Origin of the sequence: Candidatus Alcyoniella australis (genome assembly GCA_030765605.1) — a bacterium.
In the GTDB taxonomy this organism is placed as follows: domain Bacteria; phylum Lernaellota; class Lernaellaia; order JAVCCG01; family Alcyoniellaceae; genus Alcyoniella; species Alcyoniella australis.
Genome location: JAVCCG010000085.1, coordinates 1 through 57671, shown reverse-complemented (window position 1 = coordinate 57671; position 57671 = coordinate 1). Strand labels below are relative to the sequence as shown.

The 57671-nt window shown below is 60.8% G+C and carries 50 protein-coding genes and 1 other annotated feature (1 of these 51 running past the window's edge); of the genes, 26 read left to right on the top strand and 24 right to left on the bottom strand.

Annotation, left to right across the window (positions count from 1 at the left end):
* The 10 genes from P9M14_09280 to P9M14_09235 all read right to left on the bottom strand — a co-directional run.
* Positions 1-1313 carry the 5' portion of a long-chain fatty acid--CoA ligase gene (locus tag P9M14_09280; protein ID MDP8255930.1) on the bottom strand. The gene continues 514 nt to the left of window position 1, outside the view, so only the first 1313 of its 1827 coding nucleotides appear in the window; the start codon lies at positions 1311-1313; its stop codon lies beyond the left edge, outside the window.
* A 346-nt stretch (positions 1314-1659) separates the two neighbouring features.
* A complete protein-coding gene (locus P9M14_09275) occupies positions 1660-1791 on the bottom strand; it encodes a hypothetical protein (protein ID MDP8255929.1) in 132 nt (43 codons plus the stop codon).
* Between the two features lie 144 nt (positions 1792-1935).
* Positions 1936-2835, bottom strand: coding sequence for a metallophosphoesterase (locus tag P9M14_09270; protein ID MDP8255928.1), 900 nt, complete (start codon positions 2833-2835; stop codon positions 1936-1938).
* Positions 2836-2943: 108 nt separating this feature from the next.
* Positions 2944-3171 (bottom strand): hypothetical protein, encoded by a 228-nt coding sequence (locus P9M14_09265; protein ID MDP8255927.1) that lies wholly within the window; start codon positions 3169-3171, stop codon positions 2944-2946.
* 285 nt (positions 3172-3456) lie between these two features.
* A complete protein-coding gene (locus P9M14_09260) occupies positions 3457-4917 on the bottom strand; it encodes an SUMF1/EgtB/PvdO family nonheme iron enzyme (protein MDP8255926.1) in 1461 nt (486 codons plus the stop codon).
* The gene (locus tag P9M14_09255) at positions 4905-6944 is read right to left on the bottom strand and encodes a DUF4091 domain-containing protein (GenBank protein ID MDP8255925.1); all 2040 of its coding nucleotides are present in this window, start codon (positions 6942-6944) and stop codon (positions 4905-4907) included. Before P9M14_09255 ends, P9M14_09260 begins: the two co-directional genes overlap by 13 nt.
* Complete coding sequence (locus tag P9M14_09250) at positions 6941-8278, bottom strand: hypothetical protein (GenBank protein MDP8255924.1); 1338 nt, start codon at positions 8276-8278, stop codon at positions 6941-6943. Before P9M14_09250 ends, P9M14_09255 begins: the two co-directional genes overlap by 4 nt.
* On the bottom strand, positions 8275-9546 hold the full coding sequence (locus P9M14_09245; protein ID MDP8255923.1) for a hypothetical protein: 1272 nt from the start codon (positions 9544-9546) through the stop codon (positions 8275-8277). The genes P9M14_09250 and P9M14_09245 overlap by 4 nt, the downstream gene beginning before the upstream one ends.
* Before the next feature lie 67 nt (positions 9547-9613).
* A complete protein-coding gene (locus P9M14_09240) occupies positions 9614-10216 on the bottom strand; it encodes a lytic transglycosylase domain-containing protein (GenBank protein ID MDP8255922.1) in 603 nt (200 codons plus the stop codon).
* The gene (locus P9M14_09235; GenBank protein MDP8255921.1) at positions 10216-11871 is read right to left on the bottom strand and encodes an alpha/beta hydrolase; all 1656 of its coding nucleotides are present in this window, start codon (positions 11869-11871) and stop codon (positions 10216-10218) included. The genes P9M14_09240 and P9M14_09235 overlap by 1 nt, the downstream gene beginning before the upstream one ends.
* Positions 11872-12036: 165 nt before the next feature.
* On the opposite strand from P9M14_09235, the gene P9M14_09230 reads away from it, so the two are divergent.
* From P9M14_09230 to P9M14_09220, 3 genes are all read left to right on the top strand, one after another.
* On the top strand, positions 12037-14466 hold the full coding sequence (locus P9M14_09230; protein MDP8255920.1) for an alkaline phosphatase family protein: 2430 nt from the start codon (positions 12037-12039) through the stop codon (positions 14464-14466).
* A gap of 104 nt (positions 14467-14570) precedes the next feature.
* Positions 14571-15545, top strand: a complete 975-nt coding sequence (locus tag P9M14_09225) for a DUF3604 domain-containing protein (GenBank protein MDP8255919.1) — start codon at positions 14571-14573, stop codon at positions 15543-15545.
* A 106-nt stretch (positions 15546-15651) separates the two neighbouring features.
* Positions 15652-16662 (top strand): hypothetical protein, encoded by a 1011-nt coding sequence (locus tag P9M14_09220; protein ID MDP8255918.1) that lies wholly within the window; start codon positions 15652-15654, stop codon positions 16660-16662.
* A gap of 110 nt (positions 16663-16772) precedes the next feature.
* On the opposite strand, the gene P9M14_09215 is transcribed toward P9M14_09220, so the two are convergent.
* The 3 genes from P9M14_09215 to P9M14_09205 form a co-directional block, all read right to left on the bottom strand.
* Positions 16773-17927: a response regulator gene (locus tag P9M14_09215; protein MDP8255917.1), complete on the bottom strand. Its 1155-nt coding sequence runs from the start codon at positions 17925-17927 to the stop codon at positions 16773-16775.
* A 78-nt stretch (positions 17928-18005) separates the two neighbouring features.
* Complete coding sequence (locus tag P9M14_09210) at positions 18006-18368, bottom strand: response regulator (GenBank protein ID MDP8255916.1); 363 nt, start codon at positions 18366-18368, stop codon at positions 18006-18008.
* Positions 18346-20364 (bottom strand): ATP-binding protein, encoded by a 2019-nt coding sequence (locus P9M14_09205; GenBank protein ID MDP8255915.1) that lies wholly within the window; start codon positions 20362-20364, stop codon positions 18346-18348. The genes P9M14_09210 and P9M14_09205 overlap by 23 nt, the downstream gene beginning before the upstream one ends.
* Before the next feature lie 91 nt (positions 20365-20455).
* Here P9M14_09205 and ligA point away from each other — a divergent pair, with 91 nt between their 5' ends.
* From ligA to P9M14_09170, 7 genes are all read left to right on the top strand, one after another.
* The gene (gene ligA, locus P9M14_09200) at positions 20456-22471 is read left to right on the top strand and encodes an NAD-dependent DNA ligase LigA (protein ID MDP8255914.1); all 2016 of its coding nucleotides are present in this window, start codon (positions 20456-20458) and stop codon (positions 22469-22471) included.
* Entirely contained in the window at positions 22468-22758 is a 291-nt protein-coding gene (locus tag P9M14_09195; protein ID MDP8255913.1) for an acylphosphatase, read from the top strand. The genes ligA and P9M14_09195 overlap by 4 nt, the downstream gene beginning before the upstream one ends.
* A complete protein-coding gene (amrS, locus tag P9M14_09190) occupies positions 22758-23756 on the top strand; it encodes an AmmeMemoRadiSam system radical SAM enzyme (GenBank protein MDP8255912.1) in 999 nt (332 codons plus the stop codon). Before P9M14_09195 ends, amrS begins: the two co-directional genes overlap by 1 nt.
* Positions 23753-25834 carry an ATP-binding protein gene (locus P9M14_09185; GenBank protein ID MDP8255911.1) on the top strand — a complete coding sequence of 694 codons (2082 nt, stop codon included), beginning with the start codon at positions 23753-23755 and terminating at the stop codon, positions 25832-25834. The genes amrS and P9M14_09185 overlap by 4 nt, the downstream gene beginning before the upstream one ends.
* Positions 25824-27233 carry a sigma-54 dependent transcriptional regulator gene (locus P9M14_09180; protein MDP8255910.1) on the top strand — a complete coding sequence of 470 codons (1410 nt, stop codon included), beginning with the start codon at positions 25824-25826 and terminating at the stop codon, positions 27231-27233. Before P9M14_09185 ends, P9M14_09180 begins: the two co-directional genes overlap by 11 nt.
* A 114-nt stretch (positions 27234-27347) precedes the next feature.
* Positions 27348-28265, top strand: coding sequence for an Ig-like domain-containing protein (locus tag P9M14_09175; protein ID MDP8255909.1), 918 nt, complete (start codon positions 27348-27350; stop codon positions 28263-28265).
* Between the two features lie 2 nt (positions 28266-28267).
* Complete coding sequence (locus tag P9M14_09170) at positions 28268-29197, top strand: discoidin domain-containing protein (GenBank protein MDP8255908.1); 930 nt, start codon at positions 28268-28270, stop codon at positions 29195-29197.
* A gap of 164 nt (positions 29198-29361) precedes the next feature.
* On the opposite strand, the gene ybgF is transcribed toward P9M14_09170, so the two are convergent.
* From ybgF to tolQ, 6 genes are all read right to left on the bottom strand, one after another.
* The gene (ybgF, locus tag P9M14_09165; protein MDP8255907.1) at positions 29362-30045 is read right to left on the bottom strand and encodes a tol-pal system protein YbgF; all 684 of its coding nucleotides are present in this window, start codon (positions 30043-30045) and stop codon (positions 29362-29364) included.
* A gap of 192 nt (positions 30046-30237) precedes the next feature.
* Positions 30238-30912 carry an OmpA family protein gene (locus P9M14_09160; GenBank protein ID MDP8255906.1) on the bottom strand — a complete coding sequence of 225 codons (675 nt, stop codon included), beginning with the start codon at positions 30910-30912 and terminating at the stop codon, positions 30238-30240.
* Positions 30913-31019: 107 nt separating this feature from the next.
* Complete coding sequence (tolB, locus tag P9M14_09155; protein MDP8255905.1) at positions 31020-32351, bottom strand: Tol-Pal system beta propeller repeat protein TolB; 1332 nt, start codon at positions 32349-32351, stop codon at positions 31020-31022.
* A 7-nt stretch (positions 32352-32358) separates the two neighbouring features.
* Positions 32359-33147: a TonB family protein gene (locus P9M14_09150; protein ID MDP8255904.1), complete on the bottom strand. Its 789-nt coding sequence runs from the start codon at positions 33145-33147 to the stop codon at positions 32359-32361.
* Positions 33144-33581: a protein TolR gene (gene tolR, locus P9M14_09145; protein MDP8255903.1), complete on the bottom strand. Its 438-nt coding sequence runs from the start codon at positions 33579-33581 to the stop codon at positions 33144-33146. The genes P9M14_09150 and tolR overlap by 4 nt, the downstream gene beginning before the upstream one ends.
* A gap of 1 nt (position 33582) precedes the next feature.
* Positions 33583-34302: a protein TolQ gene (gene tolQ, locus P9M14_09140; protein MDP8255902.1), complete on the bottom strand. Its 720-nt coding sequence runs from the start codon at positions 34300-34302 to the stop codon at positions 33583-33585.
* A 184-nt stretch (positions 34303-34486) separates the two neighbouring features.
* Between tolQ and P9M14_09135 the strand changes: the two genes are divergently transcribed.
* Together P9M14_09135 and P9M14_09130 are read left to right on the top strand one after the other, a co-directional pair.
* The gene (locus P9M14_09135; GenBank protein MDP8255901.1) at positions 34487-35314 is read left to right on the top strand and encodes a hypothetical protein; all 828 of its coding nucleotides are present in this window, start codon (positions 34487-34489) and stop codon (positions 35312-35314) included.
* A 239-nt stretch (positions 35315-35553) separates the two neighbouring features.
* A complete protein-coding gene (locus P9M14_09130) occupies positions 35554-36480 on the top strand; it encodes a radical SAM protein (GenBank protein ID MDP8255900.1) in 927 nt (308 codons plus the stop codon).
* A gap of 74 nt (positions 36481-36554) precedes the next feature.
* Here P9M14_09130 and P9M14_09125 read toward each other — a convergent pair whose 3' ends face one another.
* A complete protein-coding gene (locus P9M14_09125) occupies positions 36555-38093 on the bottom strand; it encodes a DUF4388 domain-containing protein (GenBank protein ID MDP8255899.1) in 1539 nt (512 codons plus the stop codon).
* 14 nt (positions 38094-38107) lie between these two features.
* Positions 38108-38989 carry an alpha/beta hydrolase gene (locus tag P9M14_09120; GenBank protein MDP8255898.1) on the bottom strand — a complete coding sequence of 294 codons (882 nt, stop codon included), beginning with the start codon at positions 38987-38989 and terminating at the stop codon, positions 38108-38110.
* Positions 38990-39161: 172 nt separating this feature from the next.
* Between P9M14_09120 and P9M14_09115 the strand changes: the two genes are divergently transcribed.
* The 4 genes from P9M14_09115 (at position 39162) to P9M14_09100 (ending at position 43178) form a co-directional block, all read left to right on the top strand.
* Complete coding sequence (locus P9M14_09115; protein MDP8255897.1) at positions 39162-40160, top strand: dienelactone hydrolase family protein; 999 nt, start codon at positions 39162-39164, stop codon at positions 40158-40160.
* Between the two features lie 139 nt (positions 40161-40299).
* Positions 40300-41175, top strand: a complete 876-nt coding sequence (locus P9M14_09110) for a hypothetical protein (protein ID MDP8255896.1) — start codon at positions 40300-40302, stop codon at positions 41173-41175.
* Positions 41162-42049, top strand: coding sequence for an isoaspartyl peptidase/L-asparaginase (locus P9M14_09105; protein MDP8255895.1), 888 nt, complete (start codon positions 41162-41164; stop codon positions 42047-42049). The genes P9M14_09110 and P9M14_09105 overlap by 14 nt, the downstream gene beginning before the upstream one ends.
* A complete protein-coding gene (locus P9M14_09100; GenBank protein ID MDP8255894.1) occupies positions 42033-43178 on the top strand; it encodes an N-acetylmuramoyl-L-alanine amidase in 1146 nt (381 codons plus the stop codon). Before P9M14_09105 ends, P9M14_09100 begins: the two co-directional genes overlap by 17 nt.
* 40 nt (positions 43179-43218) lie before the next feature.
* On the opposite strand, the gene P9M14_09095 is transcribed toward P9M14_09100, so the two are convergent.
* Positions 43219-44835 carry a hypothetical protein gene (locus tag P9M14_09095; GenBank protein MDP8255893.1) on the bottom strand — a complete coding sequence of 539 codons (1617 nt, stop codon included), beginning with the start codon at positions 44833-44835 and terminating at the stop codon, positions 43219-43221.
* Between the two features lie 81 nt (positions 44836-44916).
* Here P9M14_09095 and P9M14_09090 point away from each other — a divergent pair, with 81 nt between their 5' ends.
* The 8 genes from P9M14_09090 to P9M14_09055 all read left to right on the top strand — a co-directional run bounded on the left by P9M14_09090 (position 44917) and on the right by P9M14_09055 (position 53905).
* Positions 44917-45861 (top strand): helical backbone metal receptor, encoded by a 945-nt coding sequence (locus tag P9M14_09090; protein MDP8255892.1) that lies wholly within the window; start codon positions 44917-44919, stop codon positions 45859-45861.
* Positions 45858-46649: a heme ABC transporter ATP-binding protein gene (locus P9M14_09085; GenBank protein MDP8255891.1), complete on the top strand. Its 792-nt coding sequence runs from the start codon at positions 45858-45860 to the stop codon at positions 46647-46649. Before P9M14_09090 ends, P9M14_09085 begins: the two co-directional genes overlap by 4 nt.
* The gene (locus P9M14_09080) at positions 46646-47665 is read left to right on the top strand and encodes an iron ABC transporter permease (GenBank protein ID MDP8255890.1); all 1020 of its coding nucleotides are present in this window, start codon (positions 46646-46648) and stop codon (positions 47663-47665) included. Before P9M14_09085 ends, P9M14_09080 begins: the two co-directional genes overlap by 4 nt.
* Before the next feature lie 364 nt (positions 47666-48029).
* Positions 48030-50030, top strand: coding sequence for an ATP-binding cassette domain-containing protein (locus P9M14_09075; GenBank protein ID MDP8255889.1), 2001 nt, complete (start codon positions 48030-48032; stop codon positions 50028-50030).
* Between the two features lie 392 nt (positions 50031-50422).
* A complete protein-coding gene (locus tag P9M14_09070; protein MDP8255888.1) occupies positions 50423-51100 on the top strand; it encodes a glycine cleavage system protein H in 678 nt (225 codons plus the stop codon).
* Positions 51101-51109: 9 nt separating this feature from the next.
* Complete coding sequence (locus P9M14_09065) at positions 51110-51235, top strand: hypothetical protein (GenBank protein MDP8255887.1); 126 nt, start codon at positions 51110-51112, stop codon at positions 51233-51235.
* A gap of 45 nt (positions 51236-51280) precedes the next feature.
* Positions 51281-51997, top strand: a complete 717-nt coding sequence (locus P9M14_09060; GenBank protein MDP8255886.1) for a glycine cleavage system protein H — start codon at positions 51281-51283, stop codon at positions 51995-51997.
* A gap of 1521 nt (positions 51998-53518) precedes the next feature.
* Complete coding sequence (locus tag P9M14_09055; GenBank protein MDP8255885.1) at positions 53519-53905, top strand: hypothetical protein; 387 nt, start codon at positions 53519-53521, stop codon at positions 53903-53905.
* A 27-nt stretch (positions 53906-53932) separates the two neighbouring features.
* Here the strand turns inward: P9M14_09055 and P9M14_09050 are convergent.
* Positions 53933-55164 (bottom strand): IS3 family transposase gene (locus P9M14_09050; GenBank protein ID MDP8255884.1). Its coding sequence is split into 2 segments (ribosomal slippage): positions 53933-54873 and positions 54873-55164, totalling 1233 coding nucleotides; the frame shifts between segments, so codons are not numbered across the junction.
* Positions 54770-54886 (bottom strand) — a sequence feature (AL1L pseudoknot). Its footprint overlaps the gene before it by 117 nt.
* Positions 55165-55552: 388 nt before the next feature.
* On the opposite strand from P9M14_09050, the gene P9M14_09045 reads away from it, so the two are divergent.
* On the top strand, positions 55553-56155 hold the full coding sequence (locus P9M14_09045) for a hypothetical protein (GenBank protein MDP8255883.1): 603 nt from the start codon (positions 55553-55555) through the stop codon (positions 56153-56155).
* 134 nt (positions 56156-56289) lie between these two features.
* Here P9M14_09045 and P9M14_09040 read toward each other — a convergent pair whose 3' ends face one another.
* Positions 56290-56952: a choice-of-anchor J domain-containing protein gene (locus P9M14_09040; GenBank protein MDP8255882.1), complete on the bottom strand. Its 663-nt coding sequence runs from the start codon at positions 56950-56952 to the stop codon at positions 56290-56292.
* A gap of 326 nt (positions 56953-57278) precedes the next feature.
* On the opposite strand from P9M14_09040, the gene P9M14_09035 reads away from it, so the two are divergent.
* Positions 57279-57671, top strand: a 393-nt coding sequence (locus P9M14_09035; protein ID MDP8255881.1) for a nuclear transport factor 2 family protein, incomplete at its 3' end; no start/stop codon positions are given.

The window sequence follows — 57671 nt, the reverse complement described above, 5'->3', positions numbered from 1 at the left end:
AGCGTCGAACTGGCGGCCGGATCCATTTTATAATAGCCAAGAAACAGGCAGTCGCCGCGAATCAGAATCTCGCCGTCCTCGGCGATTTTAATCTGGGCCCCTTTGGAGACGCGGCCCACCGTTCCAAACTTAAACTCGCCCGGCAGATTCAAGGAGCCGACCACGGAGGTCTCGGTCATGCCGTAGGCCTCCATGACAGGGATCCCGCAAGCCATGAAAAATTTAGCGATGTCCACCGACAGCGAGGCGCCTCCGCTGCCGACGAATCGGATGCGCCCGCCCATCGCCTGACTAACTTTGCCGAAAACCAGAGCTGTTGCGAGCTTGTGTTTAAGTCGAAAAAGCAATGGTTGCACCTTTTGGCTCTGGTAATATTCTCCGAATTCGCGGGCGACGTTCAGGCTCCAGCGGAAGACCTTACGTTTGAAAGACCCCCCGGATTCAGCCTTGGTCTGAACGGATTCAAAAACTTTTTCCAGAAGTCTGGGCACCCCGCCGAGCATGGTGGGTTGAATTTCCTGCATGTCCTGGACCAGAGTTTTCAACGATTCAACGTAACAAACCGCGCTGCCGCCCGCCAAGGCGGTGAAGTCCAGCACTCGTTGAAGGCCATGGGACAGTGGCAACACCGAAATCAACGAATCACCGGGCGCGGCGCTGGATGCGGCGCTGTAAACCTCCACCGCGGCTAAAAGATTTCGGTCGCATAACATCGCCGCTTTAGGCGGGCCGGTAGTGCCGGAGGTGTAAATATAGGTAATCGGCCTCTCCGGATCGTTGATACTTTCGCAGGCCGTATTCCAATAGGTCTGTACGTCGACGCTGTCTTGTATTTCTTGTATCAACCCGTTGAACGATCGATAGCCGGGCCACAGGTCGTCGCAACCGGCCGGATCAATCACAATCACGCTTTTCAGATTCTCCAATTCATCCAAGGCGGGCCGGATCTTCTTCAACAGCTCGCGGTTTTGTACGACGAGGATGCGTGTTTCGCTATGCCACAGGGTGTACCGCATTTGTTCGGTGGCGGAGGTCGTGTACAACCCGACGGTGATTCCACCGGAACTGACTGCGGCGAAATCGGAAAGCATCCATTCGACGCAAGTGCCGGCGGCGATGCCGACGGTCTGCCCGGATTTCAACCCCAGGTCGCAAAGGGCCGTTCCAAGCGCGGCGACTTTTTTCATCATTTCGGACCAGGTCATCGAAAGCCACCGGCCATCGCGTTTTTGCTTGACGCAGACCGCATCGGGCCAGCGGTCGGCCCGATTTTTCAACACACGAATAGAGGTGGTTTCAGGAAGATAGCTCATGGCCCGATCCGTCCGCCCAAGTTTTGGATGCGAATCACACCATACCCCCGTTCACCCCTGCAGCGTCAAGGCCGACCTTTGGTCCGTAGCGCGAAACCGCCCCAATACGTGACCGAGCGGCGGGCGCGGCGATGCGCGAGGGCGCCGATGCTGATAGCACGGCGCAGCAGTTGAATAATCCAGGCTAGAAAATCCTTACTCGCGGACTTTGCAGGATTGATCTATAGGGCCTGCGACCAGTTGATTTCAGTGACGGATGAGTTTCAGCGAGGCACAGGCTGTGGATCTCACCGATCGACCGGGCGCTGTCCTGTTTTCCGCCTGAGCACGACCAGCAACATCGGGATCAGAGGTTGACTGCCGCATTGTTGTGGTCGCGGGGCGGCAGCATGCCGCAGATCTGAGCTTCGGTCTGAAGATCTGCGGGAGTCGGGCCATCACTGCCGCCATCGCTTGAATCGGCGTAATACTGATCCATCAACGTTCCATCCGGTCGATAGACCCGCAATTCATAGCCGCTCTGGTCCGACCTCGACCGAGCAGAAATGACGGGTCGACTCCACGTATCGGGTCCACTCGCGCTGCTCATACTCCTTACTGGGCTCCACGCCGCCGCCGCCGGTCACCACGTAGTGAACTCCGTTGACGTATCCATGTTCATAGATGTGGTTGTGGCCGTTAAAGACGACATCAACGTTGTATTTCTCGAACAGGTCGAAGTAGTACTTGACGATGGTCCGGTCGGGGCTGTGACTGCCGCTGGTGACTCCCGGTTTGTGGAAACGAACTTGAAGACGATCTCAGGGTCGGCTTCCGCCTGCTCAAGGGCGTCCGCGACCATCTGATACTGTTCGTTGTTTGGGCCGTAGCGGCCTTCGGTGTCCATGATGATGAACAGGGAGTTCCCATATTTGAACCAATAATGTCGCTGTTGCACAAACAAGCTGTCGAACCAAGTGTGCTTGGAAACAGTCTCGTGATTGCCGATTATCGGGATGAATATCGTGTTTGACAGAATTTCCAGCTCGGTCGTGAAAAACTCGCCCCATTGATCCTTGTCGCCCCCGTCGCCGACCATGTCGCCGACGTTGAAAAACAGGTCCGGATACCCTGATGGGTTGTATTGCAAAATGCCGTCGATCACCGACTGATGGCCGACATGATCGGTGCGTGTGTCCCCGATCACCACGAAATTGAAAGTATTATCTCGATCCGGCGCAGTGGTGAATGAACCGCTGATCAGTTTATCATTCGCCACGGTGTTGTAATAATACAACGTCCCGGGTTCCAGGCCATCCAGGCGGCAGGTGCTCATCTCGGTATCGGGATCATGGACCGCGATAGTAGTCTTGCCCAAAGCGGGAGTTTCTCCCCAAAGACAGACACCGTCCAACCCGCCGTTGAATGTAATCTGCACGGATCGCTGCGCGACGTTTTGCAGATAGGAAATATCAGCCTTAGCCAGAGCTGGGCTGCAAGTGATTGCAAGTAAAAATACGGCTAAAACAATAGCTTTTCTCATCGGTCGCCCAACTCATCGCGGGTCGGATAATAGAGTTCCGCGCACACTTGGCAGGTGTGCGCGGAACTCAGTAGAAGGGAGATATGGTTCAAAGAACCAGACCTTTACCTATTTTTCGTCGTCATTGTCATCATCATCGTCGTTGTCGTCATCGACTTCGATGGCCAGGGCATGGAGCGTGCCGTCTTCCAGAATCAGGATTTCGACGTCAGCAAAATCGCCGTTGTTTAGCGATCCGGGGTCACCGCTGCCTGCGGGTAAGTCTTTGCTTGAAGAACCTGAAGAATTTGGTCCGGCGGTGAAGTTGGGGATACATCCGACCAGCAGTGCCAGCATGGAGACTGCGGCAAGCAGGAATATGAGACGTTTTTAGGATTCGGTCCTCATTGAGTTTTCTCCTCATGTTAATGACGGTTGTCGCGGCATGGAGAATGTTGTCCACGAGCTCAGTTAAGGAGCTAACGCACCTGTTGTGCCAAATGCGTCAATCTGTTTTAAGCGCGGGCGGAGGGCAATTTGGTTACTAAATTCCGCACAAAAAAATCAATTTGGCTGTTAGCGTGAGGTTCATTGAGCGCTGGTTTTTCAGCAGCGCTGAAAGTGCAGCACTGGTATTACTTATCAGTTAGGAGAAGCGTAGACGCAACGCAGGCCGACGTTGTCCACACGCGCCGCGGCCGGGTGCGAACGGAACCTGTACGCGGGCAGGCCCGCGCGCTCGTCCCAGGCGCCGCCCTTGACGATCATCGCTCCGTCTCGCGCCGGATCGCGATCGACGGTCCATTCCCAGACATTGCCCGCCATGTCCAATGCGCCGTAGGGCGAGGCACCGGCCAGCAGGCTGCCGGCGACGAACGTCCGGTCCTTGCCGCAGCCCGAGCCGTTGATGCCGCTGCAGGTCAGATTGCAGGTCGGTTGACTCTCGCCCCAGGGAAAGCGTCGACCGTCAATGCCGCGCGCGGCCTTTTCCCACTCCAGGGCAGTGGGCAGCCGTCCGTTGCGAAAAGCACAATAGTCGCGCGCCTGCTGTTGATCAATGCAGTTGACAGGATGGTCGAGGCGGTCGGCCTTGCCGAAGTTGCAGTACTTGCCCGGGTCGGGCAGGGTGCATTTCCCGGCCTGGACGCATTGCAAATAGTCGTAGACGCCGACCTCGCGCGCGTCGATCTCGAAGCTGTGCAGGCGTACCTTGCGGGATGGGTTGCCCGGCTGGCAGTCGTCGCGCTGTTGCGGATCGCAGCCGACCGTGAACTCGCCTGCGGGCACTCTCAGCTTTTGGCTGAATCCAGCGAAGCGACAGGGCGTTGCTTTCTTGACGTCGGTGGGCAAGGCCGGGCCGCGCGCGCAGCGAAAACCGATACGCGGGTCGCGATGGTCCGGCGCGTACCAGTCGCGGTACGACAGCCGCCGTCCCCAGTCGCCGGAGCCGAACCCGCCGCCGCGCACTACGCGGTTTTTACCGCGCGCCGCACGTTGCGAGATCCCCGGATTCAGGCCTTCCTCGTAGGAATCGGCGGTCCACTCCATCACGTTGCCCAGGGCGTCGAGCATGCCGTAGGGACTCGCCCCTTTGGGATAGCCGCCCACCGGCTGGGTGAAGCGACCGTCGCCCACGTTGGCGCGACCCGGGATCCATTGTTCGCCCCAGGGATAGCGTCGTCCGTCGGTTCCCCGGGCGGCCTTTTCCCACTCGATTTCGCTGGGCAGACGTTTATTCTTCCAGCGGCAGTAGGCGTCGGCCTGCTTCCAGGTCACGCAGTTCACCGGATGCTCAAGCTTGTCCGCTCGACTCCAGTTGCAGCTGTTGCTCGGTACGTTGTGCAGTTCTTCGGGGGTTGCGGGGCAGGCGCCGACTGCTACGCATTCGAGGTATTGGCCGAGGGTCGTTTCCAGCCGGTCGATCTCAAAGCGACCGACCTCCACTGTTCGCAACGGCCACTCGTCGGGCGTGGAATCGCCGTCCTGATCGCGGTCGGCTCCGATAATGCACGGGCCGGAGGGCACCTCGACCATTGCCGGTCGCTCGCCCTTGCCCGAGCAGCCCAGGCACAGGGCGACCAGCAGCAGCGTCAGCAGCCGCAACCGTTCCAGGTCGGCTCCTCGTTGTCGTCGTCGTCCGCGCCCGTATCGTCGTCGTCATCATCGTCGTCATCGTCCGCGCCCTGGGGCGTGGCCGCGATTTCGTCGGTGAAAGCGCTGCGGTTGCCCCACTGGTCGGCCGCGTCCAGCGCGATGTAATAGGTCTGGCCGTTGGCCAGGTCCTCGATGATGTACTGGCCCGTGCCCGCGGCCACGTCGACCAGCCACTGGCGGTCGTCGGGGTACTTGCCGATGTAGACCGCGCAGGAGGCCAGGTCAGCGTCGGCAGGGTCGGTCCAACTGACGCTGATCGTCGCGTCCCCGGCCTCGAGGGCGAGCGCGCCGGGCTCGTCCGGGGGCGTGGAATCGCCCTGGCCGAGGATGATTTGGGCGATCTGCTCGCGCACGCGCATCGTGTCCGCCGGATCGTGCGACCAGTCCCAGCTCTTGCGAACCACGCTGCGCAGCAGGGTGTCGACCTGCTCGGACTTGCCCATGGCGTCGGCCAGGCGGAAGTACTCGTAGTCCTCCTGTCCCTCGCGGATCAGCTTCATGCGCATCGAGGCGATCGGGATATCGCTGCTGCCGCCGATCATTGAGGGCGCTCCGGGATAGAACAGGTTGCCGTCGCCGTTGCAGAACCAGGTGTCTTCCCAGGGCTCGTACCACACGTCGTGGCCCGAGCGCATGCCGTAGTTGCTCTGCCAGTAAAGCGTGCCGGTGAAGTGGTAGCGCCAGGTCACCCACTGGAACAGCCGCGCGTGCAGCCCTTGGGAGTCAATGAAGTAGTTGGTGTAGTCGACCATAAACTGTGCGCTCATGCAGTTGTACATCCAGGCCTCTTCGCCCAGGGCCTGTCGCGGAGGATAGTCCTCGGGGTAGGGACCCCAGGGCAGGCTGTCGGAGAACAGCGGCTCGTCCGGGCACCAGATGTCGACCGAGCCCATCAGCGCTGGATCGACCTGCTCGGTGGCCATGGCGCGCAGCTCGGAATCGGCGCTGTGCAGCAGTTCGGCGATGTTCACCAGGTTTTGATATTCGGCCGGAGTCGGCTCGTCGGGCAGGTAGAGATAGAGCTTGTCCAGCCAGCCCTTTTCGCGGAAGTGCTGGGCGAACGCCGCCCAATAGGCGCGGCGCTCGTCAGTGGACGAGCCGCCGTAGGGCAGGCGCATGTTGGGCAGCTCCACGGCCCAGGGTAGAACCTCGCCGTCGTAGAACGGTCCCATCTGGGCGTCGAAGGTGGTCCAGTCAAAGCTGCCGCTCGAACCGTCCCAGCTCCACGTCGGGGAGTAGCACGGCGAGCTGATTCCCATCCGGTGCTTAAGCGCCTCGGCAAAATAGCGGTCGTTGAGTGTATCGCGGTTTGGGCTTGACCCCATGCGCACGTGGGTGTTGTAGGAGTTGCCGCAACTGTAGCCGTAGTTCGAGGCGCCGGTGATCTTCTCGGGTACGGTGAAGTCCCAGACCGTAAGCTCGATCGGGATCTGCACGGCTGCCTTGTCATCGCAGGTCACGGACAGCGAGCCGGCATAATCGCCCGGCTGCTGGCCCAACGGGATGTGTACATCGACCCACAACATCACGAAGCCGCCTGCCTCCACGTTGAACGGCGACCCGTCGCGGTCCTCGCCGTCCCACTCGTCTACGAACGGGATCAGGCCGTCGGGCCAAAAGCCCGAGGCCGCGGGGTCGATCGGCTTTTGGCTGGGGATGATCACCTCGATGTACCACTCGCGGAACAGCGTGATCTCGTTGGCGGCGATTTGCTCGCCCTCGGGGCCTGCCAGCGCCGAGACCGAGGCGTCGCATCCGCTGAGTGCGGCGCCGGAATCGTCGAACACCACTACCTGGAACGGCTCGTACTCGTTGCGAGCGGCCTGCAGCACCGCACCGGCAGCGCCGGTCGGATCATCGCCGGGCCGCAGCTTGAGGTTGGGATCGACGACCAACGCCTTGAGCGCGGCCTGGGCCGGCAGGGCCAGTGCGAGCACGACCAACGCGATCAACACCACAGTCGGCAGAGTTCTCATCGGCATCCTCCCTTGGCCTCGTCGGTTATCTGGAACAACCGCACGCCGAGGTTCTCGAAGATCTCGGTGAACGTGCCCTCGCGGCTGACCAGGCGCACCTGCTCGTCGAAGTAGTCAATGGCGCACGGATTGTCGCCCAGGCTCGAGATGTCGAAGGTCGCGCTGGTGGAGGTCAGTCCGTTGTTGACCGCCAGCAAATAATGGCGGCCGTCGAACTGGAACAGCCGCGTCACCACCGTGCTGGTCGACTGATCGCCGGGCATCAGCGCCGAGCTATCCAATGTGTCGCTGACCCAGATCGCGTTGAGCGAGGTGATCTGACGGGCCAGAACTTGGAAACCCTCCCAGCTCTCGGACGCGCGCAGGTGGCTGTAATTCCAATAGACGACGCCCTGGGCGCCTGCTGCCACGGCCTGGTAGGCCATGTTGCGCAGCTCGTCGGGGGTGGGCCGCCAGGGCTCGCCCACGGGCTTGGTGCCCCATAAAAGCTGCCAGTCAAAGGCCTGCAACACGCCCCACACCGGCTTGACTCCGCCGTTGGCGCCGCGCCCCTGGGCCGCCTCGAGCGCGCCCTGGATTTGGGTGGTCACCAAACCGATGGGCATGAACGGTACGGGGTAGGGGTCGACCATGAACACGTTGCAGTAATCGATGTAGGTCTCATAGGGCACCGAGGCCATCATTACCAGCGTCGTCGGGATGGTCGGTGCCACCTCGTTAAACAGGTCGTTGAGCTCTTGCGCCAGCGCGACGTCCACGCCGTGCAGTCCCGGCTCGTCGAATGTGTACCAGCCCATCAGCCCCGGCAGCTCGGAGCGCTGGGTGATGTAGTCCTCAAGAGTGGCGCGCGGCACGCTGTCGAGTTGGCTGGTCGGCTTGAGCGCCTTGACCCAGGCGAACAGCCCGGCGTCCTGCGCGGCGTTGATGTAGTCGATGTGCTCTTGCAGTTGCTCGCCCTGGCAGCAGCCCGACGAGGTCTCGGCGTTGTTAAAGCCGATGGCGGCCAGCTCGTCCATACTGCCGTCCTCGTGGTCCACCCCGTAGAAGCCCCAAGGGAAGAACGGCTGGCCGTTGATCGACATCCGGCCGGTCTCGTCAAAGGTGATTACGTTGGGAGAGGCGCGCTCGGGCAGCGGCAGAGCCGGCACCTGGGCCAGCTCGCAGGTCGGCGGCGTCCAGGCGTCGTCGTCGTCATCGTCGTCGCCGCTGTCGTCGTCGTGCCACACGTCGGGCTTGTCTTCATCCTCCTGGCAGGCGGCGAAGGACAGCAGGCCGCAGATCAGGATCAGCGCCAAGGCCGGCCAGCAAAGATTGAGCAGTCGCGAGCGGTTCATCGGACACCTCCGTCGGCCTCGAGGGCTTCCTTGATTAAGTCGGCGAGCAGCAGCAGCGTAGTGTGCAGTCCGTCGGGTTGGGCGTCGCGGAAGAACTGGCCGAAGTCGATCTCCAAGTCAAACAGCGGCAGCCCCAGCCCCAGGTGGAACGAGAGCATGTCCAGCTCGTTGAGGTTCCACAGGTTGGGGTTGTCCGGGTCGATATCCTCGTCCGTGCCGTCGAGGAAACTCGCGCCGATGCCCTGGCTGTAATATTGGAACAAGGAGAGCGTTACGGTGCCGGCGTCGGTGAGATCGCCGAAGTACGGCACGTGCATCCGCTCGTCAACGTCCCAGGCGTGGTTGCCGTTTTCATCGATATAGCCGAACACGTCGTCGCCCTGGAAATCGCTTTCAGCGCGGGCCAGGTCGAGGCACAGTCCCAGGTCGCGCAGTCCGCGGCCCCATTCGATTCCGGCCTTGGGCAGCAGCGTAGCGCCCTCCTGGTTAAGCCGGAGGAAGTTCGGGTAGTCCTCGTCGGTCAGCAGCACGATCAGCAAATCGCAGATGTTGATGATCATCTGGTCGATGTCGCCGCCGAAGCCGTAGTCCCAGTTGAATACCGTGTGCCAGTTGAAGTCGGCCTCAAGGCTGAGCAGCGTGTCGCTCAGCCCGAGCAACATGTAGGTATAGCCGCGAGCGGCGATCATGTCCGCGGCGTCCCATTCCTTGCCCAGGTCGAACAGCCAGGTGTCGCCGTCGATGATCAGCGGGTAGTGCTCCAGCCAGAAGCTGAAGTGCGGATCGTTCTGGGTGATCTTGATCATCGCCAGCATTTCGTACAGCGGCGGCAGCAGCGAGGTCTGGACGACCCGCTGCAGGTTTTCGCCAATGCCGCCTGACTTCCCGGGCATCGCCGGATCCTCTAACTGGCCGGGCAGAGCCACCAGCGCGTCGAGCACGATGATTCCGTCGGCGAGCACCAGACCGCAGGCCGCGTCGGAATTGTCCGCGTCGAACACGATCGCCCGCAGGAACTTCTCGTGTGCGGTCTGGGCGTCGCGCTCGTTCAGTGCGGCCTTGCCCTGCGCGATCAGCTCGGCCACCGGCGGCGGCTCGTCGGCCAGCGGCACGAACGGCCGATCAACGGCGCGGGCCGAGTCGGCCTCCGGGCCCGGGGCCAGGTCCGAAGGAGCGGCCTGATCATCGTCGTACACGCAGCCGACGGTCAGTCCGGCGCAGCATACGACGATCGTCAGCAAGATCGTGGTCAGTAGTCTATTAGGCATTTTTAACCTCGAGAGGTTTTGGCAGGAGCGACATTTTAACCTCAAGCGCCCGCATGCGAAAGCCGGGCTAATTTCGTCCTTGGAACATCCGCTCGCTGAAGCGGCGGAAGATTCGCGCCACAAAGCTGCGCGTCTCGCTGTAGGGCGGCACGTCGCCGTAGTAAAGCACTGCTGGGATGCCCGCGTTGTAGGCCGCCAGCGCCAGCCGCAGGTCGCCGTCGAAAATTCCGAGCAGGAACTTGAGGTAGCGCAGGCCGCCGCGCACGTTCTGCTCGGGGTCCCAGATGTTTTCCACGCCGAAGCGGCGCGCCGTGGCCGGTAGCATCTGGGTCAGGCCCAGCGCGCCCGCCGGACTTGCGGCGTATGGATTGAGGCTCGATTCGGTTTCGATTAACGCCAAAGCCAGGTAGGGATTGATCTGCTCGTCGATCGCCACCCGCGTAATGATCAGCTCGATCTGCTCTGGCTTGTAATACCGGCCGCGATGGGGCGCGACGGTTCGAACCTCATCGGGCTCGGTCTTGCCGGAGAGCATCTGGGCCAGCGCGTCTCCGTCGTCCAATGCGTCTGCGGTCGGGTGCAACACCGCCGTCTGGTCAACCGCTGCAACCAGGGGCGGGGCGGCGTCGGTAACCGCGAGCGTTGCGGCCAGCAGCAGCGCTGTGAGCACTATTTGAGCGCCTCGCGCAGCCAGTCGCCAAGGGCATCGAGGAACTCGCGATCGATTGATCGCGTCTCGTCGGAGTAGTCGGAGATACTGCCGGTGCCGCGGCGGAAGAAGTGGTCGAGCTCGGCGAACAGTTTGTAGCGTACCGAAGCGTTGCCGCCGTTGCGCGCGGCCGTGGCCAGCGTTTGCCCCTGCCCGGGCGGCATTTGGGCGTCGCGGCCGGCTGCGGCGATGAACATCGGCACACGGATTTTGGTGACCTGCTGCTGGGGCGCGGTATTGATCAGCTCGCGGAATACGTTGAGGTCCACCGGTTTCATTGCGACCACGGTCCAGCGTTCGTCGCTGTCGCGCGCCTCGTCGAAAGTTGTGACCACCGGATCGTTCTTCCACTCGTCGGGCTGCGCACCTTGCTGCGACAGCCTACGCTGCACCTGCCACACGGCGAGTTCGTTCAGCGGCATGGCGCTGGGTGCGAGTAGGGCGCAGGCCTTGATGGCCGGATTGCGCGCCGCGATTCGCATTGCGATCATCGCTCCCTCGCCCTGTCCGATCACCGCCAGCCGTTGCGGATCGACCTCCGGCCGACCGGCAAGCATCTGTAGCGCCGCGTTGACGTCGGCCTCGGTGGTGATCAGGCTCGACAGGGGGAAGGCCCCCTGGCTTTGGCCGACCCCCGGCTCGTCGTAGCGCAGCACCACGAATCCGAACTTGCTCAACTCATCCAGTAGCTCGCCGGTGCCGATGTAGAGCCCGATCTTGGGCACGATCCCGTTGCGCGTCTGCGGACCGCTGTCGTTGATAAACACCAGGCCCGGCAGCGGCCGTACAGCCAGGGCGGGCAGGCTGATCGTGCCCGCAAGCTGATAATCACCCGATTTGAAACTGACGTTGCGATAGATCAGATCGGCGCTCGGCCGATATTTAGGTGCGGGAGCGATGTCGACCTCGAGGCCGGTGTAGTCGGTGCGCGTGGCGCTTAGGCCCTGGATCGGGATTTCGACCTTGAGCAGCTCGCCATCGTCGTCGATCCAGATATGGACGCCGAAATTCTCCAGGTCGAGATAGAGCCGTTTGCCGTAGTAGGTCTTTTCGCCCACGGCGATCGGCGTCCGCCCGCGAAACTCGATCCAGGTATGATGGTACGTCAGGCTCGTGCCGAGAATAACGTTGATTTCTTGCCTACCACCGATGCGGAAGTTGTAGCGGTCGGCCACGAGCTGGTAGAGGTGGAACACACTATTCTCGACGATCAGCGTATGCGGGTCGATCTCCAACAGCTTGTCGTGCTGTCCCATTACCGAGATCACCTGCGCCCGCGCCTTGTCGTTTTCGAGGGTGATCGACAGGCTGTTGGGCACCTTGTTGATGTCGGCCTCAAGTTGGTATCCCTCGAACGTCTCGTCCGGGCCCTTGAGTCGCAGGTCGGTCAACAGCTCGGTGCTGCTGTTTTCCTGTTTGAGGCCGATGGTGCCGTTGGCCCTGACATTGCCGTTTTCATGGTAGTAGATCTCATAACGCTCCGCGCCGATGACCTGGCCCTTGAGGTTGATCGAGAGCATGCCGGTACGCGTGCGCTCCGCGGCCAGGGCGCTGGAGCACACCAGCAGGCCCAGCAGCGCGATAAACGTAAGTATCAGCAGAGTAAGTCTTTTCACCTGATTCCTCCTGCAACCGGTAAGTGTAACAACCGCCGGTCGCACGATCAAACCACAACCTGGCTATTGGCGAGAATTATCCGATTTACCTCACATTGGTTCGGATTGGGTCGGCATGATATCATCTGAAATTGTTATCCTTCCGTCTCCTGCTTGGAGCAGCCGATGCATAGATACTTTTTATCGATATTGGCCGTATTCGTACTGCTGGCTTTTGCGGCCGGTTGCGAAATTCCCGGCAACGGCTCCTCGGAGCCTGCCGGCCTAAACAAGGAAGACCCCGCGCCCGATCCCGACGCCTATTTACGGCCGGGCTATATCGGCGAGGGCAGCCATTTGACCTATATGGGGCGGGTGATCACTCCGGCCGGGACCACGGTCTCGATCAATCGCTTCCCGGTGTCGATCGCGCTGAGCCCCGACGGCCAGACGTTGATCGCGGGCAGCACCAAGTTTCCGGCGATGACGATCCTCAGCGCCGACCCGCTGCAGGTGCTCGACACCGACAATCAGGGCATCCCGTTCTACGGCGCGACCTTCAACGCGGCCGGAGACAAGTTCTGGCAGTCGATGGGCGCCAGCCACAAGATCCTGGAATACACGATCAGCGGCGGCGTGCCCGCGGTCAGCCGTTCGCTGGAGATGATCGGCTATCCGGCGGGAATGAAACTCAGCGCGGACGAGAGCGTGCTGTGGGTGGCGATGAACCTGGCCAACGAGGTCGTGGCCTTTGACCTGGCCTCGGGCACGGTGATCAAGTACTTCATTACCGGCAACTACCCTTACGACGTGGTGTTGGACAACGGCAAGGTCTACGCCTCCAACTGGGGCGAGGAGAGCTTGACCGTGGCCGACGAGGCCAGCGCCGCGGTGATCGGTGAGATCCCCGTGGGCAAGGCGCCCGAGGGCATGGCGCTGGACGCGGCCAACAATCGGCTCTACGTAACCTCGGCCGACACGGACACGATCACGGTGATCGATACAAGTGAGGACACGGTGATCGACACCTGGGATCTGCACGACCAAAAGAGCGGCACAATCGGCGCGATGCCCAATGCCGCCGAAGTGACCGCCGATGGCTCGAAGCTCTACGTGACCGAGGCCGGCTACAACTGTGTGAGCGTAATCGACACTGCCGAAGGCTCGATCCTCGGCCGCATCCCGGTGGGACAATATCCCAACGACCTTGAGCTCGACGAGCAGGCCGCCAAACTCTACGTGGTCAACGGCAAGGGCACGGGCTCGGCGGGAGCCGGCAGGGTGCATCGACAGTGGTACGGCTCGGTCACCGCCGTGGACCTGCCGGACTCCGCGCAGCTCGCCGCTTATACCCAGACGGTCGAGCAAGACTACATGTGGTTCGACAACCTGTTCGATACTCAGGGCGCCCAGTCCCCGATCCCCTTTGAGTTCGGCCAGCCCAGTGAGCAAATCAAGAAAGTCGTGTTCATACTCAAGGAGAACCGCACCTACGATCAGCTGCTGGGCGACATGACCGAGGGCGAGGGTGATCCGGAGCTGTGCGACTTCTGCGACGTGACTCCCAACCACCATAAGTTGACGCGCACCTACGCGCTTTTGGATAACTACTACGTCGAGGCCGACACCTCGATTATCGGCCATTTCTGGGCCACGGCCGCCAACTGCAACGACTTCGCCGAGAAGACCTGGCTCTCCGGCGGGCGGGTGCCGGCGTCGGACATGGAGCACGCGGCGACCCTCGAGCGCAAGACCGTCTTTCACAACATGCTGGACAACGGCATCGAGTTCCGCGCCTACGGCCAGATCATCGGACTGGCCACCGACCTCGACCGCTTCGCGCCCTACATCGACTTTAAATACAGCTTTTGGAACATGCGCACCTCCGACGAGAATGAGAAGGTCGAGGAGATTATCCGCGAGATGGAGGCCGGGATTTTCCCGCCGTTCGTCTATATTGTGCTGCCCAACGACCATACCTACGGCAGCTCGTCGGGCTCTCCGACCATGGACTACATGGTCGGAGATAACGACGCGGGATTGGGAAAGCTGATCGACTATCTGAGCCACCGTCCGGACTGGAACGAGATCGCGGTCTTCGTCACCGAGGACGATCCGCAAGCCGGCACCGACCACATTGACCCGCACCGCACCATCGGCATGGCGATCAGCCCCTGGGTCAAACGCGGGCACGTCAGCTCGGTATTCTACACTATGTCCAGCATCTGGATGACGATCGAGCTGATCCTCGGCGTGCCGCCGATGAGCAAATGGGACGAGTACGCCGCACCGATGTACGACCTGTTCACCATGGACGTCGACACCACGCCCTACGAATACGAGCCCAACCCGGTGGCCCCGGCGGTCAACGCCAAGGGGCTGCCGATGCAGGAATATTGCGACAACGCCAACTGGAACGCGCCGGACCAGGTCGAACGTTTGGCCGAGGTCACCTGGCTTAACAAGCATCCGGGCGAGCCCTTCCCCTACTATTACTCGGTGGGCTGGCGTTACGGCGAAGAGGGCGAAGAGGAGGAGGCCCAGGAGGCGCGGCAGTACGTGCAAGACGCGCAACGGGCATTGGAGTACGCACGCAAGCACGGCCTGCTCGATTAACCGTCCCCGGCGGGGGAAATGACGCGTAGCTTTCGCATTTTCCGGCCCCGGGCCGCGATTAGCCGCAGGCGCTTTTTACAGGCGGCCTGCTGACCCACGGCCTGGTGGCCCTGGCCATTGAGCACGGCACGGACTGGGCGGGCCACGACGAGCAGCGTCGGCCCCACACACGTTGGGGCGGCGTGTATGTGCAGACCGACGGCGACGCGGTGCTGGGCTATTTCATCAACCAGTTAAACTACTCGGGCAACGGTCTCGAGATCGAGCTGTTCGCCGAGGGCGCGCAGGGCTCCGAGCAATACCTCGGCGCATTGAGCCTGACCACGGACCAAAACGGCGTTGCGATCTTTGAGCCCGCCGGGCCCGCAGCCGAGGGCGTGCATCGGCTGCGGCTGGAGTGGCGCGCCGCCGGAATCCAGGTCTGGTCCAATCCGCTGGAGGTCAGCGCCGATCCGAATCACCCGCGCATGCTGTGGGGCCAAATCCACGGTCACAGCCTGGTCAGCGACGGACTGGGCAGCGACGCCGAGTTCTACGAGTTCGCCCGCGATAAGAGCCTGCTGGATTTTGCCGCGCTTACCGACCACGGCTACCTCACCGAGAGCATTGTCCATCCGCAGTTCCTGCGTCACCAGATCAACCCGCCGCAGTGGGACGAGTACTGCCGCGTCTGCCGCGAGTTCAACGACCCCGGCTGCTTCGTGACCTTCCTGGCCTACGAGTGGACATCGCAAGTGTTCTCGGACAAGAACGTCTACTTCCTGCACGACGACGAGCCGTTCAGCGGCTATCCGGTCAACCCCTACGACCTGGCGGACAAATACCGCGGCCGCAACGATCCGCGCTACATCGAAATCGAGATCTACGCGCCGCAGCCCATCGTGCGCGTGGAGATCGTCAAGAACGCTCCGGCCGAGCCCTGGCTGATTTTCGAGCCGGAGACCCCGGCCTGGAATCCGGGCCTGCTGACGTTCGAGGATAACTCCGCACTGGCCGGCTCGACCTATTACTACGCCCGGATATTCCAGCAAGACGGCCAGATGGCCTGGACCTCGCCGATCTGGGTCGACCTTATCTAATCCGCATCTATCTATTCATCCTCACCGACCCCGCCCGGCGTTTAACCTTTCAATTCCCACCACCGTCTGACTGATACAAGCGGTTACTGAAATTGGGAGGTGAATGATGAGGACGTATTTGTGTCTGACGCTGATTGTCGCCCTGTCGTTGGTCGCCTCTGGCTGCGGGCTGGACGCGCAGGACGCGGGGCGCACCACTGCCGGAGATCCGTGGGACGGCGTCGATGATGACAACTACGATACTGACGACGAGAACCCGGGATTCGGCGACGAGGAGATCCTCGAGATGACCCAGGACGAACAGTTCGACGATCCCTACGCCGATGATCCGGATTTCAAGAACGACGTGGTGGACGATCAGGACGTGCGGGTGTTCAACATGCGCGTGGTCTGGGGCAACCTGGTGTTCGATCCTGAATTCCCTGAGCCGTTGGACTATTCAGGCGAGATCAGCGTCTCCTCGGGCGGCCTGCTCGTGCTGCGTACGGTCTATTTCGAGGCGCACGACAGTCTGATCCAGCGGCCCGAGCGCAACGTGGTCTCCTGGGACTCGACGATCTACTGCTGTTCCGACGGTCTGCTGCTGCAGATCTACGCTTTGCCGGACGAGGAGCAGCCGGGCATGGAACCGATGCTCAACTTGCGCATCGGCCCTTACCAGCGCGAGATCCCGATCAGCGATTTGGAGGAAATGATCCAGGTCGAGCCCTCGGGCGCGTATAACGACGCGGTGGCGATTGCGGCCTTCGAGGATTTGGACGAAGGCCAGACCGGATTCGTTTCCGGTCGCTGGCGGCACAAGCCCGAGCATGTGGGCGGCGTGTTCAAGGCCAAGTGGGAAGATCCCGACGGTGCGTTGTTCGGCCACCAGCGTGGACGTTGGGTGCCCAAGGGCGATGATTCGGGCGAGCTGCGCGGCAAGACGATTGACTTGGCGGGCGGATTCGAGGGCCTGTTGCGCGGCGAGTACAACAATATCGAGGGCAACGGCGGCGAGTTCGAGATCGACTGGCTCGACCGGCAGCGCGAGTCGATCGGCTCGCAGCACGGCCGCTACTACCATGTGTCCGATAACGGCGGCCGGGGCTTTATGCTCGGACTGTGGCACCTGGACTGACACGCCCGGCTTTGAGCCGGGGGCATCGCGCAATTCGATGGTAGTAATGCCACGGGCCACCCCGCGGCAGCACCTCAAAGGAGCCGAAGATCGTTTTTACGATCTTTGCCCTAGATGAAGATTACGATGCCGAGTTTGAACAGCGTGAAGATCGTGCGCATGCTCTCGGAGGCCGGCTGGCTGGACATCTGCTGGATCTTGCCCAGATTGCGTTCGCCGTTGATCAGGGCGAATGTTTCCAATTCTTCGATATCCCACTGGATCAGCGGAACCATATCGAGCTTCTCCGGGATCTTCTCGACACTGAGCGACAGGGCCGGTTTGAGTGCGGCGCTGATGCGCTCGTGGGAGTAGTGGCGCTTAATGCTCTCGTAGACAAGCTGCTCCAGCGGCACTTTGGGGCGCTTGATTTTCTCGATCCAGGACGAGTCCTCGCTGATCTGGTATTCGCCGTCGAACCAGCCGATGGTGTTGATCAGACGTTGATGGGTTTCGCTGAGCAGCGCCTTTGTGATCTCGTTGGCATCGAGCATCCCGAGCTTGCGCAGGATGCTGCTCAACGGCGAGTTACTCTGCTTGGCCGTAGTGCTGGCGCGGGTTAAGTCCTCGTCGCTGATCTTGCCGTTGGCCAAGAGGATCTTGCCCAGGGTTTCGCTGAGCAGGTTCGATGCCACATAGACCGGATAGCCCTCAAGCACGTAAACCGTACGGTGCACATTGCGTTGGGTCTGTACGTATGTGCCGGTCAGCGCGCTGTTGTGCATCCACAGCAGACAGTCCAGGGCGGAGAACTGGGCGGTCGAGCCTTTTATCGGCAACGGCGGGATCGCCCGCGGCGGACCGGCTTTGGCGCCTTCCTCCTTGGCCTTGGCGTTTTCCAACAACTTATCTTTATCCAGCTTGAGCAGGCTGCAGATCCGATTGACCAGATTCATCAGATCCAGCGGCTTGATCAGGTAGTCGTCGGCGCCGTACTTGGTCTTGGCCTCGAGCTGTAGCCCCGGCGTCTTGTACAAGGCGCTCATCATGATTACCGGAGTTTGCTCGCCCTGGGCGGAGTTCTTGATTGTCTCGCAGACCTTCAGGCCGTTGACTTTGGGCAACAGCACGTCGATTAGGGCCAGGCTGGGCTTGCTCTTGTTGAACTGCTCGATGCCCTCTTCGCCGTTGACCGCGACAATGGTCTCAAACCCGTAGCTGCCAAGGAACTCACAGATGATCTCGCGATTATCCTGGTTGTCCTCGATCACGAGAATACGCGGCATCCGCTGGTCTCCGTTAGTCGCTTAAGTTGTGCGCGACCGCAGATAAATTATTACGATCAGCCACTGGAAGGCAATCATTTAGCTTACCAACAGCTCGTTGATTTTTGAGGTCAGCTCTTCGAAATCGACCGGTTTGCTCAGATAGCCGTCGCAACCCGCCAGCTTGGCCCGAGCGTCGTCGCCGACCATCGCATGGGCGGTGATCGCTAAAATCGGGATCGCTTTGGTCCGCTCGTCCTGTTTGAGCACACGCGTTGCTTCCCATCCGCTGACCTTGGGTAGGCTCAGGTCCATCAGGATCAGGTCGGGAACGATGCTGCGGGCCATGTCGATTCCGCTTTCGCCGTCGTCGGTATCGTAGATCTTATACTCGGCGCTGAGGAACTGGACCAGCAGTTCCCGGTTGTCCTCGACGTCCTCAATTATCAGAATCGTTTTCATCTTTTGAATCCTCCAGGAAAGTCTCGAACGCCGCCTGGACATCCGGCTGAGTTTCCTGGGTGTGTTCGAATGCGTCCAGGTCCGCAGGCAGAATCAGCGTGAAGGTCGAGCCCTGCCCCATGATGCTCGAGACCGTTATCGTACCTCCGAGCAGGCCGGCCAGCTTGCGACTGATCGACAGACCGAGGCCGGTTCCACCGTAACGGCGCGTCGGCCCGCCGTCAACCTGCCAGAACTCGTCGAAGATAACCTTAAGGTTCTGCTCGTCGATACCGATGCCCGAGTCCTCGACCGCGATTGCGATCCAGCCCCCTTCGTAACCCGCGGGCTTATCCAGCGCCTCGCAGGTATCGAGGGGTTCGGCGCTGATTCTGATGAATCCCTCGTGCGTGAATTTAACCGCATTGGACATCAGGTTGACCAGAATCTGCCGGACCTTGGTCCGATCCTGTCGTAGCGGCGAGAGGTCGTCGGGCAGTCTGCGCTCGATGCGCACGCTGTTCTTATCGAGCATCGGATGGACCATGGTCATGATCGAGTCGATCAGTTGGCCGACCTCGAAGGGTTCGACGAAGATATCCATGCCGCCGGACTCGATCTTGCTCAGGTCGAGGATGCCGTTGAGCAGTTCGAGCAGGTTATGGGCGTTCTTTTTAACGCGCAGTAGGTTCTCACGGTGCAGCGGCGGCAGCAGATCACCGGCGCGATCGATGGTCAGCGAGGTGAAGCCGATGATCGAGTTCATCGGCGTGCGCAGTTCGTGGGACATGTTGGCTAAAAACTCGCTCTTGAGCCGGTTGGCGCGTTCCAGGTCGTGCATGATCTCCTGCAGCTTGCGGTCGCGTTCGCGGATGGCGTCGGTCATCAGGTGGAAGGCGTTCTGCAGCACGCCGATCTCGTCCACCGAGTCGATTTTGATTTCGCGGTCCAGATCCCCCTTGGCCACGGCCGCCGCGTCGTCGACCAGCATCAGCAGCGGACGGGTGATCATCCGCGAGACCAAGTTGACCATGCCGATAATCGCGAACACCGCCAGGCCGGTGATCAGCAGGAACGTGTCGCGCAACTGGAACGTCGCGGCGAAAATATCGCGGTCGAGCACATCGACGCAGACTAGCCAGGACGGACTTTGAGGCGCCGAGGGGACTTCGACCGTGGCGTAGGCCAGGGTCCGCTTGAGCGGTGAGGAGAAGCCGAAGGTGCTCTTTGCCGCACTGAAGGCCTCGGGCGGCAGCTTGGCGCGTTCCAGGTAGGTGTCGCCGTAACGTTCGCGGTTACGGTAACCGATGACCTTGCGCCCGTCGGCGGTAATCAGCGCCAGGTTGACGTTGTAGACGCCGACCACGTCCTCGCGCACGCGGTCGAGCTGGCGTTGAATGTCCATCCAATTGAGATAGGCGGCGAAGACGCCGATTACCCGGCTGCCGCCCTTGCGGCGGATCGGTGCGGACATGATGATCGAGTAAGAGCGCGGCTCATGGGCGTAGATCATTTCGATCTGGCTGTCGTAATGCCACGGCCCGAGCACGGGTTCACCGGCGAGCGCCCCGCGGGACCATTCGTTGGAGGAGCTCATCCAGTCGCGTTCCATCACCGAACCGCTGATCAGCCGTTGGCCCTCGGGTCCGACCTTATTGACCGCGCGCAGTCTGCCGTTGACATCGACCACCATCAGGATGTCGTAGCCCGATTTGGTCATCACCAGCTGATCCAGCAGATCCTGGAGTCGTCGCTGGTTGCTCAGGGTCCGCTGGTCCAGGGACTTACCCACGTCCGAGAGCATTGCCCACAGCAGCACGTCCTGCATGTTCTCGTCCAGGGCGCGGCCGATCTGGTTGGCGGTGGACTGGGCGATCAACGACAACACGCGCTCGGTCTCGCCGCGCACGATTCGCGTGACCTCGACGAAGCTGAGCACACCCATGATTAGGATCGGCGGAACACTGATCAGCAGGAAGTAGATGATCAGTTTGATGTAGATACTGAAATACCGCATACAGCTTTTTCGATTCTATCCTATTTCGATCGGTCCGTGCATCTGCTGCCTGATTATTGAAGCTGCGCGGACGATGTAATATCTTGCCTCAGTGAACTTGAATGCGGCGCGCAAACGGATCGACGAGCTGCGACAGCTGCTCGACGAACATTCCCATCGCTATTATGTGCTCGACGCCCCGTCGATCAGCGATGAGGAGTATGACCGGCTGTTCCGCGAGCTGACCCAGCTCGAAGGGCAATTCCCCGAGTTGACCGCGCCGGACTCGCCCACCGCGCGCGTGGGGGGCGCGCCGCTGGAGGGGTTTGACAAGGTCGTGCACGCGCGGCCGATGCTCTCGCTGCAAAACGCATTCGACCACCAGGAGCTGCGCGCCTTTGACGAGCGGGTGCGCCGCTTCTTGGGAAACGAGGGACCGATCCGCTACGCGGTGGAGCCCAAGATCGACGGCCTGGCCGTGCAGGTGAGCTACAGCGGCCGCCTGTTTACGATCGGAGCCACGCGCGGCGACGGTCTGATCGGCGAGGACGTCACCCAGAACCTACGCACGATCCGCGGCCTGCCGCTGCGACTGCCCGACTCCGCTCCGGACGAGCTACGCGTGCGCGGCGAGGTCTACCTAAGCAAGCGCGACTTCGCCGGGCTCAACCAGGCCAAGGAGGAGGCCGGCGAAAAGACTTTCGCCAATCCGCGCAACGCGGCCGCCGGGTCGGTGCGTCAGCTCGATCCGCAGATCGCGGCCGCACGGCCGTTGCGCATCGTATTCTACGCGCCGGGCGGAGCGGATCGATCAGCCGGCGGCCAGTGCGCGTTTCTCGAGCTGCTGCGCAACTACCGGCTGCCGACCCACGCCGGATCGCTGGCGCAATGCTGCGAGGGGATCGAGCAGACCATCGACGCGGTGCGTTGGATCGAGCAGCAGCGGCGCGAGCTGCCCTTCGACATCGACGGCGCGGTGGTCAAGGTCGACGACTTCGAGCTGCAAGGGCGTTTGGGAGCGACCGCGCACCACCCACGGTGGGCGATAGCCGTCAAGTTCAAGGCCCAGAAGGCGCAGACCCGCGTCAACGCCATCGAGGTCCAGGTCGGCCGCACCGGCGCGCTGACGCCCGTTGCCAAGCTCGATCCCGCGGCTGTGGGCGGGGTGACCATCCGCAGCGCCAGCCTGCACAACCAGGACGAGATCGATCGCCTCGACGTGCGCGAGGGCGACCAAGTGCTGATACAACGCGCGGGCGACGTGATCCCCGAGATCCTCGAGGTGCTTGTCGATCAGCGCGATGGCTCGGAGCGGAAATTTTCGATCCCCGAGCGCCACCGGGCTTGTCCGGCCTGCGGTTCGGCAGTGGTGCGCGCGCCGGGCGACGCCGCCTATCGCTGCGTGGGCCTGGCCTGCCCGGCCAAGCTCGCCGAGTCGCTCAAGCACTTCGCCTCCAAGGGCTGCATGAACATCGAGGGCCTGGGCGACAAGCTGATCGACCAACTCGTGGAGCGCGGCTTGGTGCACAGCCCGGCCGACCTCTACGATTTAGGCGAGGCAGCCTGGGCCGAGCTCGACCGGATGGGACTCAAGAGCGCGCGCAACATTGTCGAGGCGCTCGAACGCGGCAAACACGTGTCGCTGAACCGGCTGCTCGCCGCATTGGGCATCCGTATGGTCGGCGAGACGGTGGCCGAACTGCTGGCCCGGCGCTATCGGACGCTTGACGGGCTGCTCGGCGCGCAGTACGACGAGCTGACCGCCATTGACGGCGTGGGTCCCAAGGTCGCGCGCTCGATCGTGGATTTCTTTTCCGACGCGGCCAACCGCGAGGTGATCGGTCGGCTGCTCGATCACGGCGTGGAGCCCCAGCCGCTGGCCCAGATCGAGCAAGGTGTGTTCGCCGACCAAAGCGTGGTGCTCACCGGAGAGCTGGAGTCGATGACCCGCGCCGAGGCCAAGGAGCGGATCAAGTCCGCGGGCGGCCGGGTGTCCGGGTCGGTCAGCTCCAAGACCGACTTGGTCGTGGCCGGGCCGGGAGCGGGGAGCAAATTGAGCAAGGCCCAGAAGCTCGGCGTAAAGGTGATCGACGAGCAGCGGTTCCTCGAGATGTTGGAGCACGGATGAGCGGGGTGCACACTTCGCAGACCAAGGCGCTGTTCGTGTGCGTGCGCGGCCTGGTGCAGGGGGTCTGGTTTCGCGCATCCACGGTTGAGCGCGCCGAATCTTTGGGCGTCTGCGGCTGGGTGCGCAACGCGGCCGACGGCTCGGTCGAGCTGCACGCCGAGGGCGCTGCCGATGCGGTGGACGAGCTGATCGACTGGTGCCGTCAAGGGCCGTCCCCGGCCAGGGTCGACTCGCTGGAGGTCGCGCCGACCCAGCCCGCGGGCTACAGTCGGTTCGGAGTGAAATGATGGAGACCAAGCGCGCTGAATATTACGAGGAACTGGGCAACGGCGTGTATCGCTGCCTGCTCTGCCCGCGGCACTGCCTGATCGCACCTGGCAAACGTGGCCAATGCACAACGCGGCTCAACGACGCCGGAGTGCTGCTCGCCGACAACTACGGCGTGATCGCCTCCAGCGCCCTGGACCCGATCGAGAAGAAGCCGCTGTATCACGTTCGGCCCGGATCGCGTGTACTCTCGGTGGGCGGTTTGGGCTGCACGCTGGATTGCGATTTTTGCCAGAACTGGTCGCTGAAAAACGGCGCAGAGCGCGACGCGGGACGCCGGGTTGCGGCCCGTGAACTGGCCGACAACGCCGGACGCGAGGGCAGCGTGGGTCTGGCCTACACCTACAACGAGCCGGTGGTTTGGTTCGAGTACCTGATGGACGTGATGCCGCTGGTGCGCGAACAGGGGCTGCTCAACATACTGGTGACCAACGGCTATGCCGAGCCCGACCCTTGGGACCGCATCTGCTCGCTGAGCGACGCAATGAACATCGACCTTAAAAGCTTCCGTCAGGAGTTCTACCACGAGGTCTGCTCCGGACGGCTGGACACGGTGCGGCGCAACATCGAGCGCGCGGTGGAGCTTGGGGTGCACGTCGAGGTCACCACGCTGCTGGTGACCGACCTCAACGACTCCGAGTCCGAGATGCGCGACCTGACGCGCTGGCTGGCCACGGTCGATCCGTCGATTCCGTTCCACATCTCGCGCTACTTTCCCAACTACCGGCGCGAGACGCCGCCCACACCGCTGCCGCGGTTGCAGCGGGCATTGCAGATCGCGCGCGAGCGTCTGCGCTACGTCTACTTGGGCAACGTGGCCTCGGCCACGGGCGCAGACACCGACTGCTACAACTGCGGGGCCAAGCTGGTGCGGCGCTCAGGCTACTCGGTGCGCATCGAGCGGCTTGAGGGCGGCTGCTGCGGCGACTGCGGCGCCGACGCCAAAATGCTGCGATGAACCCATCGACCCAGGCCGGAATCTTCGCCGCGCTGGCGATCCTGATCATCGCCGTGCTGGCTGCGGGCAGACGCGCCGGGCGGCTGCGCCGACCGTTCGCCCTGGTCTGCCTGGCGCTGCTGCTGATCCATTTGGGGATCGTGCTGCAACGGTTGAGCGGAGCGTGGGGCGAGCTGTCGTTTTTCGGCGGGCTGCTGCTGCCGTTGGCGTTGCTGGCGCTGATCGCCTCAATGCTCGGCGTGGGCGGCGTGCGGCTGAAGTGGACCCTGAGAGTCAGCCTGGCGCTGGTATTCGTTGTGGGCCTCTCGCACCTCTGGAGCCCGGTCGACCTGCTGGGCAGGTCGATCGAAACCCTCGAGCGGCAATACCCGCACGCCTGGCCCGCGGCGCGGGCGCTGTATCTGTTCGGCTCCACCCTGCTGGTGCTGGGGATGATCCTCGTCCGTTCGCTGTCCGAGCCCTCGGCCCTGGTTCGACGGCAGCAGTGGTGGACCTTTGGCGCCGGGCTGTTGGCCTGGACTCTCAACGCGGCTGTGCTGTGGTTCGACAGCGAGACCTGGCAGGCGCTGGCAGCGCTTTCGCAGGTGCTGTTTCTCTACGTGTTCTACCTGGCCGCTGTCGAGCGCTCGCGACTCTCCCTGGCCGAGCTGCTGGGCAAGCTCGCGGCGTTCGCCGCCTCGGCGCTGGTGCTGGCGCTGGTGTTCGGCCTGCTGGTCTACTGGGCGGGAAGCGAACCGTTGCGTTTCGTGCTGTCGATCTTCGCCGCCGGGTTCATGGTGCTGTTGCTCTACGAGCCGCTGGTGGGACGCATCGCCCGCGGAGTCAGCGGCCTGTTTCAGCGCGACCGGCTGGTGATGGGCCGGATGCTCAGCCGCCTGCAATCCGAGACCGTGACGCTCACCGAACCGCAACAGTTGGCGCGCTTCGTTTCCTCGGAGCTTGCGCGTGGCGTGGGGGCCAAGGGGGCGGCGCTTTACGCGGTGAGCGAGGGCGGGGAGCTCGATCCGTTTTCCGATGTGCCCGGGCCGCAGATTCATGGTTCGTCGGGGCTGGTGACACAGCTTGCCTCGAGTCGCGCGGTATTGACGCTCGCCGGACTGGGCGAGCAGATCTACGACGCCCTGGGCAGAGGACGCAGGGACGAGCGCGTGGCGCTCGAGGCCGTGCGTACCTTGCTCAAGGACGCCGGGTACGAGGTCGCGGTGCCGATTCGAGCTCGAGGCAGGCTGCTCGCCGCTTGGCTGCTGGCTCCCCAGCGCGCCGGGGCCTACGGTGCGGAGGAGCTCGATGTGTTGCGCGCGTTGGGCGACCAGATCGGCCTCAAGCTCGACAGCCTGCAGGTGCTGGCTGAGTTTAGACACAGCGAACGGCTGGCGGCCATGGGACAGATGGCCGCGGGCCTGGCCCACGAGCTGAAGAATCCGTTGGGCTCGCTCAGCGGCGCGGCGCAGATGATCGACGCCCAGGAGCTGCCCGAGCAGCAGCGCCAGTGGCTGCGCATCGTTCTCGAGGATACCGACCGGCTCAAGGCCGTGCTCGAACGGTTTCTCGATTATGCGCGCCCCTCGCCGCTGCGACGCGAACGCTTCGACCCGTTGTCACTGGCCCGGCGCACCTGCGAGCTGCTGCGCGCCGACCCGGCGCTGGCCCGCGCTCAGCTGAGCTGCCAGGAGCACGGCGATCCGACGGGCGAACTCTACGCCGACCCCGAGCAGGTCGGGCAGGTGCTGATCAACCTGGTGCTCAACGCCGCGCAGATCGCTGCTGGGCGCGAGGTGCGCATCGAGCTTGCCATCGGCCGTCAGGTCAGGGCAGGGAGCGATGGCGTGCTGTTTGCGGTGCGCGACGACGGACCGGGCATCGACCCGGCGGACCACGATAAAATCTTTACACCGTTTTACACCAAGCGGCGCGGCGGTACCGGACTGGGCCTGGCGACCTGCCGACGGATTGTCGAGGCCCACGGCGGTATAATCGAGGCTGCGCAGCCCGATGGTCCTGGCGCGCTGATCAGGTTCTGGCTGCCCGATCGACGGGCAACCCACGAGGTTCATACAGGGGAAGCGAATGACGGCTGAGAACGCGAAGATATTAATCGTCGAGGATGAGGACAACATGCGGCAGGTGCTCGCCGGCCAGATCGCACGCCACGGATATCAGGTGGTGCAGGCCGAAGACGGCGCGCGCGCGCTGGAGCTGATCCGCAGCGAGCGGCCGGACGTAGTGCTGACCGACCTGCAGATGCCCGGGCTGAACGGCATGGAGCTGCTGGCGCAGATCAAGATTCATGACGGCTCCCTGCCGGTGCTGATGCTCACCGCCCACGGCAACGTGGAGAACGCAGTGGAAGCCATGCGCCGCGGGGCATTTGATTTTCTCACCAAGCCGTTTGATCCCGACGAGTTGGCCCAGGCATTGGATAAAGCCGTTGCCACGCGTCGGCTGTCCAGCGCCGAGCCGGCGGGCGACCGTCCGGGAGCGCTGGTGCCGCTGCTGGGCAACGATCCGAAGATGCTCGAGCTCGAGCGCGTGGTGGGCAAAATCGCGGACAGCCCCTCGACGATTTTAATCATGGGCGAGAGCGGCACGGGCAAAGAGCTGCTGGCGCGGATGATCCACGAGCGTTCGCAGTGCGACGGACCGTTCATCCCGGTCCACTGCGCCGCGATTCCCGAGACCCTGCTCGAGTCCGAGCTGTTCGGCCACGAGAAGGGGGCGTTCACCGGCGCCACGGCGAGCAAGCCCGGACGGTTCGAGCTGGCCGATGGCGGCACGCTGTTCCTCGACGAGGTGGGCACGATTCCGCTCTCAATGCAGGTCAAGCTGCTGCGCGTACTGCAGGACCAGACGTTCCAGCGCGTGGGTGGCGTACGGATGATCCACGTCAACGTACGATTGGTCGCCGCGACCAACGTCGATTTGAAGCAGGAGGTTCAGGCAGGGCGCTTTCGTGAGGACCTTTACTATCGGCTGGCCGTGGTGCCGCTGCAACTGCCGGCGTTGCGGCAGCGGCGAGGCGACATCGCGGCGATCGCCCAGACGGTGATCGACCGGCTGCGCAACCGGCTCGACCGACCGCGTGCCAAGATCTCGCCCGAGGCGCTGGCCGCGCTGGCGGCCTACGACTGGCCGGGCAACGTGCGCGAACTCGAGAACGTGCTCGAGCGTTCGCTGCTGTTGGCCGACGTAGACGAGCTTGAGCCCGAGGACCTGCCCTCCGAGGTCGTGGGCGCGCGTTCGCGCATCGCCCTGAGTTCGGGCGACGATCGACCCGAGGGAGATCAAGACGATCTGCGGCTTAAGCCGCGTGTGAAATCGGCCACCGCCGCGTTGGAGCGCGAGCTGATCAAACGCGCCCTGGCCCGCACCGAGGGCAACGTCACCCGCGCGGCGGAGCTGCTCGGGTTGAGCCGCAAGGGCCTGCAGCTCAAGCTTCGGGAGCTCGGGTTGCGGCGCGATGAGGCGGCCGGGGATTGACACCGGCGGTCAAGAAATACGATCCTGTAAATAACTATCGGCGAGTTTCACTTCCTGGGGCGCAAGCGCGAGGGAACCATGTTGCCAAGGCGAAGTTATCTGTCGGCTAAGCTGTTGTTAATACTACTGCTGGCCGCTGTCCTGGCTTTGGCCGTGTGCTGCACCGGAGACAATAAGACCCCCTATAACGCCGAGGACGACGACGATTCTACGGACGACGACGACGATCAGCCTGAACCTCCTGATCCGCCCGACGTCGATCCGGTGATCAGCCCCACGCCGCTGCTGGTCCAGAGCATCAGCGGCACGGCCGAAGTCGACGCCGCGATCAACGTGCGCGGAGGGGCCCAATCGGCGAGCGCAACCGCGGACAACATCGGCGGCGAATGGTGCGTGACGGTCAGCCTCAACCAGGCGACGTCCAACGATCTGGAAATTACGGCCACGGACAGGGAGGGCAACATCAGCGACCCGGCCCTGGTCTCCATCGTGCAAGACCCGAACTCCGGTCCCGAGGAGCAGAACCTGTCGCTCGAGGGGTTGGCCTTTGCAGGGAGCACCAGCGGAACCGAGTGCCCCGAGTGCACGGCCGACAAGGGGATCGACGGCAGTACGGCCACCTGGTGGCACAACAGCACCAACACGTTTCACGAGGAGGCCCGGCGTCTCCAGTGGTACGGGGTCAAGCGACTCGATACGGTGATCGTAAAGCGGGCGGTGATCGTCTGGCAGGCCTCGATGTTCGCCACGGACTACGTGGTCTACTACAGCGACCTGCCCAGCCCGCCGGACCCCCACGAGGATGGCGCGCTGGAGGAGCCCAACTGGTACGTGGCGCACGTCGAGCAGATGGGAACCGGCGGTACGCAATACATCGATTTCGACGAACCGTTCACCGCGCGCTGGGTGGCGATAGTGCTGTTCGAGGGGAGCGACATCAACGAGCTGACCGGTCGCGCGCGTTACGCAATTGCAGAATTTGAGATCTACGGCGTGTCCGCAGAGGACTGGCCGGTCGATCCGGGGTGTTGAACATGAAAAATCAGATACGTTTCTCCATGGTGTCGTTGTGGCTGCTGGTAGCGCTGCTCGCGATGCTTTTGGCCTTCAGCGTTGCCTGTCGCGATTCGACGGACACCGACTCCGACGACGATGACGACGACCTTGACGACGATGTTGACGACGACGACGACGAACAGCCGCCCGATACAACGCCGCCCGATCCGCCGCTGGTCGATCCGGTGCTCAGTCCGACGCATCTGGGGTTGCAGACCATCACCGGTTTGGCCGAGGCCGGCTCACGGGTCGAGATCACCGGCGGACTGGCCGACGCCAACACGGTGGTCGAGGTCGACGGCTCGTGGTGCGTGACGGTTTACCTCGATCCGCTGAGCACCAATACCCTGGCGGTTACGGCCACTGACGCGGCTGAGAACGTTTCCGATCCGACGATCGCGCAGATCGAGCAGATCGAAAACGACGATCCGACCAACCAGGCCTTTGAGAAGGCGGCCACGTCCAGCTCCACGTCCTCGGGGAGTCCGCAGAACTCGCCGGACAAGGCCGTGGACGGCGATGCGGGGACCCGCTGGGATTCCTCGGAGAACCACCTCAATCCGCAGTGGCTCAAGGTCTACCTCGACGATTACATCCAGATCGAACAGCTGAAGATCGTCTGGAACAGCGACGAGCGGGCCTTTGCCGACGAGTACGAGATTCGCGTCAACCCCGACCGCTATGCGGCCACCGAGCCGGTCGAGGACGACTGGGTGACGGTCTACGTGGAGACCAACGGTCAGGGCGGGACCGAGGAATTCGACCTGCCAACGCCCTTCGGCGGTTGGTGGGTGGCGATTTTGCTCCAGCACTCGGACTCGGCGTTCCCACTGTACAACGAGTACGAGATCATCGAATTCGAGGCCTGGGGCTATCCTTATACCGAGCCGGACGAGGGCTGCTACTAGCACCTTTGAGCTGCCACAAAATTCGCGCAGTGCGAAGGTCGTCAACCAACGAGCCACCCCGCGGCAGCTTGGAGCTGCACGGCCAAACTCACTCAGTAAGAAGGTCGCAATCCAACGAGCGATTCCAAGACTAACGATTGGGGATGTTTATCTACGGGGGCTGTTCAGCGGATCAGGTCGAGTTTCTTCTTGGCCAGTTCGGCCTCTTCGGTGCCCGGGTAGTCTTTGATTACCTTCTCAAAGAAGATCCGCGCATCGACCATCTCGCCCAGCTCGTAGAAAGAGAATCCGAGCTTGAGGTAGGCCCGGGGCGCCCGCGGCGAGCTGCTGTAGCGCGTGACCACCTTGTCGTACTCGAGGATCGCGGAGTCGTAGGCGCGCTGTTCGAAAAAGCATTCGCCGAGCATGAACTGCGCGTCGGGAACCGACGATGAGTTGGGGTGCTTCTTGAGAAATTCGGTATAGCGGGCCTTGGCCGCCTCGTAGTTGCCGGCACGGAATAGGTTGTCGGCCTCTTTGAGCAACTCCATCTCGTTCGGGCCCTGATTCTGCTGCTGCGGCGTTTCCGCCGGGGTTGTGTCGGTCTTGATTCCCAGCTTGCTTTCTATGGCCGAAAGCCTGCGTTCGGCGCTTTCCACGCGCGGGGTGATGTCCTGATAGCTTTTCTTGAACTGGTCCAGCTCGTGCCCAAGCTCCTCGACCGATCCTCTGAGCTTGCTGTGATCCTGGCGAATGCGGTCCATGTCGGCGGTGGCGCTGGCCATGTTCGGGCCGATGCTGTCGAAGATCGAGCGCAGCTCTTGGTTCTGCCGCTCGAGCTCGTCGACGCGCACCTGTAGGTCTGACACCTGTTGTTCCAGAACGATCGTGTATCGGGTCTTGATACAGCCCGGAAGAAGGATAATCAGCGCGCAGATCGCGGCGATGAGCGGTAATAGACGGGACAGTTCGCTACGGTTTGAAAACATCGGTTTACCACAATGCTGATATGCGAGGTCCCCGGTGTGTTGCACCGGGGACCCCGCCGGAGAACAAGTCGTTTACTTTTCCTTGAACTCCACCCGCCGGTTCATACCCCAGGCGGCTTCGTTGTGGCCCGGGTCAGCAGGTTTGCTCTCGCCGAAGCTCACGGTGGTCAAGCGTCCAGGGGCGACACCGGCGCTCACCATGAAGTTCTTCACCGAGTTGGCGCGGCGATCGCCGAGCGCCAAGTTGTACTCTACGGTGCCACGCTCGTCGCAATGGCCCTCGAGTACCCACATCATCGCACCGTTCTGCTTTGCCGTACCCACGTTCTGGTTCAGCATCATCTGCTGATCGGAACGAACACTGTAATCGTCGAAGTCGAACAGGATCGTTTCCATGTCAGCAGGGGGCGGAGGCGGAGGCGGCGGAGGCGGAGGCGGAGGAGGAGGCGGCACCTTGGCGGCCTCGCAATCATTCAGGGCTTTCTTGCCGAGTTGCTCGGCCGCCAGCCCCTTGACCTTTGCCTCGTCCACCTTCTTATCCGCGCACAGCGCCTCGGCTTCAGCCAGAGCGTCCTCGGCAGCCATCAGGCTGTCCGGGGCGTACTGGGCGGCGCCGCAGGCCTTGGCGTCGGCAATGGCCGTTTTCGCTCCGTCAAGCATGGTCGGCTCACACTTCTTACAACCGACAAACATCGCCATCAGGAAGACCATGGACAACACCATCGCAATACGGATAGTGGTCTTCATGCAATTACCTCCTTGCGGAATTATGGAAATACTGCTGTTTAATACCCTTTCGGATAACCAGCCAATCGAATTTCTTTTGTAGAGTCCCTGGGTTATGGCGCACTTATTCATTTGAGTAGTCTAGGAGCCCACGACGGAGAAGTATCAAATCCCCCTGGGGTTGTCAACTGTTTTGTATAGCTGCCGTCAATGTTCATTATCCACAGCGTGCGGCCTCTTCCGCCTCTGGTAGAGCTGAATACGATCGCTCGGCCATCGGGGCTCCACGAAGGATCCTCGTTGCTCCCCACGCCCTCGGTTAGATTGAAGCGATACGAGCCGTCGGCGTTCATCACGAAGATGTCGTACGTGCCCATTGAACGGCCCGAGTAGCAGATTTTATCGCCGGTAGGGGACCATTCCGGCGTCTGATTGTAGCCGCCCTCGAAGGTCAGACGCCGCACTTCGCTGCCGTCGTCGGCCATCTTGTAGACCTGGGGAGTGCCCGAGCGGTCGGAGATGAACACCAGCTCATTGCCCTCGGGCGACCAGCAGGGGCTGACCTCAATCGACCAGGAGGCGGTCAGACGCCGCAGGGCGCGGCCATCGAGGTTCGAAGTGTATATTTCGGAGTTGCCGTCCTTGGACAGCGTCATCGCCATCCGCTTGCCGTTGGGCGAGATCGAGGGAGTGGCGTTGAGCCCTTCGTACCCCACGGCCAGCTTGGGCCGGCCTCCTTCGGCGCTGACCGAGTAGATCTTGGTCGTGCCGTCCAGATAGCTGACGTAATAGATCCGTTCTCCCGCGGAGTCCCACACCGGGCTGAGGTCGCCCACGTTGTTGGCCGTGATCCGCGTCAGGTTGCGGCCGTCGATGCCGACCGTGTAGATCTCTTGGTTGTCGCCCGTACCGCGCAAGAACACGACCTTGGTGCCGAAGATCCCCTCCTGGCCCGTGACCAGATAGACAATCTCGTTGCCGAAGCGGTGGACCATCTCCGGGTAGTCCTCGGGACGGCCCTGGTAGGTTTTGCCGAGCATCAGCGAGCCGTTGAACACGTCGTAGAGCCGCAGCTCCATGGTCAGCTTGCCCTCGCTCACCGTGAAGCCGGCCTTGATCAGCAGCTCGGCGTTGATCAGCTTCCAGTCGTAGAAGTCGATGGTCTCGGGCGTAATCCCGGCCGTGGAACGATCCTCGATGTACAGCGCGGGATTGCGCACGCTGAAATAGCCCGACAAGTGCAGGTCGTCGACCATGATCTGCGTGGCCTGCTGCGCCAGGTCGCCATTATTGGCGCCGGTGCCCATGTTGTAGAACTCGGGCACGGCCACCGGGATCTTGTCCAGGGTCTGGTTGATGAAGTCGATGGTGAAGCGCGCTTCGGCACTCAGCGGCGTGAGCAGCAGCAAGGCCATGCACAGTATAAATACCGTTTTTCGGGCAAAACGGGCGTTGTTCACAGGGTCCTCACCTCCCGCTGGGGAAGAATCTGAGGTTGATGCCGTCCTGGGCCACCACGTTTTTAATCAGCTCGGGCGGCGAATTTAGCGGGTTGGCCTTGTCCACCGCGCGCAACGCCTGCTGATCGACTGCCGGGATGCCCGAGGACTTTATCACGTTACGGTAGGTGATTCGTCCGCTCGAGTCGATCTTGATGTGGATCACCACCGAGACCTCGTTGTCTCCGGAAAGTCCCGGCGGCGAGGTCCAGTTGTTCATAATCTTGTTGTACACGGTGTTGAGATAGATCGAGACGATGCGGTTGCCCACGCCCGATCCGCCGGTGCCGCGCAGGGTGACCGAGCCGCGGACCTGGCCGCCGCTTTGTTCGCGGCGCTCGCGGATGCGCTCGATGGCTTGGCGCGCCTCGTCCGGCGTGGGCTCGGGCGTGCGCCTAATGCGCGGCGTCTTGGCCGGCTGGGTCGGCGGCATCGGCGCGACAACCTCGGGCGTACGCGGTTTGGGCGTGTTCGCCGGTTTTGGCGGCTCGATCGGCTCGGGCTCGGGCTGCGGCGCCACGTCCGGCGCCTGGGCGGGATTGAGGCTCGAATCGTCGATTATCAATTCGGCGGGCATGAAGCTGAAGGGCAGCTCATCGCCCAGCTCGAACTGCCGCGCTCGCACCTGGGACATGCCCGCGAACAGCACGGTGAGGATGATCACATTGAGCGCCAGGCTCAGGCACACGCCGCTGATTACGATCCGGCGGTCGGCCGGATGGCTTGGCTGGGCGCGGCGACCAAAGCCGCTGCTCATCGCTCATCCTGCGTTTTGCCCGGCTCGGTGATCATGCCCACGCGCGTCACGCCGATGCGCTGGACATCGGAGATCACGCCGATCACCACGCCGTAGGGCACGTCTTTATCGGCGCGGACGTAGATGTCTTTGTCCGGACGGTTTTGGTAGATCGCCTCGATCGTGGCGTAGAACTTCTCCGGCTGCTCGTAGCGGTTGTTGCCGATGTACAGCGATCCGTCCTGTTTGATGTTGATGATCACGCGTTCGGATGGGGCGTCATCGAGCGCCTTGCCGTCGGCCTTGGGCAGATCGAGTCGGATGCCCTCGGTCAGCAGCGGCGCGGTGACCATGAAGATGATCAGCAGCACCAGCATTACGTCGACAAACGGCGTAACGTTGATTTCGCTTAACAGCCTGCGCCGACCGCCGTTGCCCGGGGTGGGGATCGCCATCTTACGCCTTGAGGATGTGGTTCTCCATGATGTTGAGGAACTCAGCGACGAAGTTCTCGAGTTCGATCTCCATCACGCGGATGCGGTTGACGAAATAGTTGTAGGCCACCACCGCGGGGATCGCGGCGAACAGGCCGATGGCCGTGGCGATCAGCGCCTCGGCGATGCCTGGGCCCACGGTCTTGAGCGTCGCGGTGCCGGTCATACGCTCCAGGTCGATAAAGGTGCGCATGATTCCCCAGACCGTGCCGAACAGTCCGATGAACGGCGCGGTATTGCCGGTGGTCGCCAGGAACGGCACCGAGCGCTCGATGCGGCTGACCTCTTGGCGCATCGCCTGCCCCAGCGCGCGTTGGACGGTCTCCAGCGCTCGACGCGGATCGCCGCCGCTCTTGCGGAAGCGGTCGAGCTCGTTGTAGCCCGCGGCAAAGACCTGGGCCACGGGAGCGTCGCTCATCGCGCGCGTGCGCTTGTAGATCTCGTCGAGGTTGCGCACCTCCCAGAAGACGTCGAGGAAGCGCGCCGACTGCTTGCCCGCCTTGTTCAACTGCCAGGCCTTGATGATCATAATTGCCCAACAGGCGACGCTCATCGCCACGAGCAGCAGCAGCACGAGCTGCACGGTCAGCGTGGCGCTCAACACGTAATCCCAGATCCCCTTGTTCGCCGCGGTCGCGACGACCTCGATTATTTCGGGGGTCGGGGTCAGGGTCTCAGGCATGCGGCATTACCCTCGTTCGAATGTTGGATACCGACGGCATTTTGCGGCTCGTCATAGCACACCCCCTGGTAGCGGGCAAGCCGCCCCCTTGTATGATGACAACAATTTAACAGGAAAAGTTCTATAATAATTGCAGCACCCATTGTGCCAACCCCACAGGGCTTCCTGAGAAGTCAGGCTGCTGATGGTGAATCATCGACAACAGGCGCCCGAGCTGTTAAAGCGCGTATCCGAGCTTAGGTCCGAAGATTGGACGGCGCCGACGATCATCCAGCGCGGCAAGCGTTATTTCGAGCACGGTCATGTCGGGCCGCTGCTGGTTAGGCCCAACGAGATTACCACCGCGGTCAGCGGCAGCGGCGAGGAGCCGTATCAGGTCTATTTCCTCGAGGGAGCCGACGGCTTTATCGCCCTGTGCGAATGCCCGTTCGTGCGCGATCCGTTCTGTAAGCACCTGGTGGCCGTAATCTACGCCTGCCGAGCCGCGATCGCCGGCGAGCTGGAATGGAGGACGGACCAGGGAGCATCGCCGCAGGAGCGCATTGAGAGCGTCCTGGCCCGCAGTGAATTGCAGCGCCTCCGCGAGGATCCGTTTAAGGCCCTGGAGCTCGATGGCTACCTGGTGCAGCACGACCTGGGACTTTCAAGGCTGGGCCTGCGCGCGCGGCTTGATTACGGCGCGCGGATCATCGAACAGACCAACGATGTGCTGCTGTTCGGCCGGCCGCCCTCGGCTTGGCCCCTGGGCTTTGTGCGCGCCCTTGTCAGGTGGACTCTGCGCGATTCCGAGGCGTCCGACACGTTGCTCAGCGGTTTTTTCCACCGGATGTTTAGCTTCGACCGGCGGCTGGTCAAAGAGCTCGAACCGGCGATCATCGCCGCCTGCTTCGGTCCGCCGCACCGTCGTCGCGTGGCCGAGGCGCTACGCAACTCCCTGCGGATCGGACAAGGACTGGCAGAGGAGGACCGCGAATCGATCTGCCAGCTGTGCGAACGCCTGGACAGCGCCTAGTCAGCACTCCGGCTTCGAGCCGGGCACAAAAAAATATCCCCAGAGGTTGGGAGTGAACTAACCCCTGGGGCGAATTTATGGGCGCCCTCTAGGCGTCCATTCGCTTCTGTACAATATGAACGCAAGCATCGTATCCCCGGCGATTCGCAGGTGTCAAATGCTAAATTGACAGCCCCGGAAGGCGGTGATACAGAAGGGAAACGGTTTGGCAGACAACCGGGCCTGATGGGAATGCGGGCATGAATTACATCTTTGGACCCGTCGCTTCGCGCCGCCTGGGATACAGCCTTGGCATAGACATCGTTCCGGCCAATACCTGTTCCTGTGATTGCCTATTTTGCGAAGTAGACCGCACCTCGCGCAAGAGTGTGGAGCGCTCCGCGTTCGTGCACGAAGAGCGGGTGATCGACGAGCTGACCGAGGCGCTTGCGCTGCCGATGAAGGTCGATATCATCACGTTCTCGGGCTCGGGCGAACCGACGCTCAACAGCCGTCTGGGACAGTTGATCCGCCGCGTCAAACGGGTCAGCGAGCTTCCGGTGGCGGTAATCACCAATTCGACGCTGATCGATCGTCCGGACGTCAGGAGCGAGCTGTCAGCCGCAGACATCGTGCTGCCCAGCCTGCACAGCGTAGTCCCCGAGACCTTCCAGCGTCTGTGCCGACCAGCCCGCGGTGTGTCGCTCGAATCGATGATCCAAGGGCTGGCAACGTTTCGCAGCAGCTTTGCCGGACAGCTTTGGCTAGAGGTGCTGCTGGTTAAGGGGATCAACGACTCGCCCCACGAGCTGACGCGCCTGCGTCGCGTAATCGACGAGATCATGCCCGACAGGATCCAGGTCGCCACCGTTACCAGGCCGCCGGCAGACCAGGGCGCGCAGCCGGTCTCGCGCACCTACCTCGAGAATGTCTGCGGGCTGTTCGGCCCGAGTTGCGAGCTGGTCGGCAGCTTCGGCAGGTCCGGCGCGGCCCCGGTTTTAGGGGACGAACGCGGGCGGATGCTCGAGCTGCTCAAACGGCGGGCGGCGACATTGGACGAAGTGATCGAGGCGTTGCAGATCGACCGTAAGCTGGCCAAACAGCTATTGACCGAGTTGGTCGATTCCGGGGCTGTCCAGCACCGGGTCTTCGGCGACCGGGATTTCTACCTGTCGATCAGCGACTGAGCGCGGGCTTCCAGACCATCAATGTAAAAAAGGGCGACCCAATGGGCCGCCCCTGGATGCTGATATTTTGTTATCTACTTATTGTGGATCTTGCGGATCTCGTCGCGCGCCTCTTGGCAGTCGAGGTTGTGTTCCAGGCACTTGACGAAGTGCAGCTCGGCGAATTCGTTCTCGCCCACGTCGCGGTAGATCTTGCCCAGGTTGAGGTAGGCCTGCCACTGACCGGCCTTGATCTTGATCCCCTGCTTGATCGTCTGCTCGGCCTGGCTCAGGCCGGCCTGGCTGTCGTCGAGGTTGAACTGCACCCAACCCAGGAAGCTGTAGGCTTCCGCCAGCTCGCCGTCGAGCTCGATCGCTTTTTGCAACGCCAGTTGAGCCTGATCGAAGTTCGATTCCCCGATCAGATCCTGGCCAATATGCAGTAGCTCCTCGGCGGACTTCTCCTCCATGTCGGGCAGCTCGGGCTCTTCGATCGGCTCCTCGGTTTCCTCTTCAGGCGGAGTAGTCGAGTCGTCCTTATCCCAGGACATGTCTTGCTGTAGAGAGAAATCGTCGATCGCCTCCTGTTCGGGCTTGTATTCCTCGCGCGGTTCGTCGTCGGGCTCTTCCTCGACGTAGTCCGGCACCTCTTCGGCGAGTTCGACCTCGATCTCTTCTTCGTCTTCGGCCGCCTTGGCCAGTCGCGCGGCGTCTTCTCCAATCGCGCTGTCCGGACTCTCGACGTCGCGGGTGACCTCCTGCCTGATGCGGTCGACCGACTCCAACGCCGAGCTGATCAGCTCTTCGTCGATGCTGATCTCGTAGCCCTTGCTCGCCTTGGGCTTGGGAGTTTTCGCGGCCGGAGTTTTGGGCAGCGTACGGGTCTTGCCCACGTTCTCCGGGAAACCGATCAGACCGAGCATATATAGCGCGTAGAGGATCTTGTAGGCGCGCTTGGGCTTCATTTTCGAGGCGTGTACCGCCTGGCGTAGGGTGAGCTTGCCGTTCACCAGCTTCTCGAACATCCTGTTGTCGCCAGGCCCCATCGGCAGGTCGTTGATCATGAACGGCGGGTCGGGCCGTTTAAAGATCAGGCTTTCCTTACGTCCGCGGAACTCGCGCGGCATCTTGTTCATCGGCAGTTTTTCGCGCACGCCCTCGTAGATCAACGCCGGGATGTTCAGGTTGAGTACTTGGTATTCTTCGTCGATGATTCCGTTGTCACGGAAGTAGTACTCGCCCTCGATCCACTCGAAGACCGACAGCAGCTTGAGCCGCACGTGTTCGTTGAGTGCCTGGTAAAGGTCGTGGGGCGTGATGTAGTTGTTCTCGAGCAGCCATTCGCCCTGCTTTTTTTTGGAACGCTTGATCTCTTCCTTGGACGCGAGGTTGACATCCTCGGAGATCAGGTTGCGCTCGGCGAGAAAGTCGCCGATGGAGAGTTTGGGAAAATAGCTGCTGGTAACGTAGACCAGCTTGCCCTTGTTGAAGTGCAGATGAACTTTCTTTTTGCCGTTGGTAAGAGCCAGCACGCCGGTCTTCTCGCCGCTTGCGAAGAAATAGATCACCTTGGGAGTGGGGACCGAGGCCAGACTCCCCTTCATATAATGTGTGCGATCCTCACTTTGCGACATCACCGACTCTCCGCTTAACATGGTTTGCTCAGCAGGTTGCAGTCCCGCAAAAACTTCTCGATTCTCAGGTTGATCACGGCCGGCTGCTCAACGAGCGCAGCAGCAGTCCCGTGCCAGACCTTGAGTAGTTGTGCTTGCGGAATCTGCTCCGCCATTTTCTTCACTACCTTGAACGGAGTCAACCGATCATCCTCGCCGCCGACCACCAGCGTGGGCACAGTGATCTCCTCGAGCATATCCTCGGCACTGTGTTCCATGGCAGCGCGGGTGATCGCGAAGAAGATCGAAAAGTCGATCTGCAACAGGTGATCGAGGAACTCGTTGAAGTCCTTGCGGCGGGCGAACAGCGGGTCGAGGAACATGCGCCTGATTAGCGGGAAGGCCAGCGGGCTGGAGGTGAGCAGCTCGGTAAACAGCTCGACTCCGCGCGGGAAGTTGGTGCCAAGGAAGGTCGTCGCCTGCATCAGCTCACGGCCGTAGCGCCAGTTGAACATCTGCTCGTTGGGCTTGCTGGGGCCGCCGCAGACCAGCACCAGCGCCGCCACGCGCTCGGGCCACAGACGGTAGAGCTCGAGCACGATCTGTACGCCCACGTGGTGGCCGACCAGCACGCACTTGTCGGCGCCCACGTCGTCAATCACTCCCAGCAGATCCTCGGCCAGCGCCGGGATGGTGATATTGCGCAATCTCTCGGGAAAGTACGACAGGCCGTGACCGCGCAGATCCCAGTTGACCACCTGCAGTTTGGGCTTGAAATAATCCACCAACGGCCTCCAGAACGAGGTCGAGAGACCTGCGCCGTTGGTCGTTACCAGCGACGTGCCTGCTCCATATGCGGTGTAATGGATCTTGCAGGAGTCGAAGCCTACGACGTAATTTTGCTTTATTGCTTTCATCTCAATGCGTTGGGTACTCAATTAAACAATCATATCAGACGATGGGTTAGCGTCAAGAATAATGGTAGTCATTTTTGGACCCGGCGGTCGAACTGATGAGACATTGCAGTTTATGCGGCCCTGAGGCTATAACCGAAGAGCTTGAACCACAGATCCCAAGGCGGTGCGGAACATGGACAATCGCAAGCTGATATGGCCGGCGCTGTGCCTGCTGCTGCTGACCGCCGTATTTACGGGATGCGCGCACCGCGAATACCAGGCCGACCCTTACGCCGCCGAGTTCCAGCGCCCCACCGACGAGCTGGCGTCTTTTGACTACGATCGCTCGCCGGTTCCGGTCAAGTGGAAGTACCAGGGCCTGCGTAGCGGCTGCGCGCTGTACAAGGTGCGGTTCCGCGTGCGCGACGTCGAGCTGATCAAAGAGAAGGTAGCCACCGCCTACCTGTTTGTGCCCCTGGAGCGCAACGTGCGTCGGCCGGCGGTGATCATCCTTCCGCCCACCGGCGGCAACTACAATCTGATGCTCAGCTTCGGCGAATACTTTGCGCAGCGCGGATTCGTTGCTCTGGTGTTCAAGCGCCGGGCGCGGTTCTTCAAGCCCGACCGCGAGCTGGATTACAACACCGTGTTGTTCCGCCAGGCGGTGATCGACATCCGCCGCTGCATCGATCTGTTGCAGCAACAGCCGTACGTCGATCCCGAGCGGATCGGGATTATGGGGGTCAGCCTGGGAGCGATCCTCGGCCAGCTTGCGGCCGAGGCCGACCCGCGGATCAAGTCCTGCGTGATGCTGCTCGGCGCCTCGGACCTGCCGCAGATCCTCGTCAACAGCGATTACATAGTCGTGCGCAGGCTGCGCAAGGCGATCCGCGAGCGACACGACGTCTCCAAGAAGGATCTCGAACAGTTCGCGCGCCTCCAGCTGGGCGAGGTCGATCCTTATGCTTATGCCGATCGCATCGACCCGCAGAGCCTGCTGATGATCAACGGCTACTTCGACTGCATCATCAAGTATTCCGTGGCCAAGGATTCCTGGGAGAACAGCGGCCGGCCCGAGATGTACGTTGTGCCCACCGGCCACTACAGCTCGTTTCTCATGATGGGCTACGCCTACAAGCGGATTCAGCGCCACCTGTGCCGCACCCTGGACCACCCCTACATCGATCCCTGACCCAGATCTAAAGGGCCCTTGGGCGTGTTGCCCGACGGCGGACCATGTAGTACTTTTACTCGCCGGGAACCGAATCGCGGACAGATCTTGAGCCGCATTGGTAGCTCTATGAAGAATCCGGGCTTACAGGAGTATCTCGATGCCCACTGACAAGCGATCGGCCAGGATCGCAGGCCCCTCGGGACTGAAGCTGCGCAGTGCGGCCGTCAGCGAGCACCGGTTGCTCAAGGCGTGCGGTACGCTGATGGAACTGATCGGCGAACGAGCCGGGGAGTCGCGTCCAAGCCGCGAATACAAGGAACAACTGAATCGGCTGCTGGGTAGGATCGGCGCGATCACCAGGCTCTACGGTTACCTGGAGTTGATTGAATTCCAGGGCGCGTTGATGGCCAACGACGTGATGCTCGGCTTCGAGTTCCAGCACGATCCCGCGGTTCAGTCGCTGCTGCTGTTGCTGGCCCGCAACCGGTTGCGCCGGATCAAGTTCATGCCCGAACTCAAGTCGGACGAGTTGGACCTGCTGTGCTTCTGGCTCTCCCACGGCATGGTCGACCCCTCCAAACCGCGCGCCACGTCCAATCTTTACCTGACCTTTCAGGCCGGACTAGAGCCGCTGGCCGCGGAGTTCGAGCAACAGCAACAGCCCGCGGTGCCGGTCGAGGGGCATGAGTCGCACACTCCGCCGCTGGGAGTGCTGCGCGAGCCGGTCACCAGCAGCTACCGCTACGACAAGGTGCTCTACGAGGAGCAGGCGCGTCTGGTGGGCAAGCGCAAAGTCAGCATCTTCGTACTCGTGGGCGAGATCCGCCTTGACGGCGCGCTGGTGCGCATCGTCACCGACGAGGGGCTCGCCCAACGCGAGACCAAGAACGGCCAGGCGGCGATTTACTACCTGACCAGGGGCGGCTACAAGGCCGAAGTCAACTACGACAAGTTCACGGTCAATACCGATTTCAACGTGCTCGACGACGATCTGGAACTGGAGGTCGACCTGCAGGCCTATGACAAATACTGAACCGAAAATTATCGTTCACGGCGGGGCGAGCCCCAAGAAACGCACCGATCCCAAACGCCGGGAGGTGGTCGAGCAGGCGGCCGAAGCGGGCTACAAAGTGCTGCGCGAGGGCGGCAACGCCAAGGACGCGGTCTGCAGCACGGTGAGCATCCTGGAAGACGATCCGCTGTTCAACGCCGGCACCGGCAGCTACGTGCAGATGGACGGCACCTGCCGGATGGACGCCTGCCTAATGGATTCCAATCTCAACGTCGGTGCGGTGATCCAGGTCGAACAGGTACGCAATCCGATCCTGGTCGCCCGCCGGCTGCTCGACCTGGGAATCCATTCGATCCTGATGGGAACCCTGGCCACGGAATTCGCGCGCGCCGAGGGTTTCGAGAGTTACGACACGCGCACCGACGCCAAGCTCAAGATCTGGATCGAGCAACGCCATCGCTTTGCCAAGGTGCGGCGGGTGGAGTTTCTCAAGCTGCTGCGCGACCAGATCAAGGGCGAGGCGATGCTCGGGACGGTGGGCGCGGTGGCGCTGGACCGGCGCGGTCGCCTGGCCGCCGGCACCAGCACCGGCGGGCTGGCCGTGGACCTGCCCGGACGGGTCGGCGACGTTCCGCTGGTCGGCTGCGGCACATATGCCAACGCCGCCGCGGGGGTGAGCTGCACCGGTATCGGCGAGAAGATCATCCGCGTGGTGTTGGCCAAGACCGCCACCGACCTGATCGAGCAGGGCGTCGACGCCCAGGCCGCGTGCGAGACCGCGCTGAAGCGGATGGATGCCATCGGCGGCTGGGCCGGGCTGATCGCCATCGACCTGCGCGGCAATCTCGGCGCCGCGTTCAACACCGGTTCCATGGCCCATGCTTCAAGAGGGTAGGCCGTTGCAGGGATTGCCGCTGTGGGCGTTGGCCCTGCTGCTGTTGCTGCCGCTGCTGCTGGGCGCGGCCCAGGTCAGCGTCGGCGGACACTCGGCACTGATCCCCGCTTGGACAATCGAGGGCGAGCAGTACTATGACCTGTCGGCGCTGTGCCGAGCCCTCGAGGTCAAGCTGACCTCGCACCCTGAAACGCAACGCAGCAGCCTAGCCCGCGGCACCTCGCGTTTGGTGCTCGCCCCCGGGTCGCCACAGCTGCTGCTCGATGGCCGAGTGATCCAGCTGCCCTCGCCGCCGCGCTGGGTGCAGGGCGCCGTAGCGGTCCCGGCCGCGTTTCTCGGGCCGCTCTCGGAGCTGCTGGGATCGCCGGTTATCATCGAGTCGTTTACGTCCGATGATCGGCCGGGTGCCGAGCTGATCCGGGCTGCGCTCGAGCCCGCGGCCATCAGCCGGGTGGTGCTCGACCCCGGGCACGGCGGGAGCGATCCCGGCGCGTTGGGGCCCGAGGGCCATTGCGAAAAGGACGTGACCCTGGCCGTGGCGTTGATGGCCAAGCCGATCATCGAGCGCGAGCTGGGGTGCGAGGTGCTGATGACGCGCACCAGCGACGTGTTCGTACCGCTGGCCGAGCGTACGCGCCTGGCCAACGCCTGGGGCGCGGATCTGTTCGTCAGCATTCACGCCAACGGCTATCGCCGCAGCGAGGCCAGCGGGGTCGAGACCTTCTACCTGGCGATGACCGCCTCGGACGAGCAGGCCGCGGCCGTGGCCGCCGAGGAGAACGCCGTGCTCCAGCTTGAGGGCGGGCCCTCACCCGACGCGTTGTCCGACCTGCAGGCAATCCTCTGGGACATGGTGCAGACCGAGGTGCTGCAGGCCTCGGCCGAGGTCGCTGAGCTGATCCAATCGCGCCTCGCGGATTTCGCTGAGACAGCCAACCGCGGGGTCAAGCAGGCGCCGTTTTTTGTGTTGATCGGCACACAGATGCCCGCGGTACTGGTCGAGGTCGGGTTCATCACCAATCCGGACGAGGCCCGGCGGCTCAGCCGACCCGAGGTCCAACTTGAGCTGGCGCGCGCCATTGCCATGGCAATCGTGGATTACGACGCCCGCCTGCGCAACGGCATGTAGCCCGTAATATTCAAGAGCCTTCTACTGCGGGCGTTAGATCTTAATTTTCGGGCGAGAGCAGGTCGAAGGTCTGTGCGATTCCCTGGTCAGGGCCGATCACCAGCAGTATCTCCTCGCCCGCGTGCTCAATGCGGTAGCCCTGTTGCCCAAGCGCGGCGAGATCCCGTCCGTCGAGCTCGTCGTGTTGCGCTACCAGCATCAGCTCATAGGGGCCCGGACCGTGCACCGGCAGACTCAGGGTCCAACGCTCCTGGCCCACTGGTCGCAGGTATGGCTCCATTTGCGCCACGTCCTGATCCGAGAAGGCGTGCGCCAGCTCGAGGAAGACCACCTTGCCCGCGCGCAGCCTTTGTTTATCGCTGCTGAGCAGGTGCGAGGTGCGCAGGCCGTGAGTCTCGATCTGCTGAGCGGCTATCTGCCACGGGCCGGGCGCGAGGGCTTGGCGGTCAAAGGCGCGCGCGCTGGGCCAGGCCACGGCGCACAGCGCAGCGGCCACGATCAGCGACGAGCCCCAGGGTTTGAGCCGCGGGACCAGCCGTTCGAGCAGCAGCGCGATCTCGCGCAAGCCCCAGGCTGCGAGGAACAGCAGCGGAATTAGACAGCCGCCCACGCGCGAGGGCGTGACCCACTGGGCGAAGAAGATGATACCTGCCACGGCGCACAGCCCGTAAAGCGCGAACAGCGCTGCCGTACGTTGCCGACGCAGGGCAATCGAGGTCGCGCCGAGCGCGATCAGCGCCATCAGCGTCCAGTGCAGCCCGCCGCTGTTAAACCAGAAGTTGGGGCTGCCAAACATCACCTCGGCGTTGCGTAGCGGATCGACTACCTCGAGGTAGTCGCGCAACGGCTCGTCCGGCGCAGCCGCCTTGAACGGACTCTCCTGGTCGCCGGTGAATGCGTTGTGCAGCACGTTTCCCGGGTCGGCCAGACTCGGCCCAAGCACGATCAGTACGCCGAGCACCAGCCAGCCGCAGAGTCGCAGGCCCTGCTTGTCCAACTTTCGTCCACGATGCGGGGCCAGGCAGACCAGCGCGCAATACAGCGGCACCACGAGCAACAGCAGGCGATTGACCACGTAGCCGTGGATCGTCATCCCGACCAGCAATCCGGCCGCCAGGTACGGCACCCGCCTGCGGCGCTCGATTGCATATAGCGCGGCCGCGCACGCTGCCAGCCCGACCAGGGCCGAGAGGCCGAAGAAGTTGCGGCTAAGCGCAATCGCCCGATACCAGGGGATCGCGGCCATCAGGGCGAGTAGCAAAATCGCGGTGCGCGCGTCGAACAGCCTGCGGCAGATCAGGCAGGCTCCTGCCAGCAGCAGCAGGTTGACTAAAAACGTTGCCACGTTGAGCCCCAGCGGCCCGAGCCCGAACAGGGCGAAGCACGGCCAGAGCAGCAGCACGTAGGTCAGCGATCCCGCGGCGCTCTCGCTCGACCCACGGTTGAGCTGCAAGCGTTGCCCGATCTCGTCGAGATCCAATCCGTCGTGGAACAGCGTGACCAGGCCGGGCATGTTCCAGGCGGCGTAAAGCTCCTCCAGGCAATAGTCGGGGATCAGCCGTGGCTGAAGGGCTTGGGGCAGGGTGGTCCACAATACGGCGACAACCAGCACAACCGCGGTCGCGATTCGTGTGCCCCTGTCCGCTCTGCTCTTCATCGAGGGGATGATTGCACGGCGCGGCCCGATACGGAAGTCCGTGTCTTGCGCGGCCGATGCGCATCTGTTAATCAGGGCGCGATGTTCAGCCCCCGAATCAGGCTTGCGTTGATCGCGGTTTGTGCGGTCTCGCTGCTGGCGCTATCAGCCTCCTGCCCGCGCCAGAGCGAGCCGACGGAGCCGGAGAAGGGTGCGCCTGCGCTACGCATCGTCTCGCTTTCCCCGGGCGTGACCGAGATCCTCTTTGCCCTGGGATTGGGCGAGCGCGTTGTGGGGGTCTGCGATTTTTCCACGTATCCTCCGCAAGCTATCGGACTTCCGCGGGTCGGCAGTTTGTTCAACACTGACTACGAGGCGATCACTCTGCTCGAGCCGGACCTGGTGATCCATCTGATCTCGGACTACGAGGCACCGGACAAGCTCGCCGTGCTGAAGATTCGCAGCCTGGCCGTGGGCTCGGAAACCATGCCCGAGCTCTACGGCTCCATCGACGCCATTGCCGAGGCGCTGGGCGAACCACAACGCGGCAAGCAATTGAGCGAGCGGATTCGCGGAGAGCTCGAGCACGTGCACGGCCTTGTCGCCGATTTGCCGCAGACCAGGGCCCTACTGTGCGTGGGCCACTCGCCGGGAACGCTGCAAGACGTGTACGCGGCCGCGCCCGGCAGCTTCATCAGCGAACTGGCGGTCATTGCCGGAGCGCAGAACATTGTCGCCCCGGTAGCGCCGAAGTTTCCACGGATCAACAAGGAGACGATCATCGTCGCCGATCCGCAGGTGATCGTGGTGCTGATGACCGACCCCAGCGCTGCTGACCCGCAACAGGAGCGCGAGCTATGGGCCACACTGGGGCCTTTAAGCGCGGTGAAGAACGACCGGGTACACCAGCTCAGCGCCCAGGGCGTGAGCGTGGCCGGTCCGCGCGTGGGCGAGCTGGCGCTGGTGATCGCCGGTCTGCTGCATCCCCAGATCAATCTCGATCCGGCCAGCGGCGAGGCGCTATCCGGTGCGGGCGGCGTGCGATGAGCGGCATCGCGATTCACGATGCGGTTTTCAGCTATTCCGAAAAGCCCGTGCTCGACGGGCTGACTCTCGATGTACGCTCCGGCTCGTTCGTGGGCATCGTCGGTCCCAACGGCTCGGGCAAGAGCACGCTGCTCAAGCTGCTCGGCGGACTGCTCAAGCCGCAGCAAGGACGGGTCGAGATCGACGGCAAAGAGCTGGATCAATACTCGCGGCGGCAGGTGGCGCGCAGCATGGCGTTGATCCCCCAGCAGTTGGGCACACAATACCCGTTCAGCGTGGAGCAGGTGGTGCTGATGGGCCGTCATCCGCACAAGGGGCTCGCGCCGTTCGAGACCGCCGAGGATCTGGCCCTGGCCCGCCAGGCGATGGAAGAATGCGGAATCGAGCACTTGGCCCACCGCGCCATGCCCCAGCTCAGCGGCGGTGAGCAGCAGCGGGTGATGGTGGCCGCGGCCCTGGCCCAGCAGCCAAAAATACTATTGGCCGACGAGCCGACCAGCTCATTGGATCTGCACTTTCAGGTCGAGATCTACCGCATCCTGCAACGGCTCAATCGCAGTCGGAACGTAACCGTGATCGCCGTGACCCACGATTTGAACCTGGCGGCGATGTTCTGTCCGCGGATCGTGATGCTATCCAAGGGAACGCTGCGCGCCGACGGAACTGCGGCGCAAGTGATCCGGCCCGAGCTGCTCTCCGAGGTCTACGACGCCGAGGTGCTGGTCGCCGATCGGCCGGATGCGGACCTGCCCTATGTGCTGCCCGCGGTTGGGGACCTCAAGCGATGAGCGGTCTGAGCCTGCGGCGGCTGCTGGCCATCAGCGGGGCGTTCGCCGCCCTGGCCGCGATCGTGGTGCTCATCGCCCCGTTCATCGGCGGGCACCGGCTGGACCTGGGCGAGGCGCTGGGCTCGTGGTCGGATGTGATGCGCAGTGCCGACGCGCGCATCTTTTGGCTGGCGCGTCTGCCGCGCGTGCTGCTTGCGGCGCTGGTTGGAGGCGCGCTGGCCGTGGCCGGCTGCGCATTCCAGGCGCTGCTGCGCAATCCACTGGCGGATCCCTATACATTGGGGGCCAGCTCGGGAGCCGCCCTGGGCGCGGTGATCGGCATTAAGCTGGGCCTGGCCATCAAAGTCTTCGGGCTCTCCACGGTGCCGCTGTTCGGGCTGGCCGGCGCCGGGATCTCGGTATCGATCGTCTACCTGCTGGCCCGCGGACGCAACGGTCTGCCGGCCAGCGTGTTGCTGCTTGCCGGAGTGACGGTCAGCTTTCTGTTCAGCGCGCTGATTTTGTTCGTCCACTACATCGCGGATTTCACCGAGACCTACAGCATGGTGCGCTGGCTGATGGGCGGACTGGACGTGGTGGGCATCTGGGTACCGTTGCGCATCAGCCTGCCGGTGCTCGGCGGCGTGGCGATTTTGATAGGCCTCGGTCCGTCGTTGAACCAACTTGCAGTCGATCCGCAGCTCGCGGCCAGCCGCGGCGTGGACATCGAGCGCACTCAGCGGCTGGCCTATTTCGCGGCGAGTCTGGTTGTCGGATTGTGCGTCTCAGTGTCAGGGCCGATCGGCTTCGTCGGGCTGATCGTGCCGCACACGGTGCGGATGATCGTCGGTCAGGACAACCGCCTAGTGCTGCCGTGCTCGCTGTTTCTTGGAGCGGCGCTGCTGGTTGCCTGCGACACTGCGGCGCGCTCGATCATACCGTCGACGGAGATGCCCGTGGGCGTGCTGACTGCGATGATCGGAGGGCCGTTCTTCCTTGGGCTGTTGCTCAGGGCGAAGAAGCGGGGCCAGTGGTAGGAAGCGTCAAGCCACGAAAAACGAGACGACAACGAATAGCAGGATCGTCCCTGATCCCATTACTCCAGTGAAGAATATCGCTTTTGTGATCATAACAGCCCCCCAAGTCTGATCGTTAATACCTAAAACCTTTATGAACCGTAGGGTTTCACGCATACCCTAATCTAACTAATAAGCAATTCTCGTGCCGAAGGAGTGGGCCGGGTAATTTATCAATAAAATCAAATCGATATCTCAAAGGACGCCCGCAACTTTAGTTTTTTAATCCTTACAGATTGTCAGCTGCCTTACACAGTGTAATCCGATATGGGTTGGGCATTGCTGACATCGAGCGCGATTTACGGTACAAACTGCGGCCGTGAACTTGCTGGATGTACAAGGACTGAGCCTGAGCTACGGCGACAAGGCTCTGTTTACCGACGCGTCGCTGCGCGTGGGCTCCGGCGACAGGATCGGCCTGGTCGGGTCCAACGGCACGGGCAAGTCGTCTCTCTTCCGTCTGATTGAGGGCAGCGTCCAGCCGGACAAGGGGATGCTGAACATGGCCCGCGGGGCCAAAGTCGGCCACCTGCCTCAGGATATCGTGGAAATGACCGGCGACAATCCTTTGGGCACAGTGCTCTCGATGATCCCGGGACGCAACGAGCTAATCAAGGGGATAGCCCGGCTCGAGGCTGACCTCGAGAGTTCCCAGGATGCAGAGGAGCAGCTCGATGCGGCACAGCGCCTGGCGATGTTGCACGAACAGCTCGAGTGCTTCGAGAACACCTACTCGGAACACGAGGCGAAACGGATCCTGATGGGCCTGGGCTTTGTTCAAAGCGATCTGTTGCGGCCGCTGCACGAGTTCAGCTCGGGTTGGGTGATGCGCGTGGCCCTGGCCTCGATCCTGTTCCAGCAACCTGACCTGCTGCTGCTCGACGAGCCGACGAACCACCTCGATGTGCCTTCGATGGCATGGCTCGACGGATTTTTACACGATTATAAGCACTCGATGATCCTGATCTCCCATGACCGGGAATTTATCAATCGCCAGGTGAAGCGGATCCTGGCCCTCGAGCCCGAGGGCTTGCGTTCGCACGTCGGCGATTACGACAGCTATCGGGCGATGCGCGAAAATCTCGAGGCCGAGTTGGAACAGCGCGCCCGGCGGCAGCAGGAGCAGATCGAACGCGCCGAACGTTTCATCAATCGTTTCCGCGCTAAAAACACCAAGGCGCGCGCGGTGCAGAGCAAGATCAAGCAACTGGAAAAGCTCGAACGCGTCCAGGTGCTCTCCCAGCGTAAGAGCGTGCGGTTTACCTTTCCGGATGTGCAGCGCAGCGGCAAGCAGGTGCTTAGGCTGGAGAGCTTGAGTAAAAGTTTCGGCGAGCTTGTGCTTTACAACGGGCTGAATCAGACTGTAGCTCGCGGCGAGCGGATCGCAATCGTTGGGCGCAACGGCGCTGGTAAAACTACATTAATGCGGCTGCTCTCAGGCGATCTCGAGCCCGATTCGGGTGAGGTCCACTGTGGCCACAACGTCGGCATCGCCAGCTACACCCAGCGCCATGCAGACGCTCTGGATCCCAACCTGAACGTTCTTGAAAGCGTCTGGAATCTGGTCCCCTCCATGGCGCAAACCGAGGTACGGCGGATTCTCGGAGCCTTCCTATTCAGCGGTGACGAGGTGTACAAGCAGGTCGGGGTGCTCTCCGGTGGAGAACGCGCGCGGGTGGCCCTGGCCAGACTGTTGGTGCGGCCGGCCAATCTGATGCTGCTCGACGAGCCGACCAACCATCTTGACCTGGAAAGCTCTGAGATGCTGGCCGAGGCGCTTCAAGATTATGACGGTACTCTGGTTTTCGTCAGCCACAATCGGAGTTTCGTCAACCGGTTGGCCACACGCGTCTGGGAAATCGCGGAGGGCAAGCTGACTTCTTTCCCGGGAAATCTCGACGACTATCTATACCATTCCGAACGCCAGTCGGATATTGATCTTAAAAAGGGCTCGGAGGATTCGGCCGGGATCATCCAGACCCCCAAGTCTGAGACAGCCTATGAGCGGCGTAAACGGATATCCCTCGAGAGTCGGAAATACCGCGATAAATTGCGACAGATCACAAATAAGGCCGAAGAGCTGGAAAAACGCATCCATCAGCTTGAACAACAGCAAAGTGAGATGTCCGAGATGCTAGCCGACCCCGAGACCTATCGCAAGGATGACGAGCAGACCCGCGAGTTGGTTAGGCGGTTTGGCCAGAACCGTAAAAAGATCGATGAGCTGACCGCGCGCTGGGAACATCAAGTTGAGCTGACCGAACCATTGCAACGCAAGCTTGACGAACTGAACCACGAGGCCGAGACCGGCGAGGCTAGTCAATAAGCTATTTAAGATTAGGCGTATTGCAGGCCTTTGATTAATTTCACAACAGTGACATCGACGACATATTAAACACGATAAAAGCGACCCTGAGGTTAATTCCAGGCGTTGACTATCGCAACAACCGCCGTTGACAATTTCATCACCAAAAATTAATCGCTAATAACAGCAGGTTATGGCGAAACGGCGAATTGCAGCAAAATCGCCGTTGAATTTTTCCAATTTCAGCGATCGATCATAGCTATAGGAAGTATTGAAAGTGATGATCTGTCAACTCTGTTAGTCATTGAATTGAGAGGATAATAAAATTTAATCCAAATTAATATCTCAAATAACATTGGTTGGCGCGATTCTTGGATTAATTAGGTGCGGAACAGGCAATAAGGGAGGCAAAAATGGTTCCAATCCTAGTAATTCTCACGTTGGCAGCATTCATTTTGATCGACGCGCTGGTTGTGCGGAGGTTAGCAGAAAAAAAGGCAAACGTAATCGTAAAAGCAAACACCGAGCAGGCGGCTCCAGAGTTGGAGCAGCAGCAGGATCGTCTGTACCACGAGGGTCACACCTGGGTCGAGGTCCAGCGCGCGGCCGTTGCCGTTGGTCTGGACGACTTTGCCAAGCGATTCATTGGCGATATCGAGCAGATCGACGTTCCGTCGCCTGGCGCCAAGATCAAACGCGGCTCCAAGCTGTGGACGATCAAGTTCGGCGACCGCAAGCTTTCGCAGCCTGCGCCGATAAGTGGCCGGATTATCGAGGTTAACAAGCGCGCGCTGAAGAATCCGCACTTGCTGGTCGATCCGGATGGCGGCGAGACCTGGATCATGAAGATCCTGCCCACGGCTCTTAATAGTGAACTGCACGACCTCTACAGCAGCTCCCGATTCGCCAAGTGGACGGAATTCCAGCGCAACCGCTTTTTCCGCGATGCGTTTCCGGACCTTGGCATGGTTTACGGCGACGGCGGCGAGCTGGTCGAGGGCGCGGCCCTGACGCTCGACAAAGAGCAGTGGGAGCAGCTGGCCAGCCAGATGTTCTACAACCGCGAAAAGAAAAACTCCAAAGGAAATTAGGAGGTTACCATGGTAGTCATCGGCGTGGCAGCGGCATTCGCGATCGCGATCTCAGTCGACGGCGTACTGGCGATGGTCAGGCACCACAAGGCCCAGCAGCCCGCGGTTCCGGGCGCACAGCGCGTCTCGGCCTAGGGATTCAGGGCCATGAGACTCGAGACGGCAGCAAGGAGATAGATGATGGACTCCTTCCACACCTTCGTAGATTACGTCTTATATACCAAGTACTTCGAGTATGCGCTGGCCTTTGGATTCATGGCGCTGTTCCTACTGTTCTACGTGCTGATGCACAGCCCGCAGCCGGTCCGACAGGCAGCGGCCGAGGCGCGTACTCCGCTTGAGGCCACCGAGGCCCATCAGGTGCAAGGTATTGTAGTTCCAGAGGATATCTACTTTCACCAGGGCCATACCTGGGCCAGGGTGGAGGACGACCAGACGGTAAGCCTGGGCCTGGACGACTTTGCACAAAGCCTGTTGGGCAAGATCGATGGCGTGCAACTGCCCGATATTGGACAGGATTTGCATCAGGGCGCCAACGGATGGTCGCTGCAGGCCGACGGCAGGCGGATCGAGATGCTTTCGCCGGTTGACGGCGAGGTGGTTGAGGTCAACCGCAATGCGCTGGAACACCCCGAGACCATCAACAGCGACCCCTACAACAAGGGTTGGCTGCTGCGGGTAAAGTCGGCCAACATCGCGCAAAACCTGAAGAATCTGATCCAGGATAAGCTGGCCAAAGTCTGGACCGAGACCGCGGTGGGCGTGCTGGCCGCGCGCTCGGATGCGGCCCTGGGCACTGTGGTTGCTGACGGCGCACTGCTTAAAAGCGGCATGGCACGCCAGCTCGACCCGGAGCATTGGGACGAGATCTGTCGCGAGTTCTTCCTCACCAACTAGCCTCCCTCTTGCTCAGATACTCCCCCACAAGCCCAAAAAGGGCGGTGGGGGATTTGCTTTTTCTAACAATGAGTATACGCGACAATGTCAAGTATTACTTGATATGCTGGATTTCGCTGTTTTGCCGGATTTTGTCTTAATTATTCAACCGCTTAGAATCTAACCCCTGGTAAAATACTTTAGGACTTGCATACGAATTGGGATTTCAAATCACAGATTTCGTATAGGTTACGAAGCGCGTATAGTCGTTGAAATTACTTGGTAATCGCGATTTGGCTCCATGCGATGTTCATATACTGTTTTTCCCTGCCGCGCAAGTTGCTGATTAATCAGGGTAATCTTGAAACCGCATGCATGCGATAATCTTTCGAAAAAAACCGCGATTTTCCTGTAATTTCGCGCAAGTACGACAGGGCTTAGTTGATCGCATAGGTTGAGTTTTCGCCGGTCTGTAAGGTGCTGATTCTAATGCGAAATAATCGCATGGAAAATTTGGCAAAATATTATGTCAACTAGCCGCCCCCGCACTTCTTTTTCCAATCGCCGTTCGTGATTTAGATTTCAATGAGCACCTTTATATTTTACCAGGGGATGGGGAGGTGTGTCAAATGCTTTTAGACTTTGTTGGCCCCAATATCATCAGGCGTGAGAGGCACGTAATCTTATAAGCCATTAAAAACAAGAAGTTGAAAATTAGTTAGGTATCGTGTCCCTGGAACCCCCCTGGAACTCCCTTAATCCCCACAAGCTACTGCGTATTTTTCCTTGACATAGCAGCGTAATGAATTATAATTTGGAGCAGTTCATTGAAACACAAGGCACAATTCAGACGGGGGTTCGACTCCGACCGCCTCCACCACGATCCCCTAAAAAGGACTGTCTCTCTGTTCTGTAGCCCCACCTTGGGGCTACCGTCGTTTGTGGCGTATAAGCGCTTGATATAAAGGGATTTACCACCTCTCGCGCCGCGCCTGGCGGCCTGCTCCAATCGGACTGGCTCGCTGCCCCAGACGCACATTTTGCCCCGATTTTACCCCATTTTCTCTCTCTTTCTCCATGTCGTTCGGACTTTGCCCATCAAGTCCGATCGCAAAGAAGCTGTTGAATATACGGGTCATTTTAGAAAGCGCTGTTTTTTTCGTGACAGTTACACTCGGAGTAGCAAGAGATGCTGGCGTCGAAAAGGCAGGGACCCGGTCCGAACATTAGCCGGTCGTTCGCCAAAAATAGATCGGGCGTTTGGATGTTTGTGATCGCCGGTCGAAAAGCAACACCTAAAACAGCACAACGAATCAAGCATTCATGTTGACAGGATAGGCCAAATTTGCCATGCTCGCAAGACGTTGATTTCATTGGCGGACGAGTTTTAGCGAGGGACAGGGATCAAAATTAGCTTGATCTCGCGAGCGTGAAAATAGTATCGTCGGATTCATCGGGAATCCGACAACCGGGGCTAACCCAGAAGCCGGGTTTGCTCAGGTTTTGAAACAGGCTCAGATACAGAAAGAAAAGGAGTTAATGATGGACGACAAACCGTATTGCACAATCTGTGGCGAAGAAGTAGTGGGGGAACACCGCAAACTCCAAGCTACCGCCAACTTCAAAACTCCAACCAAAGAAATTGCACCAGGGATGCATATTCCTCTCTCCAAACCAGTTACAGTTTATATGTGCACCAATACAAACCAATGCCAAAGAACAGGAGAATATAATTTAACAAAATTAGGCATTTGTGAGCAATGTGGATATGTTTACTTTCCTGAAGGTGGTTGGATGTTGGATCTCGCCGATAAAATGGCAAAAGATGGTGTGTCTGATTTTGAGATTAATTGCCCAAAATGCAAAAAGTCTCTAAATTTTACCAAAGAAGAAATCAAAAAATGTTGGAGCTTGAAGTTTGGAGACTGAATCGCCCCGGGTTCTTCGGAGACTCGGTTAGTTGAGTCCAGCCACCGCGGCTGGTGTCTCAATCTGGTCATGATACATCTTTTCGTACTCTGCGGGTGGAAGATATCTGAGCGGCTCGAGAAGCCTTCGGTTGTTGAACCAATCCACCCATTCCAGGGTTGCGTATTCCACGGGGTCAATGCCCCTCCAGGGACCGTCTTTCCAGATGACCTCGGTCTTGTAGAGGCCGTTGATGGTCTCGGCGAGGGCGTTGTCGTAGGAGTCTCCCACGCTTCCCACCGACGGCACGATGCCCGCCTCGGCCAGGCGATCGGTGTAGCGGATCGAGAGGTACTGCACTCCCCGGTCGCTGTGATGGATGAGCCCGGCGTCAGGAGCTCGGGCTGCCAGGGCCTGCTCCAGGGCGTCCAGAGCGATGTCGCTCTTCAGCGACCGGGACACCCGCCAGCCCACGATGAAGCGGGAGAACACGTCGATGATGAAGGCGACGTAGACGAAACCCGCCCATGTCGCCACGTAGGTTAGATCGGCCACCCAGAGCTTGTTCGGGCAGTCCGCCTCGAAGGTGCGTTTGACGAGGTCTGCGGGCCTCTCGAGCGCCTCATCGGCAACCGTGGTGACCTTGAAGGCACGCCCCCGAACCACGCCCCGAAGCCCCATGGCGCGCATCAGACGTTCGACCGTGCAGCGGGCCACGTCGATACACTCACGGTTGAGCTGACGCCAGACCTTGCGAGCGCCGTACAGCTCGAAGCTCTCCTTCCAGACCCGTTGTATTTGGTCTCGCAGTTGCTCGTCGCGTCCGGCACGCTTGGGCCGCTTACTCGGATCCTCGTGCCGGACGCGGTGCTCGTAGTATGTCGACAGGGCGATCGGCAGCATTGCGCAGATCGGCTCGACCCCGTACGCGTCTCGGTGCTCCTCGATGAAGTCCACCATCATTTCGGTTTGCGGTCGAGCTCCGCCTGTGCGAAAAAAGCCGCTGCCTTGCGGATGATCTCGTTCGCCCGCTTCAGCTCTTTGTTCTCCCGCTTCAGTGCCTTAAGCTCTTCTCTTTCCGAGGTCGTCAGCCCCTCCCGCTTTCCGGCGTCACGCTCCGCCTGCAGCACCCACTTGCGCAGCGTCTCGGCAGTACAACCGATCTTCCCAGCGATCGAACAGATCGCCGCCCAGCGTGAACCGTGCTCCGCCTCGTTCTCCAGAACCAGGCGAACCGACCGCTCTCGCACCTCGCGTGAATAAGTTTTCCCTTTTCCCATAACTCCATTCTCTCAATTCTTGAAGCCTCCGGGAAAGTCGGGGCGGTTCAAACGATCAGGTCGGCTGCTAATTCCGCTCGCAGCAAAATCGGGGGCCGAAGGTTCCGCCAACGGCGGAATTCCTCTCGGGGTCCCAAGCGCAACCCGTGAGTTCTCAGAATTGTGTCGGAGAGAGACAAATCCTAGTTAACAGGGATACCAGATTGTACGTTTCAAGTGATTTTGCTTGACAGAGGACATCGGGTACTTGTATAGATGAGTCATACAAATATGAATCGGGCTTGCGCAGGGGCATCGGTGCGGGCTTCGTTTCGAAGGGTAGTGGAAACGCCCCGTCTCAGCGGTTGATATGGGGAAGAACGATTATGGGGGTTGGAGGCAGTCCTTCGTGGGAGACCAGGATCCTCAAAAACGTGATATAATAGACATTATATCCGATATTCCCACTTATTTTTTCATTTTTTTGTTGATATTGGCATGTGCGGCTTGTCTATATTTTTTCATCGACATCTTGAATACCCACAACAAGCTTTTATCAGCAGCGGTCGTTGGGATTAATATTGCACTGATATGGATACTTTATCATACTATAGAAAAGGACATGCATGGTAATATTTCAGTCAATATCGCAACCGGCATTCTTGCCTTGTTGATATTTTTGTTCTGGTCCGGCATTCGTTTAAAGGGTATCGCGGCCGATGTCGAATATGAATCTCATCCTATTACATCAGTTTTTTATGGTAAAATAGATTGGGAAATGCCTATTCTCATGAGTCTAATTCCACACTTTTTATTGTATTTTCTACCTGTCCGCTTTGTTTATCTACTGGGCTTTAAGAAAGAAGGCGGAATAAAGGATGACAGGATGATCAAATGCATGCGTTACCTTTTCTACTTCATGTTGGCATTTACGGTTCTGTGCTTTATAAGCCCAATTGAGAAAGCGATTTATCTGGAACAGATATCAATGTTTTGCATTGGGAGAACCTAGTGGGGGGTAAAGCTAAACGGGATGCGAGCCTACTCCGTATCGCCAAGGGATAATTCCGGGGACACGATACTTAATTGCTTGCCGGTAGATAGGGCAATTTGATTAGGCATCGTGTCCGCACGCCTCATCGAATTTCACCCGCAGCAGCCGGAATCGTCGTCGTCCGATTCATCATAATAAAAAATGCCTGAATAGACTACCTTAATACTATCAATGCATACCCCATGATCATGCCCGCCTACATACCTAAAGCGAAAATAAATTCCGTTATAATAACAATCATAAGGTTCATCAATTGTTGAAAAATTAATTTGAGATAATCCATTGGGATCTAATGTGTCGCCAGGTATGAATTCAATGCGATTCCAGGGACTATTAGCAGTATTGCATCGATAATCAATTTTCAGCGGATCATCATGGTAGTCATAATCATCTATGTATGCCCACAAATGGACAGTATATGATCTTTCATCCGCGCTTTCCATCTGGCTGCTCAAAGTGAGCAATGGCGTTATCAACTGCTCGTCATACGCCTGATCTTCCTCAGCTTCTATGTAAGCCAGTTTATTACCGTCATGGGGCAGGCAACTGCCATCGAACTCGACTGAGCCCTGCTGCCAAGTGCTGTCAGGGTTGGTCTGAATCAGACGCCAGCCCTCTGGCGGAAACTCATTCTCAAAATCTTCCTCTAACAGAGTAAAACCTTTACGTTCGCCCCTATCGTCGGCCACTACATAGAAGGAAAAAAATAACAAAGTAATTAAACAGATTATCGGAACTATCGATTTAAAAACCATATTATTTTTCCTTATGCTGTTTGAGAGAGTTCGGGGGACACCATACTTAACTTGGACTTGATAGTCCTTGTCGCAGAAAAAGGTCGGTAGGCGGCGATTGTCCCGCTGGGTCACGTGATGCGGGGTTGATTCAGCCACATTCCGAGAAATTCGCAACATGCGCTTAATATATTACTACGCCAGTTAGACGTCAATAGTTAAGTATGGGTGTCCCTTGAACTACCCTTGAACTACCCCAAGCAGACAATAATCTGTCCCAGCATTCAGGTGGGCATGTCAAATGGTCGGGAATTCAGTATCATGGACAATAATTGGATGGGGGAGTCATGAGTGACGATGGCCGGGAATTTTGGACTGTAGAGCGGGCGCGGGAGTTTGCCGGGAAATGGTTGCCGGCGTGGACAGGCAATCGGCCGGAGGTGTTGGCCGCGTTCTACACGGACGATGCGTTGTACCTCGATCCGTCGGTGCCGCAGGGGGTTCGCGGCAAGGCAGCGTTGACGGAATATTTCCGCAAGTTGTTGGCGCAAAATCCGCAGTGGGTTTGGACCCAGCGCGAGGCGGTGCCCATGCGCGATGGCTTTGTCAATCTGTGGCGCGCCGAGATCCCGGTGAACGGCAAGACATTGGTTTGCGACGGCGTGTGTTTGGTGTTTCTGCGCGACGGTCTGATCTATCGCAATGAGGTCTATTTCGATCGGGTGGAATTGCTGGCGTTG

Excerpts from the sequence above, each read along its gene's own strand:
- P9M14_09275 (MDP8255929.1), bottom strand. The coding sequence starts at position 1,791 with ATGGATCAGTATTACGCCGATTCAAGCGATGGCGGCAGTGATGGCCCG.
- P9M14_09270 (MDP8255928.1), bottom strand. The coding sequence starts at position 2,835 with ATGAGAAAAGCTATTGTTTTAGCCGTATTTTTACTTGCAATCACTTGC.
- P9M14_09265 (MDP8255927.1), bottom strand. The coding sequence starts at position 3,171 with ATGCTGGCACTGCTGGTCGGATGTATCCCCAACTTCACCGCCGGACCA.
- P9M14_09255 (MDP8255925.1), bottom strand. The coding sequence starts at position 6,944 with ATGAGAACTCTGCCGACTGTGGTGTTGATCGCGTTGGTCGTGCTCGCA.
- P9M14_09250 (MDP8255924.1), bottom strand. The coding sequence starts at position 8,278 with ATGAACCGCTCGCGACTGCTCAATCTTTGCTGGCCGGCCTTGGCGCTG.
- P9M14_09245 (MDP8255923.1), bottom strand. The coding sequence starts at position 9,546 with ATGCCTAATAGACTACTGACCACGATCTTGCTGACGATCGTCGTATGC.
- P9M14_09230 (MDP8255920.1), top strand. The coding sequence starts at position 12,037 with ATGCATAGATACTTTTTATCGATATTGGCCGTATTCGTACTGCTGGCT.
- P9M14_09220 (MDP8255918.1), top strand. The coding sequence starts at position 15,652 with ATGAGGACGTATTTGTGTCTGACGCTGATTGTCGCCCTGTCGTTGGTC.
- P9M14_09215 (MDP8255917.1), bottom strand. The coding sequence starts at position 17,927 with ATGCCGCGTATTCTCGTGATCGAGGACAACCAGGATAATCGCGAGATC.
- P9M14_09210 (MDP8255916.1), bottom strand. The coding sequence starts at position 18,368 with ATGAAAACGATTCTGATAATTGAGGACGTCGAGGACAACCGGGAACTG.
- P9M14_09205 (MDP8255915.1), bottom strand. The coding sequence starts at position 20,364 with ATGCGGTATTTCAGTATCTACATCAAACTGATCATCTACTTCCTGCTG.
- P9M14_09195 (MDP8255913.1), top strand. The coding sequence starts at position 22,468 with ATGAGCGGGGTGCACACTTCGCAGACCAAGGCGCTGTTCGTGTGCGTG.
- amrS (MDP8255912.1), top strand. The coding sequence starts at position 22,758 with ATGGAGACCAAGCGCGCTGAATATTACGAGGAACTGGGCAACGGCGTG.
- P9M14_09185 (MDP8255911.1), top strand. The coding sequence starts at position 23,753 with ATGAACCCATCGACCCAGGCCGGAATCTTCGCCGCGCTGGCGATCCTG.
- P9M14_09180 (MDP8255910.1), top strand. The coding sequence starts at position 25,824 with ATGACGGCTGAGAACGCGAAGATATTAATCGTCGAGGATGAGGACAAC.
- P9M14_09170 (MDP8255908.1), top strand. The coding sequence starts at position 28,268 with ATGAAAAATCAGATACGTTTCTCCATGGTGTCGTTGTGGCTGCTGGTA.
- P9M14_09160 (MDP8255906.1), bottom strand. The coding sequence starts at position 30,912 with ATGAAGACCACTATCCGTATTGCGATGGTGTTGTCCATGGTCTTCCTG.
- P9M14_09150 (MDP8255904.1), bottom strand. The coding sequence starts at position 33,147 with ATGAGCAGCGGCTTTGGTCGCCGCGCCCAGCCAAGCCATCCGGCCGAC.
- tolR (MDP8255903.1), bottom strand. The coding sequence starts at position 33,581 with ATGGCGATCCCCACCCCGGGCAACGGCGGTCGGCGCAGGCTGTTAAGC.
- tolQ (MDP8255902.1), bottom strand. The coding sequence starts at position 34,302 with ATGCCTGAGACCCTGACCCCGACCCCCGAAATAATCGAGGTCGTCGCG.
- P9M14_09135 (MDP8255901.1), top strand. The coding sequence starts at position 34,487 with ATGGTGAATCATCGACAACAGGCGCCCGAGCTGTTAAAGCGCGTATCC.
- P9M14_09130 (MDP8255900.1), top strand. The coding sequence starts at position 35,554 with ATGAATTACATCTTTGGACCCGTCGCTTCGCGCCGCCTGGGATACAGC.
- P9M14_09125 (MDP8255899.1), bottom strand. The coding sequence starts at position 38,093 with ATGTCGCAAAGTGAGGATCGCACACATTATATGAAGGGGAGTCTGGCC.
- P9M14_09120 (MDP8255898.1), bottom strand. The coding sequence starts at position 38,989 with ATGAAAGCAATAAAGCAAAATTACGTCGTAGGCTTCGACTCCTGCAAG.
- P9M14_09115 (MDP8255897.1), top strand. The coding sequence starts at position 39,162 with ATGGACAATCGCAAGCTGATATGGCCGGCGCTGTGCCTGCTGCTGCTG.
- P9M14_09110 (MDP8255896.1), top strand. The coding sequence starts at position 40,300 with ATGCCCACTGACAAGCGATCGGCCAGGATCGCAGGCCCCTCGGGACTG.
- P9M14_09105 (MDP8255895.1), top strand. The coding sequence starts at position 41,162 with ATGACAAATACTGAACCGAAAATTATCGTTCACGGCGGGGCGAGCCCC.
- P9M14_09100 (MDP8255894.1), top strand. The coding sequence starts at position 42,033 with ATGCTTCAAGAGGGTAGGCCGTTGCAGGGATTGCCGCTGTGGGCGTTG.
- P9M14_09095 (MDP8255893.1), bottom strand. The coding sequence starts at position 44,835 with ATGAAGAGCAGAGCGGACAGGGGCACACGAATCGCGACCGCGGTTGTG.
- P9M14_09090 (MDP8255892.1), top strand. The coding sequence starts at position 44,917 with ATGTTCAGCCCCCGAATCAGGCTTGCGTTGATCGCGGTTTGTGCGGTC.
- P9M14_09085 (MDP8255891.1), top strand. The coding sequence starts at position 45,858 with ATGAGCGGCATCGCGATTCACGATGCGGTTTTCAGCTATTCCGAAAAG.
- P9M14_09080 (MDP8255890.1), top strand. The coding sequence starts at position 46,646 with ATGAGCGGTCTGAGCCTGCGGCGGCTGCTGGCCATCAGCGGGGCGTTC.
- P9M14_09070 (MDP8255888.1), top strand. The coding sequence starts at position 50,423 with ATGGTTCCAATCCTAGTAATTCTCACGTTGGCAGCATTCATTTTGATC.
- P9M14_09065 (MDP8255887.1), top strand. The coding sequence starts at position 51,110 with ATGGTAGTCATCGGCGTGGCAGCGGCATTCGCGATCGCGATCTCAGTC.
- P9M14_09060 (MDP8255886.1), top strand. The coding sequence starts at position 51,281 with ATGGACTCCTTCCACACCTTCGTAGATTACGTCTTATATACCAAGTAC.
- P9M14_09055 (MDP8255885.1), top strand. The coding sequence starts at position 53,519 with ATGGACGACAAACCGTATTGCACAATCTGTGGCGAAGAAGTAGTGGGG.
- P9M14_09040 (MDP8255882.1), bottom strand. The coding sequence starts at position 56,952 with ATGGTTTTTAAATCGATAGTTCCGATAATCTGTTTAATTACTTTGTTA.